The 56,940-nt window shown below is 47.6% G+C and carries 64 protein-coding genes, 1 pseudogene and 1 riboswitch; of the genes and pseudogenes, 47 read left to right on the forward strand and 18 right to left on the reverse strand.

Features of this window, described 5'->3' with window-relative positions:
- Positions 1-402: 402 nt before the first annotated feature.
- From HP401_RS04410 to HP401_RS04430, 5 genes are all read left to right on the forward strand, one after another.
- Positions 403-975, forward strand: coding sequence for a histidine phosphatase family protein (locus HP401_RS04410; protein ID WP_173604216.1), 573 nt, complete (start codon positions 403-405; stop codon positions 973-975).
- Positions 976-1,003: 28 nt separating this feature from the next.
- Positions 1,004-1,570, forward strand: a complete 567-nt coding sequence (locus HP401_RS04415) for an SMI1/KNR4 family protein (RefSeq protein ID WP_173604217.1) — start codon at positions 1,004-1,006, stop codon at positions 1,568-1,570.
- A 142-nt stretch (positions 1,571-1,712) separates the two neighbouring features.
- Positions 1,713-2,453 (forward strand): GNAT family N-acetyltransferase, encoded by a 741-nt coding sequence (locus HP401_RS04420; protein ID WP_173604218.1) that lies wholly within the window; start codon positions 1,713-1,715, stop codon positions 2,451-2,453.
- 111 nt (positions 2,454-2,564) lie between these two features.
- Positions 2,565-3,131, forward strand: a complete 567-nt coding sequence (locus tag HP401_RS04425) for a sigma-70 family RNA polymerase sigma factor (protein ID WP_375140426.1) — start codon at positions 2,565-2,567, stop codon at positions 3,129-3,131.
- On the forward strand, positions 3,128-4,507 hold the full coding sequence (locus HP401_RS04430; RefSeq protein ID WP_173604220.1) for a hypothetical protein: 1,380 nt from the start codon (positions 3,128-3,130) through the stop codon (positions 4,505-4,507). The genes HP401_RS04425 and HP401_RS04430 overlap by 4 nt, the downstream gene beginning before the upstream one ends.
- Positions 4,508-4,591: 84 nt before the next feature.
- On the opposite strand, the gene HP401_RS04435 is transcribed toward HP401_RS04430, so the two are convergent.
- From HP401_RS04435 to HP401_RS04450, 4 genes are all read right to left on the reverse strand, one after another.
- Positions 4,592-5,998, reverse strand: a complete 1,407-nt coding sequence (locus tag HP401_RS04435) for a nucleoside recognition domain-containing protein (protein WP_173604221.1) — start codon at positions 5,996-5,998, stop codon at positions 4,592-4,594.
- Positions 5,976-6,707, reverse strand: a complete 732-nt coding sequence (locus HP401_RS04440) for a FeoB small GTPase domain-containing protein (protein WP_173604222.1) — start codon at positions 6,705-6,707, stop codon at positions 5,976-5,978. The genes HP401_RS04435 and HP401_RS04440 overlap by 23 nt, the downstream gene beginning before the upstream one ends.
- Positions 6,704-6,958 (reverse strand): FeoA family protein, encoded by a 255-nt coding sequence (locus HP401_RS04445; RefSeq protein WP_015893350.1) that lies wholly within the window; start codon positions 6,956-6,958, stop codon positions 6,704-6,706. Before HP401_RS04445 ends, HP401_RS04440 begins: the two co-directional genes overlap by 4 nt.
- A gap of 223 nt (positions 6,959-7,181) precedes the next feature.
- Positions 7,182-8,057 (reverse strand): dimethylarginine dimethylaminohydrolase family protein, encoded by an 876-nt coding sequence (locus HP401_RS04450; protein ID WP_173604223.1) that lies wholly within the window; start codon positions 8,055-8,057, stop codon positions 7,182-7,184.
- 192 nt (positions 8,058-8,249) lie between these two features.
- On the opposite strand from HP401_RS04450, the gene HP401_RS04455 reads away from it, so the two are divergent.
- The 5 genes and pseudogenes from HP401_RS04455 to HP401_RS04475 all read left to right on the forward strand — a co-directional run.
- Complete coding sequence (locus HP401_RS04455) at positions 8,250-8,993, forward strand: IclR family transcriptional regulator (protein WP_142498095.1); 744 nt, start codon at positions 8,250-8,252, stop codon at positions 8,991-8,993.
- Positions 8,994-9,091: 98 nt separating this feature from the next.
- Entirely contained in the window at positions 9,092-10,603 is a 1,512-nt protein-coding gene (locus tag HP401_RS04460) for a hypothetical protein (RefSeq protein WP_173604224.1), read from the forward strand.
- 21 nt (positions 10,604-10,624) lie between these two features.
- Positions 10,625-11,170, forward strand: coding sequence for an RNA polymerase sigma factor (locus tag HP401_RS04465; RefSeq protein ID WP_173604225.1), 546 nt, complete (start codon positions 10,625-10,627; stop codon positions 11,168-11,170).
- On the forward strand, positions 11,154-12,869 hold the full coding sequence (locus tag HP401_RS04470; protein ID WP_173604226.1) for a hypothetical protein: 1,716 nt from the start codon (positions 11,154-11,156) through the stop codon (positions 12,867-12,869). Before HP401_RS04465 ends, HP401_RS04470 begins: the two co-directional genes overlap by 17 nt.
- Positions 12,870-12,928: 59 nt before the next feature.
- A pseudogene (locus HP401_RS04475) lies at positions 12,929-13,087 on the forward strand (YetF domain-containing protein); the annotation flags it as partial.
- A gap of 64 nt (positions 13,088-13,151) precedes the next feature.
- Here HP401_RS04475 and HP401_RS04480 read toward each other — a convergent pair.
- Entirely contained in the window at positions 13,152-14,405 is a 1,254-nt protein-coding gene (locus HP401_RS04480) for an ATP-binding protein (RefSeq protein WP_173604227.1), read from the reverse strand.
- A 202-nt stretch (positions 14,406-14,607) separates the two neighbouring features.
- A riboswitch (SAM riboswitch) is annotated at positions 14,608-14,727 on the forward strand.
- A 96-nt stretch (positions 14,728-14,823) separates the two neighbouring features.
- Between HP401_RS04480 and HP401_RS04485 the strand changes: the two genes are divergently transcribed.
- From HP401_RS04485 to HP401_RS04640, 32 genes are all read left to right on the forward strand, one after another.
- On the forward strand, positions 14,824-15,846 hold the full coding sequence (locus HP401_RS04485; protein ID WP_173604228.1) for a sugar ABC transporter substrate-binding protein: 1,023 nt from the start codon (positions 14,824-14,826) through the stop codon (positions 15,844-15,846).
- A gap of 93 nt (positions 15,847-15,939) precedes the next feature.
- Positions 15,940-17,430, forward strand: a complete 1,491-nt coding sequence (locus tag HP401_RS04490; RefSeq protein WP_173604229.1) for a sugar ABC transporter ATP-binding protein — start codon at positions 15,940-15,942, stop codon at positions 17,428-17,430.
- 1 nt (position 17,431) lies between these two features.
- On the forward strand, positions 17,432-18,430 hold the full coding sequence (locus HP401_RS04495; protein ID WP_173604230.1) for an ABC transporter permease: 999 nt from the start codon (positions 17,432-17,434) through the stop codon (positions 18,428-18,430).
- Positions 18,431-18,695: 265 nt separating this feature from the next.
- Positions 18,696-18,944: a hypothetical protein gene (locus HP401_RS04500; RefSeq protein ID WP_173604231.1), complete on the forward strand. Its 249-nt coding sequence runs from the start codon at positions 18,696-18,698 to the stop codon at positions 18,942-18,944.
- An 8-nt stretch (positions 18,945-18,952) separates the two neighbouring features.
- Positions 18,953-19,282, forward strand: coding sequence for a DUF2085 domain-containing protein (locus HP401_RS04505; protein WP_172142214.1), 330 nt, complete (start codon positions 18,953-18,955; stop codon positions 19,280-19,282).
- A gap of 122 nt (positions 19,283-19,404) precedes the next feature.
- The gene (map, locus tag HP401_RS04510) at positions 19,405-20,148 is read left to right on the forward strand and encodes a type I methionyl aminopeptidase (protein WP_173604232.1); all 744 of its coding nucleotides are present in this window, start codon (positions 19,405-19,407) and stop codon (positions 20,146-20,148) included.
- A 123-nt stretch (positions 20,149-20,271) separates the two neighbouring features.
- Positions 20,272-20,829 carry a DNA-3-methyladenine glycosylase I gene (locus tag HP401_RS04515; protein ID WP_015893337.1) on the forward strand — a complete coding sequence of 186 codons (558 nt, stop codon included), beginning with the start codon at positions 20,272-20,274 and terminating at the stop codon, positions 20,827-20,829.
- Positions 20,830-20,857: 28 nt separating this feature from the next.
- Positions 20,858-21,334 carry a DinB family protein gene (locus HP401_RS04520; protein WP_064202080.1) on the forward strand — a complete coding sequence of 159 codons (477 nt, stop codon included), beginning with the start codon at positions 20,858-20,860 and terminating at the stop codon, positions 21,332-21,334.
- Between the two features lie 381 nt (positions 21,335-21,715).
- Entirely contained in the window at positions 21,716-22,054 is a 339-nt protein-coding gene (locus tag HP401_RS04525; protein ID WP_173604233.1) for an RNA polymerase sigma factor, read from the forward strand.
- The gene (locus HP401_RS04530; RefSeq protein WP_088909490.1) at positions 22,000-22,227 is read left to right on the forward strand and encodes a hypothetical protein; all 228 of its coding nucleotides are present in this window, start codon (positions 22,000-22,002) and stop codon (positions 22,225-22,227) included. The genes HP401_RS04525 and HP401_RS04530 overlap by 55 nt, the downstream gene beginning before the upstream one ends.
- Positions 22,224-22,418 carry a hypothetical protein gene (locus tag HP401_RS04535; RefSeq protein ID WP_015893333.1) on the forward strand — a complete coding sequence of 65 codons (195 nt, stop codon included), beginning with the start codon at positions 22,224-22,226 and terminating at the stop codon, positions 22,416-22,418. The genes HP401_RS04530 and HP401_RS04535 overlap by 4 nt, the downstream gene beginning before the upstream one ends.
- Positions 22,419-22,668: 250 nt before the next feature.
- Positions 22,669-23,322 carry a hypothetical protein gene (locus tag HP401_RS04540; protein WP_173604234.1) on the forward strand — a complete coding sequence of 218 codons (654 nt, stop codon included), beginning with the start codon at positions 22,669-22,671 and terminating at the stop codon, positions 23,320-23,322.
- Positions 23,323-23,503: 181 nt separating this feature from the next.
- Complete coding sequence (locus HP401_RS04545) at positions 23,504-23,668, forward strand: hypothetical protein (protein WP_173604235.1); 165 nt, start codon at positions 23,504-23,506, stop codon at positions 23,666-23,668.
- A 16-nt stretch (positions 23,669-23,684) separates the two neighbouring features.
- Positions 23,685-24,182: a hypothetical protein gene (locus HP401_RS04550; protein WP_309145109.1), complete on the forward strand. Its 498-nt coding sequence runs from the start codon at positions 23,685-23,687 to the stop codon at positions 24,180-24,182.
- Positions 24,182-24,373: a hypothetical protein gene (locus HP401_RS04555; RefSeq protein ID WP_016741308.1), complete on the forward strand. Its 192-nt coding sequence runs from the start codon at positions 24,182-24,184 to the stop codon at positions 24,371-24,373. The genes HP401_RS04550 and HP401_RS04555 overlap by 1 nt, the downstream gene beginning before the upstream one ends.
- A 2-nt stretch (positions 24,374-24,375) precedes the next feature.
- Positions 24,376-25,713 carry a phage tail sheath subtilisin-like domain-containing protein gene (locus HP401_RS04560; protein WP_173604236.1) on the forward strand — a complete coding sequence of 446 codons (1,338 nt, stop codon included), beginning with the start codon at positions 24,376-24,378 and terminating at the stop codon, positions 25,711-25,713.
- Entirely contained in the window at positions 25,714-26,166 is a 453-nt protein-coding gene (locus HP401_RS04565) for a hypothetical protein (RefSeq protein WP_016741306.1), read from the forward strand.
- Between the two features lie 14 nt (positions 26,167-26,180).
- Positions 26,181-26,567, forward strand: a complete 387-nt coding sequence (locus tag HP401_RS04570; protein ID WP_016741305.1) for a phage tail assembly chaperone — start codon at positions 26,181-26,183, stop codon at positions 26,565-26,567.
- A 228-nt stretch (positions 26,568-26,795) separates the two neighbouring features.
- Positions 26,796-29,033, forward strand: a complete 2,238-nt coding sequence (locus HP401_RS04575; RefSeq protein ID WP_173604237.1) for a hypothetical protein — start codon at positions 26,796-26,798, stop codon at positions 29,031-29,033.
- Positions 29,030-29,620 carry a hypothetical protein gene (locus HP401_RS04580; protein WP_173604238.1) on the forward strand — a complete coding sequence of 197 codons (591 nt, stop codon included), beginning with the start codon at positions 29,030-29,032 and terminating at the stop codon, positions 29,618-29,620. Before HP401_RS04575 ends, HP401_RS04580 begins: the two co-directional genes overlap by 4 nt.
- Before the next feature lie 13 nt (positions 29,621-29,633).
- Entirely contained in the window at positions 29,634-30,587 is a 954-nt protein-coding gene (locus tag HP401_RS04585; RefSeq protein WP_173604239.1) for an XkdQ/YqbQ family protein, read from the forward strand.
- A gap of 3 nt (positions 30,588-30,590) precedes the next feature.
- Positions 30,591-30,839: a hypothetical protein gene (locus HP401_RS04590; RefSeq protein WP_173604240.1), complete on the forward strand. Its 249-nt coding sequence runs from the start codon at positions 30,591-30,593 to the stop codon at positions 30,837-30,839.
- Positions 30,839-31,273, forward strand: a complete 435-nt coding sequence (locus HP401_RS04595) for a DUF2634 domain-containing protein (protein ID WP_173604241.1) — start codon at positions 30,839-30,841, stop codon at positions 31,271-31,273. The genes HP401_RS04590 and HP401_RS04595 overlap by 1 nt, the downstream gene beginning before the upstream one ends.
- Positions 31,261-32,076, forward strand: coding sequence for a baseplate J/gp47 family protein (locus HP401_RS04600; protein ID WP_173604242.1), 816 nt, complete (start codon positions 31,261-31,263; stop codon positions 32,074-32,076). Before HP401_RS04595 ends, HP401_RS04600 begins: the two co-directional genes overlap by 13 nt.
- Positions 32,073-32,645: a hypothetical protein gene (locus HP401_RS04605; RefSeq protein ID WP_173604243.1), complete on the forward strand. Its 573-nt coding sequence runs from the start codon at positions 32,073-32,075 to the stop codon at positions 32,643-32,645. The genes HP401_RS04600 and HP401_RS04605 overlap by 4 nt, the downstream gene beginning before the upstream one ends.
- Positions 32,642-32,959 (forward strand): hypothetical protein, encoded by a 318-nt coding sequence (locus HP401_RS04610; protein ID WP_173604244.1) that lies wholly within the window; start codon positions 32,642-32,644, stop codon positions 32,957-32,959. The genes HP401_RS04605 and HP401_RS04610 overlap by 4 nt, the downstream gene beginning before the upstream one ends.
- Positions 32,960-33,232 (forward strand): hypothetical protein, encoded by a 273-nt coding sequence (locus HP401_RS04615; protein ID WP_087348948.1) that lies wholly within the window; start codon positions 32,960-32,962, stop codon positions 33,230-33,232.
- A gap of 135 nt (positions 33,233-33,367) precedes the next feature.
- Complete coding sequence (locus tag HP401_RS04620; protein WP_173604245.1) at positions 33,368-36,904, forward strand: DNRLRE domain-containing protein; 3,537 nt, start codon at positions 33,368-33,370, stop codon at positions 36,902-36,904.
- The gene (locus HP401_RS04625; protein ID WP_173604246.1) at positions 36,904-37,098 is read left to right on the forward strand and encodes an XkdW family protein; all 195 of its coding nucleotides are present in this window, start codon (positions 36,904-36,906) and stop codon (positions 37,096-37,098) included. The genes HP401_RS04620 and HP401_RS04625 overlap by 1 nt, the downstream gene beginning before the upstream one ends.
- Positions 37,098-37,235 (forward strand): XkdX family protein, encoded by a 138-nt coding sequence (locus tag HP401_RS04630; RefSeq protein ID WP_173604247.1) that lies wholly within the window; start codon positions 37,098-37,100, stop codon positions 37,233-37,235. Before HP401_RS04625 ends, HP401_RS04630 begins: the two co-directional genes overlap by 1 nt.
- A gap of 93 nt (positions 37,236-37,328) precedes the next feature.
- Positions 37,329-37,784 carry a phage holin family protein gene (locus tag HP401_RS04635; protein ID WP_087348958.1) on the forward strand — a complete coding sequence of 152 codons (456 nt, stop codon included), beginning with the start codon at positions 37,329-37,331 and terminating at the stop codon, positions 37,782-37,784.
- Positions 37,785-37,790: 6 nt separating this feature from the next.
- Positions 37,791-38,627, forward strand: a complete 837-nt coding sequence (locus HP401_RS04640) for an N-acetylmuramoyl-L-alanine amidase (protein WP_173604248.1) — start codon at positions 37,791-37,793, stop codon at positions 38,625-38,627.
- 45 nt (positions 38,628-38,672) lie between these two features.
- Here HP401_RS04640 and HP401_RS04645 read toward each other — a convergent pair whose 3' ends face one another.
- The gene (locus HP401_RS04645) at positions 38,673-39,176 is read right to left on the reverse strand and encodes a S4 domain-containing protein (protein ID WP_173604249.1); all 504 of its coding nucleotides are present in this window, start codon (positions 39,174-39,176) and stop codon (positions 38,673-38,675) included.
- A 489-nt stretch (positions 39,177-39,665) separates the two neighbouring features.
- On the opposite strand from HP401_RS04645, the gene HP401_RS04650 reads away from it, so the two are divergent.
- The gene (locus tag HP401_RS04650) at positions 39,666-40,808 is read left to right on the forward strand and encodes a sensor histidine kinase (protein ID WP_173604250.1); all 1,143 of its coding nucleotides are present in this window, start codon (positions 39,666-39,668) and stop codon (positions 40,806-40,808) included.
- 93 nt (positions 40,809-40,901) lie between these two features.
- Here HP401_RS04650 and HP401_RS04655 read toward each other — a convergent pair whose 3' ends face one another.
- The 7 genes from HP401_RS04655 to HP401_RS04685 form a co-directional block, all read right to left on the reverse strand.
- Complete coding sequence (locus tag HP401_RS04655; RefSeq protein WP_173604251.1) at positions 40,902-41,942, reverse strand: acyltransferase family protein; 1,041 nt, start codon at positions 41,940-41,942, stop codon at positions 40,902-40,904.
- Between the two features lie 188 nt (positions 41,943-42,130).
- Positions 42,131-42,439 carry a hypothetical protein gene (locus HP401_RS04660; protein ID WP_016741286.1) on the reverse strand — a complete coding sequence of 103 codons (309 nt, stop codon included), beginning with the start codon at positions 42,437-42,439 and terminating at the stop codon, positions 42,131-42,133.
- 84 nt (positions 42,440-42,523) lie between these two features.
- Complete coding sequence (locus HP401_RS04665; RefSeq protein ID WP_081496852.1) at positions 42,524-42,730, reverse strand: cold-shock protein; 207 nt, start codon at positions 42,728-42,730, stop codon at positions 42,524-42,526.
- Positions 42,731-42,881: 151 nt separating this feature from the next.
- Positions 42,882-45,770, reverse strand: coding sequence for an ATP-binding protein (locus HP401_RS04670; protein ID WP_173604252.1), 2,889 nt, complete (start codon positions 45,768-45,770; stop codon positions 42,882-42,884).
- Positions 45,767-46,129, reverse strand: coding sequence for a response regulator transcription factor (locus HP401_RS04675; RefSeq protein WP_015893307.1), 363 nt, complete (start codon positions 46,127-46,129; stop codon positions 45,767-45,769). The genes HP401_RS04670 and HP401_RS04675 overlap by 4 nt, the downstream gene beginning before the upstream one ends.
- A gap of 12 nt (positions 46,130-46,141) precedes the next feature.
- On the reverse strand, positions 46,142-47,764 hold the full coding sequence (locus tag HP401_RS04680) for a response regulator (RefSeq protein ID WP_173604253.1): 1,623 nt from the start codon (positions 47,762-47,764) through the stop codon (positions 46,142-46,144).
- 110 nt (positions 47,765-47,874) lie between these two features.
- Positions 47,875-48,360 carry a hypothetical protein gene (locus tag HP401_RS04685; protein ID WP_015893305.1) on the reverse strand — a complete coding sequence of 162 codons (486 nt, stop codon included), beginning with the start codon at positions 48,358-48,360 and terminating at the stop codon, positions 47,875-47,877.
- A 78-nt stretch (positions 48,361-48,438) separates the two neighbouring features.
- Between HP401_RS04685 and HP401_RS04690 the strand changes: the two genes are divergently transcribed.
- Positions 48,439-48,642 (forward strand): YwbE family protein, encoded by a 204-nt coding sequence (locus tag HP401_RS04690; RefSeq protein ID WP_016741281.1) that lies wholly within the window; start codon positions 48,439-48,441, stop codon positions 48,640-48,642.
- A 52-nt stretch (positions 48,643-48,694) separates the two neighbouring features.
- Here the strand turns inward: HP401_RS04690 and HP401_RS04695 are convergent, their stop codons facing one another.
- The 3 genes from HP401_RS04695 to HP401_RS04705 form a co-directional block, all read right to left on the reverse strand.
- Complete coding sequence (locus tag HP401_RS04695) at positions 48,695-49,120, reverse strand: NUDIX domain-containing protein (protein WP_026134110.1); 426 nt, start codon at positions 49,118-49,120, stop codon at positions 48,695-48,697.
- 114 nt (positions 49,121-49,234) lie between these two features.
- A complete protein-coding gene (locus HP401_RS04700) occupies positions 49,235-49,792 on the reverse strand; it encodes a cysteine hydrolase family protein (RefSeq protein WP_015893303.1) in 558 nt (185 codons plus the stop codon).
- A 214-nt stretch (positions 49,793-50,006) separates the two neighbouring features.
- Positions 50,007-50,555: a GbsR/MarR family transcriptional regulator gene (locus tag HP401_RS04705; protein WP_064202104.1), complete on the reverse strand. Its 549-nt coding sequence runs from the start codon at positions 50,553-50,555 to the stop codon at positions 50,007-50,009.
- Between the two features lie 259 nt (positions 50,556-50,814).
- On the opposite strand from HP401_RS04705, the gene HP401_RS04710 reads away from it, so the two are divergent.
- The 3 genes from HP401_RS04710 to HP401_RS04720 are packed head-to-tail and all read left to right on the forward strand — an operon-like array spanning position 50,815 to position 53,827.
- Positions 50,815-52,041: a quaternary amine ABC transporter ATP-binding protein gene (locus HP401_RS04710; protein WP_015893301.1), complete on the forward strand. Its 1,227-nt coding sequence runs from the start codon at positions 50,815-50,817 to the stop codon at positions 52,039-52,041.
- A complete protein-coding gene (locus HP401_RS04715) occupies positions 52,038-52,883 on the forward strand; it encodes an ABC transporter permease (RefSeq protein ID WP_016741276.1) in 846 nt (281 codons plus the stop codon). The genes HP401_RS04710 and HP401_RS04715 overlap by 4 nt, the downstream gene beginning before the upstream one ends.
- Before the next feature lie 17 nt (positions 52,884-52,900).
- The gene (locus tag HP401_RS04720) at positions 52,901-53,827 is read left to right on the forward strand and encodes a glycine betaine ABC transporter substrate-binding protein (protein ID WP_173604275.1); all 927 of its coding nucleotides are present in this window, start codon (positions 52,901-52,903) and stop codon (positions 53,825-53,827) included.
- Positions 53,828-53,883: 56 nt separating this feature from the next.
- Here the strand turns inward: HP401_RS04720 and HP401_RS04725 are convergent, their stop codons facing one another.
- Positions 53,884-55,308: a DUF1254 domain-containing protein gene (locus HP401_RS04725; protein ID WP_173604254.1), complete on the reverse strand. Its 1,425-nt coding sequence runs from the start codon at positions 55,306-55,308 to the stop codon at positions 53,884-53,886.
- Between the two features lie 93 nt (positions 55,309-55,401).
- Positions 55,402-56,886 carry an amidase gene (locus tag HP401_RS04730; protein WP_173604255.1) on the reverse strand — a complete coding sequence of 495 codons (1,485 nt, stop codon included), beginning with the start codon at positions 56,884-56,886 and terminating at the stop codon, positions 55,402-55,404.
- Positions 56,887-56,940 lie beyond the last annotated feature (54 nt).

Below are 56,940 nucleotides of genomic sequence, written 5' to 3' on the forward strand. Positions count from 1 at the left end.
TCAAGTACCCATGAACATTATCCATGCAAAGAGGAGACCAGAAAGAGGTCCCGGAGAAGACCACAGTAAGAAACAGCACAGGGAAAAATAATAAAACTCTCAACCTCTAAATTACACTTAGTATTAGAAAGGTTGGGAGATTTTTTATGATGTCAAAAGAGTAGATCAAGCAGTGGATCAAAGAGAAAAACATGAAGTCTGTGGACGACGTACAGTCAGCATTAAAGGATTTGTTTGCTGAAACGATCCAAGAAATGCTTGACGCAGACGATGGAAGAGATCATGAATCGGTTCAAAATCTAAGAGTGCCCCTTTTCTGGTGAAAACCGGGAAGGGGGTTTTTGTTGTAATATATTTGCAGGAAGGATCTAGGCGGAAAAAAAGTTTCCACGGAGGTTAGGCATGAAAACCTATATTTACATGGTCAGGCACGGAGAATCACCAAAAACCGAAGGGGACGAAAGAACACGAGGACTGACTGAAAAAGGTAGGTCAGATGCCCGTATCATTACTCAATTGTTAAAAGACGAGGGGATAGATGCGTTCATTTCAAGTCCGTATAATAGGGCAGTGGCAACCATAGAAGAACTAGCCCAGTCCGTAGGGAAAGAGATCGTCGTTTTTGAAGAGCTGAGAGAACTCGTTTTTATCGGAGACAATCAAATCATGGCCGATAGCCAATTGTATCCATTAGTAAAGAAGATGTTTACTGAGCCAGACTTTTCTTTACCTGGGGGAGAGTCAATCACCGTTTGTCGGAATCGTGTGGTAGGAACGTTCCGAAACATTTTAGACCAATACAGAGGGCAGAAAGTTGCAATCGGTACGCATGGTGCCGTTATGACATTGATGATGGGGTACTTTGACAGTCAGTACGACTTGGATTTTTTATTGACGACGTCCAAGCCTGATATATACAAAATGGAATTTCAGGATGAGGTACTCGTGGAAACGAAGCGATTGTGGAAGAACTGACTTTCTATAAAAAACGGAGGCTTGCTAGATGGATAGAAAAGAGTACATCAAGAATGCTTTTGAAGCTTACTATGCCCGATATAACCAAGTGACAGAAGAAGGTTTTTGCAGATGGATGCGACCAGACGTCCCTGATGTCATGAAGGTAGTTGATATCGATGAAGAATGGTCCAGATGGAAGCTGATTCCTTCTATCGTAAGTCAGGAGGATGTAGCTGCGCTCGAAGAAGAATTTGGGCTGAAATTTCCGGAGTGGTATAAAGCCTTCATTTCTACTTACCATCATTATTTCGACGTCATTCCTGAGCAAGGGATCGATGAGCCATTCGATGGTATTAAGGATATGTACAATCCATTGCTTTGCAAGTTAGGCTACCTTCCTTTTTCATGGGATACAGAGTACGGAAAAATACGATGTATCGATTTGCAAGAAAGCCCGGATGAAGAGAAATGTGGAATCTATGAAATTGACCATGAAATTTTGTTTGAAATGGATGAAGATAAGACAGAACGCAACGAATTGAAAAAATCACTGATCTTTTTGTATCCGAATTTCAAAACTTATTTTGACCACACTTTTTTAGGACGTGCATGAAGCGAAATCAAACCCTCTTTCATGAAAATAGGAAAGAGGGAGGGAGTGATTGTGTGACACACGCAAGAGGAAAATGTCGAAGAAACTCGAATAGGGATTAGATGGGAAGCTAGACATCTGAGCTCGTAGGAGGATTCCAAGCATGTCATACAACATCTACACTTTCGCACAAAGATCAGATCTAGATGATCAAGCTGATGTACTAATCGAGGCAAGCTGGTCTGCCTTCATGCTCAATGATGAAGTGGCGAATGAATATTACAATCATTTGTATGACTGGTTCTCGCCTTATCAGTTCATGCTGACGGACGAGGCTGACGAGGTGATGGCTGTAGGAAATGCGATTCCGTTTTATTGGGATGGCACTGTGGAAGGGTTGCCAAAAGGCTGGGACGATGTCTTTCTGCAAGGGATTGAAGACTACCGCCAAGAAAAACAGCCAAATGCGTTATCGGCACTCTCCATCTCCATCGATCCCCGCTATCGCGGACTCGGTCTGAGCAAGCAGATGGTTACGGCGATGAAGGATATCGCCAAGGAAAATGGCTTGGCGTACTTGGTGGCACCCGTACGTCCATCGCTCAAGCACAAGTACCCGCTCACGCCAATGGACAAGTATGTTCAGTGGAAAACAGCCGATGACGCTCCGTTTGATCCGTGGGTGCGCACACATTGGAAACTGGGAGCGACGATCATGCAGGTAGCGCCGGAATCCATGCTGATCAGAGGAAGTCTGACGGATTGGGAAAGCTGGACAGGGATGAAATTTCCGGAGTCCGGATCGTACATCATTCCAGACGCATTAGTTCCTGTACAGGTTGACGTGGAAAAGGACGAAGTGGTATACATCGAGCCGAATATTTGGATGCAGCATTTTTTGTAGAGCGATAGCGAAGTAGCCGTTGTGGAAACCACAGCGGTTTCTTTTTGCATTTTCTGTCACCTTTTTGCCGTGAGATGGATCATACCTAATAGCAAGCATTCAACGGATGAGGTGAACGGGTTGAACGAAGCAGAAACAATACCAGCGAGTCTGGAGGTTACACGGGAAGCCAGACTGAGATGGCTGATGCAGCAATACGGGGAGAAGATTTTTCATCTGGTGAGCCTCACGGTAAAAAATCATGCCTTGGCGGACGATATTACCCAAAATGTGTTTATCCAAGCATATCGACATCTCGATCAGTTCCGCGGGGACGGAGAGATCAAGCATTGGCTCTACAAGATCGCGATGAATGAAAGCAAAAAGCATTTTCGGTCGTGGTCGTTCCGCAACATTTTTCCGACGATGGATGATCATTTGGGCGACCTGATGGATCGGCAGGCAAACAATCAGGTAGAGGAAGAGATTTTAAACCGGGTGAAGCGGGAAGAGATCGTCACCTACATTCAATCCCTCGCACCGAAGTACAGGCAGGTTATTCTCCTGCACTATTATGAAGACCTGTCGATTGCGGAAGTGGCGGATATTCTCTCCGTTTCACAGGAGGTCGTCCGTACGCGTTTGCATCGAGCCAGAAAGCAATTGAAGGAGACCATGTCGAAGGAGGTACAAGGATGAGCGACGATCGCATGTGGAGGGAATGGAGTCAATCAGCAAAGCAATCCGTGCGTGAAAAATATCCGTTTCATTTGGAAAAATTCGAGCAAGAGGTACTCACAAAAATTCAGCGTGAGAAGCGTCGCCGTCGCTGGCAGGTAACCTCTTGGACAGCCGGAGTGGCAGTTGCTGCTACCCTTTTCCTCCAGATTGCTCAGCCCTTCGATGGAAGCTTGTGGGGACTGACTGGTGCAGAGCGAGGCCAGGAAGTATTTGAATGGATCACACCCGATGAAGGTTTTATGCATGCTTTGAAGAACGGCTATCCGATTCTGCCTGAGGTGAAAGTGGAGAAGGACGGTTTTGTTTATCAGATTAGGGATGCCATGGTCGATCACAGACGGATTACGTTTACGCTGTTAATCTCCGGTGAAAAAATGGAGGAGATTGCGCGAATTCCGGATGAATCGAAAAGAAGCGATATGCTCTATTTCAGTCTTAATGTAGAGTTGGGGAACCTGTCAGAAAGAGGTCATGGATCAAGGGATTTTCAAATGATCGATGGTGTGCATTATCTCATAATCAAGTCGGATTATCGAATAGACGAAAAAGAAATGCAGGCGCTGATGGGTCAGAGCAAGCCTATCCTGCCAGTGCAAATCGTTGATAGGCGAAAATCAAGAGGTGATGTAGTGGTAGCTGAGCTGTTGCTGCCCCTGCCACAGTCAGTCACTGCAGCCGAAAAAGTAATCCAACCGGATGCAGATGTAGATGCTGTGCTTAAAACAGATGCTCTGATGACGAGCTTGCAAGTGAACCGAATGATAGCTTCGCCTACTGTGACAGAGATAGAGCTTGAGGCTAAGTTCGAGGATGGGTTTGTTCTACATCGATTAGAAAATATGAAATTGGTGGATAGAAGCGGGAAAGAGTATCAGGCGATAGACGACAAGGTGAATAAAAACGTGGAGCATGTGCAGGGGACAGATACCTATAGGGCGCAATTTATTCCGTCGCTGTTCTATGGGGCTCTCCCGGAAAAACTGGAGCTGCGATTTGATGAAGTGACGATGAAGCGATCCCTAAAGGATAACTTCGTGCTTGATATGAATGCCAAATATCCGCAAACGATTCCGTTTGGAAAAAAGAAACAGCTGAACATTGAAAAGGTAAATTACGACAAAGGCAAGCTGTCCATTGTCGTTCCAAACAAGGGACCAGAAGAAATTAACTTACGTGTAGAGGGTCAGGCTTACAAGGATATGATTGTGGCAGAGAATTCGGAAAATGTTTACATTGTTTTCAGCGTACCGAAACAGGATACGTATACGGTAGAGATGGGCGGGCTAGAGTTTGAGAGAGTCAGATTGGATGGCGTGATACCTATTACAAAATAAAGTACGATTCCACTGGGAAAGTCACGAAAAAGCCTTTGCACGAACCAGGAGGTCTGGTATTGTGCAAAGGCTTTTTACTGTTTTTTACACCCAACCGAGTGCTCTTGCCACCTGGGCAGTCAAGAACGTAACTCCTACCGCAATGGCTAGTGGAATGAGTGCGGAAAGCACGGTCCACTTTACACTTTTCGTTTCCTTGTAAATATTGAACAAGGTTGTGCCGCAAGGGTAATGAAGCAGAGAGAACAGCATCATATTGAGTGCTGTCAACCAAGTCCACCCGTGCTGCAAGAAGACATCTTTGATGTTGTCGAGGCCTTCCACATCAACCATGGCACCGGAGGACATGTACCCCATCAGAAGGATCGGCAGTACGATTTCATTCGCGGGCAAGCCGAGAATAAAAGCCATGACAATATAGCCATCCAGACCAATGAGTTGCGCAAACGGATCAAAAAAGGCAGCCATATGGGCGAGGATGCTGTCCCCACCGACATAGATATTGCCCAATACCCAAGTGATGATACCGGCAGGGGCGGCCACAATGACGGCCCTTTTCAGCACGCTCCACGATTTATCCTTGCTTGAGATCAGGATCGTTTTCCAAATCTGCGGACGGCGGTAAGGGGGCAGCTCCAATGTATAGTGTGTCGGTACTCCGCGCAAGGCTGTTTTGGATAATGTCCAGGAAACCATAAGAGTGATAGCGATTCCAAAAATAACCATACTCATTACAATGAGAGCAGTAGTCAGAGATTGCCATCCACTTGTCGCGCTGGTCGCCATAAATAGCGAAGACAATAAAATCAATGTGGGCCAGCGACCATTGCACGGAACGAAATTGTTGGTCAGAATCGCCAGCATTCGCTCCCGGGGAGATTCAATAATCCGTGTGGACAGGATGGCAGCTGCGTTACAGCCGAACCCCATCGACATGGTCAATGCCTGTTTGCCGTGTCCGCCAGCATTTTTAAACAGACGATCCATGTTGAACGCGACACGTGGCAGATATCCGAAGTTCTCGAGCAGGGCAAAGACTGGGAAAAAGATAGCCATCGGAGGCAGCATGACGCTGACAACCCATGAGGTACCGCGAAAGAATCCGAGAACCAGAATCCCGTGCAGCCATTCAGGTGCATGTGCAGCTTGAAAGCCAGCAGTTAAATAGCCCTCGACAACACCGAACATGTCGGCAAGCATTCCGGATGGAACGTTCGCACCTGCAATTGTGATCCAGAATACTGCGCCTAAAATCGCCAGCATGATGGGGTAGCCCCATATTTTGGACGTCACAATTTTATCGAGCTTGTATGCGCGAGATAGCTTTTGCTTGTTTTCGTAGGTCACAGCTTCCTTGCAAATGCTGCGACTGGTACGGTAAATGTCACTTACAATCGTGTCCCGAATCTCACTTCCTGCGACTGAGGCCCGGGCCACGGAAAGAAGCGCATCCAGTGGATCGGACGGATTAGTGGCAAACGGTTTGGCCATGGGTCAAGCGCTCCTCTCCGAAAGACTCTGCTGGCTTTTGCATTCGCTCCCGCAAGGTATTCAACAAACTTTCATCGCCATCGAGCAACCGCAGAGCGATCCATCTTGTCGGAAAACGACTACCCAAGGTTTTCTCGATGAGCGGCTCCAACTGAGCCAGCTTGGATTCAATCTGATCACTGTAGGTTATCTGTACAGGAGTGGGCACGATGGTTCCGTTCGCTACCTTCTCCACCTGATCGAGCAAATTCTCGATCCCGATATGATTTCTGGCGGAAATAGCGATACAAGGAACGCCTAATCTTTGCGAGATTTTTTCCAGATCAATACGAATGCCAAGCTTTTTCGCCTCATCGATCAAATTGACGCATACGACGACGCGAGGGGTCATTTCCAACACCTGCAAGGCCAAATTGAGATTTCGTTCCAATGAAGTTGCATCCAGTACCACGATGGTGACATCGGGTTGCTCAAAAATAATGTAATCTCTCGCCACTTCTTCATCTGCCGAGTTGGAATACAAGGAATACGTACCTGGCAAATCGATGATCCGAAAAGTCGTATTTCCCCGAGAGAATTCTCCCTCCGCCATTACGACTGTCTTCCCTGCCCAGTTTCCCGTATGTTGGCGAAGTCCCGTCAATGTGTTGAATAATGTACTCTTCCCGGTATTCGGATTTCCTGCCAACGCAATTGTGTATGAACTCATGTTTCGTCACTTCCTACGTACTCCCCGAATATGAGGGAGCTTTCTTCTTTGCGCAGGGCGATGATCGTGTTATTTACCCGAAAGGCAGTGGGATCGCCCAACGGACTTTTTTGCATGACTTCCACGATGTTGCCGGGGACGAAGCCGAGATCCAGCAATCGTCTGCGCAGTATACCCTGAACGTCAATACGATCCAGACAGATGTGGCTACCAATCAAGGCATCAGACAAAGGAATACTGATGGATGGCATGAGGTTCACTCTCCTTTTTCGTTAAGGACAAACTGTTGGCTTAGGGCAAAAATGAAGGTAAAAAAAAGTACACGTAGTCGATATCTTATGATTTTAGTTTAAGGTAAGATTCTTTCCTAGGCAACAAAGTTTTTGCTTAAGGAAACTTTTTGGTCATAGAAAAACTGCACCGCCAATCGTTAAAGGTATCTAACAATGGAGGTGCAGTTCAGTTTGGTAACGGCTAGATTCGTTCCACCGGGCTTGTCAGGCAAGTAGGCCCACCTGTTCCCTTATAAGAAATCTCTTCGCCCTCATACTCGTACACAGTCGCACCTGCGTCGAGAAGGCGTTGCTTCGTAATCGGGTTGCCTGCCACGACCATGCACACACGCGGCGCAAGGGCGAGAACATTGCTGCCGAGATTATCGTACTCGGGATCAGGTACCTCGATTAGCTGAATGCCTCTGTCGATGAGCAGTTGACGGAAAAATACTGGCATCAGCTTGGAGTAGACGACTGCCAAATCATGATCGACCATGCTGATAATCGACATCAGATGCAAGCATTCCGCCGGACCGCGATCATACGGAAGCTGTACCACGATGATTTCATCCGTGAAATCCTTGACCATTTCCGTAATTTGAGCGATAGCCGCTTCGTTCGTACGAAAGCCATGGCCAATCGCGAGTGTTTTATCATCCAGCCAGACGAGATCGCCGCCATCTGACAAGGCATCGCCTGTGAGCTGTCCCAGGATCGGAATATTGTTTTCTTCTAAAAAGGCTTTGTATACTTCGGCTTCTCCCTGTCGGAGCTCTTTACCAGATTTGAGGATGATTGCCCCTTTGGAAGTAAATTTCACCGGGTCGTGGGCGTAAATGGAATCCAGTCCGGTTTTATCGGATTGTGGCAAGTGCAGGACGTTTTCCACATGCTCGCGCAAAATCGATTCGAATTTGGCGTATTCATGCAGAGCTAGGTCCCAGTCAGGGCGGTCTGTATAGTTGAAGGTTTTCCACGATTGATCGAGATGTTCTTGACTGATAAATGCTTGATGGGGATGCTTGATGATGACGGTTTTCATCTTCTTGACCATGGATTGGCTGCCTTGGAACATAGTTGCCTCCCTTTTTCCACATTGCAGAATATTATTCATATTTCGAAATCTTCACCATTAGTTTACACATTCTGATTTCTGACTGTCAATCTGCGATTCCTTTCAGGAGTTTTTTTGCGATTCACAAAATTAGAGCAAATGGTTTAACATAGTTTCATAGGAGAAGATTGATAGAAAAGGGGGGGGATGACCGTGATTCAATCGTTTGATCGAGCGATGGCGATTGCAACGGCACTTTCGTCGGATGAACATAGAAAATGGTGGACGATCAATGATTTAGCGAAGGAATGCCAGCTCCCGGTCAGCACCATTTATCGGCTATTGTACACGTTGATGAAGCATGGACTGGTAGAGCAGGATGCTGCGACCAAGCAATATACGTTGGGGATTAAATGGATGGAGTTCGGCTTGCGGGTGCTCGATCGGATCGATTATCGGAAGGTGATCAAGCCGATGATCGAGGAGCTCGCCAGAGAAGTGAACGAAAGTGTTTATTTTAGTCAGCCTAGCGGACTCGAATCCATTGTCGTCGAACGCGTAGACAGTCAGCACAATATCCGCATCTACGACCAGTTAGGCTTGCGGATTCCGATGCATATCGGTGCGGCCAATAAAGTCGTACTGGCACACATGCCTGTGGAAGAAGCCAGACAAACGGTTGTCCAGCTCGTGGGTGAAGAGCAGGCGCCTGCTTTTATGGAGAAGCTCCAGGAGATCAGAGGTGTTGGTCATGCGGTCAGCTTTGCGGAGCGGACGGAAAACACGGCCTCTGTCGCAGCGCCAGTGATCGACTACAACCAAAAGGTAATTGGGGCGCTAAGCATAGGAATTGTCACGTATGATTTGAAGGAGGAACGACTCCAGTATTTGATAGAACGGGTAAAGGATGTCGCTCTCAAAACCTCGCAACGGCTAGGCGGCCTGTCAAAGGCTTGACTGGCCTTTTTTTATTTTCATTTCCTTGTAACATTTCCCTTTTGCTTTCGACTATTGGGCTAAGAACATAAAAAGTGAAAGCCAGGAGGAAATTCAAAATGAAACCATATGCAACCAAAAAGCTGATGATCACAGTAGGAGCTGCTGCTTTGCTCTTCTCAAGCCCATTGTGGATTACGCAACCACAAGTAACTGTACAAGCCGCGGCAGTTAAATCAACACAACCCCAATTGAGCAAAGCAGCCCAAAAAACCCTAGACAAGCTGAACAAACACTACCCGGAATTAAAAAATGCGGAAAAAACCATTTCGCGTAACAATCAGGAGCGAGATGTCTTCCAGATCCAATTCCGCATCTTCAGCAACAAGGAGCGGACGGAAGTATCCCTGTATGCGGATGCCAAAATCGATGCAAACAACGGTATGTTGCTATTCTTCTCTGCACACGACATTCCCAAAAAGAAACCGACTGCACGTCCTACGGAAGCGATGGGAAAAGAAAAAGCGCCAAGTATTCTGAAGAATTTCATCGGTGACGCCATCAAGCAATACCAAATAGAAGAGGTAACAGTTGATGGTGAGGGTGCAGAGGCCGTGGCAAATGTGCGTTTCGTTCGGGTTGTGAATCAAATTCCGGTAAAAGACGATCTTTACGTAGTAGCGATCAATGGAGTAGGCGAGCTAGACTATATAAACGCAGGAAACACAACAGGATTGCAGATGGACACAAGTAAATTCCCCGCTCCGTCAGGGGTTAAGAATCAAGACGAAATCAGCAAACAATTAGAAGACATGCTCCACCTCAGCTATGAGCAAAAAGCAAAAGACATAAGCGCTGGCTTCCGCCCAGTCTACAGCCTGAATTTTTCTGGATATCTGGATGCACGATCAGGAGCCGAGGTAGAGTCAGGATGGACCACGAAAAATAAGTACGGGAAACCAATTACGGTAACGCCTGGAAACCAGCGGGTCTTCGCCAAGACCAATGAGGAGATGGCTACCGCACTCTCCACTTTTATTCCATTGCCCGAAGGAATCGTGTTTCAAATGACCAAAGGTGCGCCAGTTCTCGCAGGGGAAAAGGAGTATGATGCCGTGGTTGGCAACAAAAAGTTCTCAGTGAGGACAGTGAATGATCAGATTGCGTACTTCCATGTAATTGAAAACCCACCAAAGCAGAAAGTGATTACTGAGGCAGCTGCCGAGGAAAAAGCAGTGGCGTTTCTGCAACCATTTGTAGACGCCGAGGTAACGGAGCTGGTACCACAAATGATTAATAGAGAAGTAGGCAAGCAAATGTTTCTATTTTCTCCTGTACACCAAGGGATTATGGTTGAAGGACAGGGCTATTCAGTAAAAGTTGACATGCATACGGGAGACATTGTATCCGCCAGTTTACCAGTAGCTACTGGTAAATTATCCTATGATGATGCCTCAAATGTCGTAGGGCCTGAGCAAGCCATACAAGCATTGTTAAAAGCTAATCCGCTTACAATGAGCTACGTATTTCCTTCCCTTAACGGGCGATACCAGGCAACACCTGTCCTTGTTTATGAGCCAAAAGAAAGAAACGGAAAGGTTGACGCAGTTACCGGTCAATTTATCAGGTAAGGAGCAGGGAGAGGAAATCCAGTGCAGGACACAATCGATTACGAAGTGCGGATTAAAGCGATCTATCGTGAGCACTACCGTGATGTCTATCAATATCTCTACTACTTCACGGGGAAGCGCGAGCATGCGGAGGATTTGACGCAGGAAGTGTTTATCCGAGTCTTGGACGCTTTGGGTAGATATGAAGAGCGTTCCAGTGTGAAGACATGGATTTTGCATATTGCCAAGCATGTCGCCATCGATGATTACCGGAAGAGGCGGGTGCAAACGCTTTTTGGCATGGAATTGTTAAAAGGGCTGCCTTCTCTTCTGGGAAGGCCGGAAGCGGAGCTGGTTTCTAAGGAAGAACAGCTGGAAATTGAGCAGGCGATGCAAAAAATGAAGCCGCATCATCGGAATGTACTGATTTTGCGTGGTATCAAGGTCTACAGTATTCGGGAAACGGCAGAAATCCTCGGGACAAGCGAAGCCAAGGTCCGTGTAGATTTTCACCGAGCAACAAAAGAACTCAAAAAAGTTTTGCATGTCGACTGGATAGGAGGGTTGGCCAATGAATACTCCAAATGACGAGCAATTCTTCGCGGCTCTTCCTCAGTCAAAGGATGCGGAGCCAAGGAGCGAATTCGTCGAAGCGCTGGAAGCAAAGCTGGTGCAACGGGCGCGCACCAAAAAGAATCGCTCGAAAAGAATCGTCCTCAAGCTGGCGACATGGACGGTTTCCGCTGCAACGGTGGCCGCAGCAGTATGGATGATGGGGGTAACCCCGGAGATGTTCACGCAATCTCGGGTTGAATCACAAGCGCATTTGGTTCCCCGCTCCTTCTCCTCGACAGAAATAACAGAAAGCGAGCTAAGCCAAGCAGCAATCAGAACACTGGAAAAGCTGTACGAGAAATATCCTCCTTTTCGGGAATCGGAAAAGAGGGTCTACGCAGCGAAAGCTCCTCGAGAGGTGTACGACATAGATTTTCGCCTGTTCAGCAACAAAGAACGAACAGAAGTGTCGCTATATGCCAGAGCGAAGCTGGACGCCAAAAGCGGGCTCTTGCTCGGATTCGATCCGGAGAAGATTCCAGGGCAAGAGAAAGTCGTAGGAACGCTTTCCAAGGAGAGATTAGAGCAACAGGCGAAGGCATTTATGGAACCGTTCCTGGGCAAAAATCTGGAACAGTATCGGATCGAACAAGTAGAGGGGCAAGAGGGAACAGATACCGTTTCGCATGAAGCCGTCCGCTTGCAACGCTATGTGAATGACGTGCAGGTAGAAGGAGATAACTATGTGATTGGTATGAGCGATGTCGGGCATATTCGTTATATCAATTCAGGGGATTCAACCGGAATGAATCTGGACGCTGGGCAGTTTCCTCCAATAGCTGAGAGGCCTTCTCCGAAGAAAACAGAGAGCGGACTTGCAGAAGTCATGCAGCTGACGTATGAGAGAGTTGGGAAGAAGGGCGTGGACTACGTTCTTCGCTACAAGGAGAGCTTCTCCGGGTATCTCGACGCTCGTACTGGCAAGGAAGTGAAAACGACCTTGTGGCGTGGGGAGTCGTTTCGCGACAGCATTGCCGTCAAGCCCGGAGGCAAGAAGACAATGGTTGCATCGGCAAAAGAGGCTGCGGCTGCCATGGAGTTCTTCGGCCAGAAGGTGGAGGGCTTCACATTTACGGCGAGTAATGTGCCCGAATATATGCTGGGAGACAACGAACGAGAATACCAGGCCAAAAAAGGTGAGCGATTCATGCAGCTGACTACCGTCAACAATCGGGCAGCAGCGTTCAAGATCTCTTATCCTGAGCTACGAGAAGGTGATCCGACACTTACTATCGCAGAATTGCAGGAGAGAGCGATCTTGTTTTTAGAGCCGTATTTGGATTCACGGGTGAAGACGGTTCGTATGCAGGAGCAAGTGTATGTGATGGGCAGACAGGTTGAATTGAAATTTGTCCGAGAAATAAACGGCGTAATGGTGCCGGATCAGTATTATAAGGTCACGATCGACGGGCAGACAGGAGAAATTATCGGGGTGAAATTGACATTCCCGCATGAGCAGGAGGGCTTCGCAGATGTAGCCAAAGTGATTTCACCAGAAGAGGCGGCGCAGGTTTATCTCCAACATCATCCGCTCAGTCCTCGCTATGTCTTCCCGCTTGATAACAATTACAATAAGATTCAAGAGCAACCAGTCTTGGTCTATTCGGCAGAAATACTGAAAAACAATGGGGATGTGGATGCCATTACGGGAGAATGGCTGCCACTCCAATAATGATAGACACCAGGGGGAAACTCCTGGTGTTTTGTTTTGCATAATGCCTTCCCAGAAATTGGTTTGGCAGAATGGTTACATTTGAACCGACCGTCATTTTCCACAACGGGGCTTTTCACATCAAAAACTTGAAAAAAATCCGCTACTCGCTCGATAATGTCCTCCAAATGCTTCGAGAAAAAGATATTTTTGACCTGGCAGAGATTGATTTGGCTATACCCCCGTTGCATCATTAGCGACCGAATGGAAAAAGGCACAGTCCCTCTGCAAAATTGCATGAAGTCACTGTGCCTTATACGGGAGCATAATGGTGAACTTGGTTCCTACTCGTGGTTTACTTGATACATTGACCGTTCCGCCAATCGCATGAATGACATGATAGGAATACGTCAATCCAAGGCCGGTCCCAGTTGTTTTCGTAGAAAAGTAAATCGTTCCGAGACGGCTAATCTGTCCTGCATCCATGCCGACACCGTTATCCTTGATGACCAACAGGGCTTTGTTTCGCTCGATGAGCAAGTCCAGGGAGACTTTTCCGTCCGAAATATCCGAGCACGCCTCGATCGCATTTTTGATGAAATTCACCAACACTTGCTTGAACTCGTCTGGATTGGCCTTGATCGTCACAGGTCTCTCAAAGTCTTGCAGCGTAAGCTCCACGTTATGCATATTGGCAAAGGGGAGCATCACCTCGCGGATGGCATGCAAATGCTCGCTAAGATTAATGATCTCATGTCGTTCCTTGAGCGGCTTGGAAATCGCAAGGTACTCGGTCAAAATGGCTTCTGTGCGTTGAACTTCATCGAGACTGATGCGAATGTATTGATCGACTTTTACCAAATTTTCCGGACATTCCTGTATTAATTTCAAAAAGCCTTTGACTGCTGTCAGCGGATTGCGAACCTCGTGTGCAAGCGATGCAGCAACATGGCTCATCGTCTGGATTTTTTCGTTTTGCGCGTGGCGGATAAACAGCTCCTTATCCGAAACGCATTTGCTGAAAAGCGACATTAATAACCAGAGGCCGAAAAAGTTTTGAATAGGAATCGCTATGGTGTAGTAAACGAGGTGTTGGGTTACATACGTGGGAAAAAAGTAATAAGTAGTCCCTAAAGCAACCGTAGAAAAAATCGCACTCGTCATAAAAAGATACAGTGTTTTCCGATAACTGGCTTTGTAGTGTCGATACAAAAAGAGTGACAAGACAAAATTGACTGTAAGGATCAGCAAGGCAACCCATGTTCCTTCGCCACCAAGGTAGTACCGATAAACCAAGGCTTCAATCAGAAGGAGCAAGGCAATCTCGATTCCGCCATAAACTAGTCCGAAAAATATGATGACATGTCGGATATCAAAAAACATGCCATTCGTGACACTTGGGGCGAAGGTCATCGCGAGAAACATGCAGGCTGAGCTGGTGATGGCAATAAAGGAACGGCTGTAGTTCCTCATTTTGTCACGGTAATAAATGTTGAAAAACACAAACGGGATAATGGCGAAAAACCATTGAAGAATAACTTCTTTTAATAGACTCATGTAGCATCCCCATCGCAAATATTTGCTAGGCTTGTATCAATCTACGATAATTCGACAAGACACAACAAAATCCCTCTTGATGTTACAGAAGAAACTGGAATATTTATCAAGAAAATTCTTTCGGTAAACCTAGTTGACAGATAGGTAATTGCCAGATTATATTCTGTATATACTTATACAAACGTTTTGAAAATAGAAACTACTCTTATCAAGAGAAGGCTGAGGGAATGGCCCTATGAAGCCCGGCAACCTAGCACGAGAGAATCCGTTCTTTCGAGCCAAGGTGCTAACTCCAACAGGTAGAATACCTGACAGATAAGAGGCGAGAATCTTGTCGATTTTTGTCCTCTTTCTCTGTGAAAGAGGATTTTTTGCTTTTCTCAAAAGTTTTGTAAAAGAAAAAAGGGGGAGCATCTCAATGAAAAAGAAACTCGGTCTGATCACATCACTTGTTTTGGTAGCTTCTGTTCTCGTGACGGCATGCGGCAGTGGGGCAACAACAGGAACCGGCAGCACAAACGGCGGTGCTTCCGGAGAGAAGGCAAAGAGAATCGCACTGATCATGCGCCAAAACGTAGGGACGTTCTCCGCTCAATACATCAATGGCGTGAAGAAAGAGGTGGAGAAAAACGGGGGCGAGTTGACCGTATTCAACGCAGATACTGATCTGGCAAAAATGGCGTCCAACCTCGATGCTGCTGTGAACCAAAGGTTTGATGGCATTCTGATCGACCATGGTACGGCAGAAGCGTTGCAGCAGGGCACGCAAAAGGCCGTGGATAAAAAAATCCCGGTTGTCCTGTTTGATACAGACATCAACATTCCGGGTGTGCCAGTTGTGGCGCAGGATGACAACAAGTTGGCAGAGCTGAGCCTGGAAAAGCTGGCGGCAGATACAAACGGCAAAGGCAACATCGTAAAAGTTTGGGTAGCTGGCTTTGCGCCAATGGAAAAACGCCAAGTGACGTACGAAGCTTTCCAGAAGAAATACCCGGACTTGAAAGAAATTGCGGCATTCGGTTCTGCTACCAACAATACGGCTCTCGATACACAAACGCAGATGGAAGCGATCTTGAAAAAGTATCCGAATAAAGGCGACATCACAGCAGTATGGGCAGCTTGGGATGAATTTGCCAAAGGGGCGACACGTGCCATCCAACAAGCAGGACGTACGGAAATCAAAGTATACTCCATCGATTTGAGCGATGAGGATCTGCAAATGATCCAGGCAGAAAACTCTCCGTGGGCAGCGACGGCAGCGGTAGACCCATCCAATATCGGACGCATCCATGCCCAAACCGTGTTCCAAAAAATCAAAGGCGAGCAAGTGCCAGACAACGTGAAGCTGAACCCAGTGCTGGTGAAACAAGAAGACCTGCCGAAGGATAAAAAAGTAACGATGGGCGACCTGTCCCAATACGTACAAGAGTGGGGCAAGTAAGAACCAAATTGGCTTTTCCCGTTGAGCTGTATCCGTCAACGGGATTTTTCCTTATAGAGGTGGGAACACGCAGGTTAACAGGAGGTGTGAAAAATGTCCACATTGCAGATGAAAGGGATGGAGAAGCAGTTTTCTGGGGTTCCTGCCCTGCGATCCGTCGATTTTGAGGTGCGCGCAGGAGAGGTTCACGCACTGCTCGGAGCCAATGGTGCGGGAAAGAGTACCCTGATGAAAATTCTCACGGGAGCGTATCAGGCAGATGGCGGTACGATCACCATCGATGGACAGGCCGTGTCGATTCAATCTCCGCAGGACGCCAAAGCACAGGGCATTCAATGTGTATATCAGGAAGTAGACACCGCCTTGATCCCGTATTTGAGTGTCGCCGAAAACATACTGGCGGACCAGCTCGTCCAGGCGAAAACCAAGGGGCTGATCAACTGGCAGAGCTTGTACAACGAAACGGAGCAGATTTTAAAAAACTTCGGCTTTTCCATTCCGGTGAGGATGCTCGTCGAAGAATGTACGCTGTCGGAAAAGCAATTGATTTTGATTGCACGGGCGACCGTTCAAAAGGCAAAGTACGTCATTTTCGATGAACCGACAGCGCCGTTGAGCACGAAGGAGAGCGAACGGCTGTTTCAAATCATTGCGCAGTTGAAAAAAGCTGGAGTCGGGATCATTTATATCTCCCATCGCCTGCCGGAAATCTTTGAAATCTGTGACCGGATCACCATCATGCGCGATGGACAGCATGTTGTGACCACAGAGACGGCGAAGACCAATATGGACGAAGTGATTGCGAACATGCTGGGCAAAAGCTTCGACGAGGAGTTCCCGAAGCTTGCTGTGCCGATTGGCGAAACGTTTTTTGAGGCGTCTGGTGTGGCTGGCGGCAAGGTACACGGAGTCGACTTGCAGGTTCGCGAGGGAGAAATCGTGGGTGTCGTCGGTCTGGTTGGGGCAGGGAAGACTGAGCTCGCTCGATTGCTCTTCGGTGCGGATGAGGCAAAGGCTGGAGCTGTTCGATTGCATGGAACACGTATCCAACTGCGCTCGCCAAAAGACGCCGTCGATGCCGGAATCGTTCTCGTCCCGGAGGAGAGGCGCAAAGAAGGGATTTTCGTAGAGGAGTCCGTGCAGAACAACCTGTCTGTCGCCTCGTTGAAAAAGAAGTCCTGGCTCGGTTTTATCAAAAGAGGGGCGGAAGCGGCTAACGCAAGAGAGCTGGTGCAGCGCCTTGGTGTAAAAACAGCCGACATCAAGCAGCTGGTCGGTTTTCTCAGCGGCGGAAACCAGCAAAAAGTCGCGATAGGGAAATGGCTGGATACAAACGCTCACCTCTTTATGTTTGACGAGCCGACAAAAGGGGTGGATATTGGCGCGAAAAGCGATATTTACCGCCTGATCGGAAATCTTGCCGAGCAGAAAAAGGGCGTCCTGTATTTCTCCTGTGAGTTTCAGGAGGTCATCGGGATCGCAGACCGGATTCTCGTCATGTTCGAGGGCAAGATCGTGAAGGAATTGAGTCGCGAGGAAGCAACACAAGAGCTGATTATGTACTACGCAAGCGGAGGTGAGTAACGTGGCAGATAAAAAGTTTAGCTTGTTTGATTTTGTTTACAAATACGGAACGGTTGCAGTCATCGTCATTGTCATGTTGTTATTCAGTCTGACCAACCCGTATTTCTTCACGTACGACAACCTGACGGACATTCTTCGCTCCATCTCGATTGTGACATTTGTCGCGATAGGCGTTACGTTCTCGCTGATTGTCGGAGGCTTTGATTTGTCTGTAGGATCGACGGTTTCATTGACCACGGTCGTTTCTGCTTCGATGATGGTTTGGTACGAACAAGGAGTCTTCACGACTTTGGTTGTTCCCATTGCACTCAGCTTGCTCGTCGGGCTGGTCAACGCTTTTCTGGTCGTGAAAATCCGCATTCCTGATTTGCTGGCTACTCTGGCGATGCTCTACATCGTCAACGGCATTCATATGACGTATTCCCAAGGCTACTCGATCTACGCAAACATGCCGATGCAGGACGGCTCGCAGGCTCCGGGAAAATTCCAGGAATGGTTCTTGTGGCTGGGCCAAGGAGAAATTCTCTCCGTTCCTGTTCCGGTTATCCTGACCTTTTTACTTGTCGCGATCACGCATGTGTACCTGACCTATACGAGACAAGGGCGGATGCTGTACATGACAGGTGGTAATTTGGAAGCAGCCCGTCTGTCGGGGATTCCTGTGAATCGCTATCGTACCTTGGCTTATGTGCTTTCTGCTCTTTTTGCGGGCTTGGGCGGGATGCTCTTGGCAGCGCGAATCGGTACCGGGCAGGTGAGTAGCGGCGGCTCCATGCTGATGGATGCAGTCGCGGCTGCTTTTGTAGGCTTCTCCGTATTCGGTGCAGGAAAGCCAAACGTTTTTGGTACATTTGTGGGCGCCATTCTGATCGGGGTGCTGCTCAACGGCATGACGATGCTCAATCTGCCGTATTACGCGTACGATATTATTAAGGGGACGGTTTTGGCGCTTGCACTGGCTGTGACCTATTATCAATTGCGGAGAAAACGAAACGCTTAGAATAGAAACGTTCTTCTCATCTTCCTACTATTCCCTTCTCTTTTTTGAAGCTAAGTATTGTTCTTACGCAAGTGAGACAAATGCGAAAGCAATTTCAAATAAAGAGAAGGGATGTTGTTTTTATCGGCTTACATCCGCACGTACAGAGCGGTATAAATATGTGGACACTATAACAAATCAGCAGGGTCGATGACTTCACGCCCGAACGTAACGCACAGTTGAAACTGCAGATACTCTTTCCCGTAGAAAGAAAAGAAGGGAGAGGGTGTATCTGTTTTTTGTTGGATTAACGCTTTGCATGATCGCATGGATTGCGGGAGGCGTATTTCTGTATCAAGGGGATTATGTGACAGGAGGAGTCTTGCTCATACTTGGTCTTCTCGTTTTCATTAGCATGATCCTCTATTATTCGACAAACCGGAAAAAGCGTAAAAATGGTTCGCCAGATTGCAGCTATCTTCCCGTTGATTGTCCGGATTGTGATACACCAGATTGCGATTGCAAGCCAGATTGAGGGAGCTGATGATGATCAATACGCAGTGGATTCCCTGTCATCGACGAGCAGATCGTTCCTTTTCTATCGGTGGTAAGAAAATGCCCCTATGTGCCAGGTGTGTTTCGATCCTAGTTGGATACCTGCCGGCGCCTGTTTTTGCAGGAATGCATATCGTGACCTCTTACTATTTGATTGGACTGCTTTTATTGCCCATGCTGATTGATGGCTTTACCCAACATTGGAAGTGGCGAACAAGCAATAACAAGCTGCGTTTTTTCACAGGATTCAGTTTTGGAATCGGACAGTCTTTGCTCATTTCGAATGTTGTTTGGTTTTTGGTAGAGAGACTGGGGTGAAGCTAGATAAGGGTCACAGAGGGTGCTTCTGGGGTTCTTTGTTTTTTCAACAGGTTGCGATTGGCAATGAAAAATGTTCCAATGTAGAGGAATCATTACATTCGTAGACAGGAGGGCAACATATGTCGATTCAAAATGAACATGATTTGATTTGTTTGAAACGGATCGGTAGCATTGTGGCAGAAGCACGGGAGACGATGCTCAAAGCAGTGCGGGCGGGCGTGACAACAAAAGAACTCGACCGGATTGGCGGAGAGATCTTGGCAAAGTACGGAGCGCGGTCTGCACCGAATATTACGTATGATTTTCCAGGGCATACATGCATCAGTGTCAATCACATTGTTGCGCATGGCATCCCTGATGATACAGTTCTGCAAAATGGCGATATCATCAATATTGACGTCTCGGCGGAGCTGGATGGTTATTTTGCCGATACAGGTGCTTCAATTGTTGTAGGGGAAGGTGAGCCTGAGAAGCAATCCTTATGCGAATGCGCAGAGGAGTCGCTGTACAAGGCATTGGATGCAGCAAAGGCGGGATCAAAGCTAAGCCAAATTGGTCGCATTGTTCACCAGGAGGCCAGGAAAAAGGGCTTTACAGTCGTCAAAAACCTTACGGGCCATGGCATCGGCAAAAGCTTGCATGAAGAGCCTTCTTACATTTTGAATTACTATGACAAAAAGGAAAGACGCTTGCTCACAGAAGGTCTCGTGTTGGCAATAGAAACATTCATCTCAACGGGGACGGAATATGTGGATGATGGCAGGGACGGTTGGGCGCTCATTACGCCTGATAAGAGTTACGTAGCTCAATACGAGCACACCATCGTTGTAACGAAGGGGAAGCCAATTATTTTAACTGCTTGATTGCTGAGAGACCTCAAATGGATGAGGTCTTTTTTTGTGAAGAAAAACTTGCAGAATACCCAATGATTGTATATTCTTTATATAAGAATATACGTTCGTATTTCGTGAAGGAGGTTTCTTTGCATGAATCGGTGCGGCTGGGTGAATCAGGACCCTATTTATATGGATTATCACGATCACGAGTGGGGAGTTCCTGTCTATGAGGATCGGTTGCTCTTTGAATATTTGAATTTGGAAGGCGCACAGGCCGGACTGAGCTGGTACACGATCCTGAAGAAGCGGGAAAATTATCGAAGAGCGTTTGATAACTTTGAAGCGGAGAAAATCGTTCAATACGATGAAGCCAAAATCGAGCAATTGCTGACAGACGAAGGCATCGTTCGAAACAGGCTGAAGATTCGCGGCGTCGTGAAGAACGCCCACGCCTATTTGCGGGTTGTGGAGGAGTTTGGGTCTTTTAGCAGCTATCTTTGGTCGTTTGTAGGCGGGAAGCCGATTCATAATCATTTTCAGGAAATGAAGGATGTGCCTGCTTCTACCGAAATCAGCGACAAAATGAGCAAGGACTTGAAAAAGCGCGGTTTTACTTTTGTCGGTTCAACCATTTGCTACGCTTTTATGCAAGCAGTCGGCATGGTCAATGATCACGTAGCGACTTGTGATCTCTATCAAAAAAACTAGGACGAGCTTACGGGGAGGGAAGAATGGCATGAACGAAAATGATCTCTTAATCTTAAACTTTGAGGAAGTAAGACGTAGAAGCATCAAGGTGTGGAAGGCAATTCCTACAGAAATGCTGAACTGGAAGCCTGACGATAAAGCGTTCACGTGCGGAGAAATGATTCGTCATGTCATGGAGGGTGAGTTTTTGTATCACCAGATTTTGATCCAACGGGGAAGCGCTGCCCTGTCTGACATTCCCAATCCGTATGAAACCAAAGAGTTTTCAACCGTAGAAGAAGATTTGGCCTTTGCGAAGCCATATCGAGAAGAGTTTCTCCGCTTCGTCAGAGGGTTGTCCAAGAGCGATTTGGAGAGTATCCGCATTGATCGATCCGATGTAGGCTATGTCCGCACACTTGGAGACATGCTGCTCCGAATCGCCTATCATGAGTCGGTACATACCGGTCAACTGCTGGATTATATGAGAACGATGGGCGTTGAACGACCGAATATTTGGGATTAAAAAAGTGCGAAAGATAAAAAAGCAGGCTAGCTCTTCTGTTGTGAATGAGAGAGGAGCTTGCTTTTTTTATTTTTATCGTGTTTGTTGTGTGATGGACAGATAAAACTCGAAAAGTATGGATATTTTGTACTTTTAACGAGTGGGGACATCCGTTTTGTAAGGATAATTTCATATTTCTACACAGGCACGATCTCCACTTGGGATCGTGTTTTTTGACGTTTTATTTAGAATTTATGCAGAAGTTTAACCGGAGAAATCATCTCCAAAAATCTGGTAGAAAGAACTTGAACTTATTACCATAGTATGAGATACTTGTACTACAAAGAGAACGAGTGTTCCTATTTTCGGTTGGATGTTCGAAATAGACAGAAGGTGAAGCATATGACAGATGAGCAGTTAAAAGAGCATTGCAGAAAGGTGCTCAAAAGGATTGCTTGGCGATTGCAATACGCCGCCAAGAAGCGTTTGTGCAGGGAGACGGTGATCAAAGAAGGGATGGGGGGAACGGAAACGATCGAAGACAATCTGTCCGACCTGTATGTTCAGGAGGTGTTGATGCAACTCCCAGAAAAAGCCCGGATCATTATCAAGCATGTCGTTATACAAGGAATGACAGAAGAACAGGTAGCCCAAAAACTGAATATGACCAGACAAGGAGTGAGTAAATGCAAAAACAAATATTTGCGCCAATTGGCCGAGAAGCTGACTCGTTCAGCTTGATCCTCCAAAAAGCACAGTCAGGGGACAATCGGGCGGTACTGACGATCCTCGACTTTCTGCTTCCTGACATGGAGTACCTTGCTTCCTTTATCAAACTACCTCGCGAAGAGAGCATGCAAGAAATGAAAACGGCGATGCTCGAGGCGATCCGCAGTGGAGAAGTGATGCTATGATGACGATTGATTACGTTCAGGTTCTCGCGGTTGTCGTGTGCTTCCTTGCTCTAATCGTCACGTTTAAGCAGGTGGATTTGCAGATTCGGATCAATAATCTGTTCAATCTGCAATTAAAGGCAAACAAAGAGAAAAAGAAAGAGCAGCAGGAAAAAAAGGAGACCCCGACTGACGATCGGAATCCCCATTAATTGCTTGGGGCAAAGAATACAACTGGTGAGTATCCTCTTTGCCCCCTTTCATTATACAAGAAAATGACCATGCAAAGGAGATACGTACGAAATGATAGAAGCAGCATTAATCGGAGCAGTTGTTTTATTGGTCGGAGTCATTATCGGACAGATCGGTTTGTCCCAAAGATTAAGAAAAGACGCAAGACTCAACGAAAACCGATAAGCAATCATACGGACTTCATATATATGACCGAGGGGGAATAGTACCTTGATCAGCAAAGATGTTTTCATGGAAGCAGTATGCGAGGTGTGTCCGGCAACGTGCTGGGGAAAGAAATCACATTGCCAGGTTCATGATAAGCACGTAGGAAAAATTGATTCTTGCCCGGAGTGGGACAAGTACATGCGAGATCAAGAGACAAAAGGGCAGCAAAAGACAGTTTCCGCAAGAAAAGAAGGTTTTGCCCGGACGAGCGAGCAAGCACCCATCGTAGATTTTCTACAAAAGGCGGAGGAAGAAATCCGCGACTACAATTACATGCAGATCGAGATTGTGCGTATCCAGCGTTTTTTGCGTGAAGCAGGGGAAGGAATGGTCGCACAGTACGGACTGGATGCAGGGATGCCGAAAGGAAAAGGCAGCAATGGTGATAAGACGCACGCAGAGGTTGTACGCCGGGAGCGGAAATGGAAGAGGCTACAAAATTTGCAGGATAAAATCGAGCGGATCAACAAAGCGGTTGAGACGATTCCAGGAGAGCAGGAACGGTTGGTAGTCGAAGCTTTGCTGGATGGCGACAAGAACAATTTGATTGCCAAAGAAATCGGCGTGTCCCGACAGCGGTATTATGAAATCAAGCGCAGTGCTGTGATAAAGATGGCATGGGCGATGTATGGCGATCAGGTACAGCAGACTGGATGATGAAAAACAGAGCCCGACGAGAAGCTGTCTGGAAGATGACAGCTTCTTTTCATTTTCACAAGCATGCTGAGGCTGACAAAAGTTGACACTTCCTGACACATCGGGTCATTTTCCCGGTTTTTCCTCCAGATCGGTTATACTTGAGTCAAGCGAAACAAGTAAGAGAGATACGAGCCATCCGATGAAGCTGTCGGGTGGCTTTTTATGTACGCTGCCGACTCAAATGTCCGGCGAGCGGGGAAAACGGCAATTGACGCCACACGATGTTGCGAGTCAAAGCCAAAGGCACTCGCTCCCTGCTCGGCGGGTATTTGCCGTGGATACCTTGCCAAATGAAGTGAAATAGTGGGGGGAAGAGACATGTGACGAAGACAGATGAGAATACCGCAAGTATGGGAGGTGGAAGCTGGATGGATCGTGAGCTAGCTGTTCTCAGTGAACTGGTGAAGGAAGCGTATCCAGAGCTGTCTACTGTTGTGAATGTGGACGATTGGATGGCGCAGCGATTCCAACCGCCTATCGCGTTTCTTTTGACGCAAGGGGTCCGTGAAGAAGGAAGAAGCCTCACTTCCTATCAGGTGGTCTCAGAAGCAGCCATCGTCCTCCACTATCCAAAGGTAGCGGGTGTCTACCAGCCGCTTTCAGCCGAACCGCTGCGTGAGTTTCTTCGCCAAAGGCAGTTCAGTTATCAAGGCAAGACGTCTGGATTGTCCATCGAGATCGACAGCTCCACCTTGCGTATTTGGCGGGATAAAAAGGATCGGACGGAAATCGCGTTCCAGTTCACCTACAACGTGGCGGTGCAGAGAGCAGTCACAGAAAAAATCAACGAATTTGATGTAGAGGGGGTCCGATCATAGTGGCACGAAAAGAACAACAAGCACAGGCCCCAGAGCTTGTGCAAACCAAACAAGAGTGGATCAAGAGCGCCGCTTACCTTGGAGCCGAACGGTTCGAGGTAGCAGGTGCTCTTTTTTCTGAAGCAGATGATCAACTACTGGCAGAAGGACAAGTGAAGAGCCGACTGACCAAATACAAAGGCGGGGTGTAAGCATGACCATTCAACGTGAACGTCCGGGTGTAACGGTCGAACTGATCGCAAAAGCAAAAGAACGTGTAGTACCGAAGAGCGGTGTCGTACTGGTACCGTATCAAGCGGAGTGGGGTGCGCCAGATGAGCTGGTCAAACTAGGGAGCTTTGAAGAGCGACTTGCACAGACATTTGGCAAGGTCGATACCGTAGAGCTGGCAGCAGAAGGTGGCGCGACGATTCTCGCGTACCGCATGACGAATGGCACAGCCACAAAAGCAGCGTATGAGCAAGCCGAAGCAATCAGAGTCGAGGCTCTGTATCCGGGTTTGGTAGGTAACGAGCTGAAGGTTACGATCACGGCTTCGACGTCCGAGCCAGGTAAAAAAGAACTTCAGGTAACAGGCCCGCTGCAAACGGAGAAGTTTTCGTTTGCGGATGCAAATGAGCTGGCAGCGAAAACGAGCCAATCCAACTATGTGCGTGTGAAAAAGCTGGGTGAGACTGCTGTTACAATCGTGCCGGAAACAGCGCTGACAGGAGCGAAAAGTGGCACAGTAGCGCTTACCTCAGCTGACTCTACTAAGCTGTTCATGGCTGTGTCCGGAGCTGATTTTGACTCGATGTATCTGCCTTTTGACGATGCGGCTGTGCAAGCGGCAGCGAAGCAATTCATGAGCGATCGTCGCGCACAAAACAAGAAGCTCAGCACGCTGGTAATCGGCGGAAAAGCAGCGGACGATGAGAACATGGCGAAGCACATCGAGCGCTCTGTGGCGCAAAATGCCCGTTTTGTCGTGAACAGTGCTATCGCTGGTCAACACAACAACGGAAAAGTATACGGCAGCTTGGAGTGGGCCGCATGGGTAGCGGGTATGATCGCCGCGACACCTGCGCATGAATCGCTGACGGCCGTCGTCGTTCCATTGAAAAAAGCGCTTAAGGATTGGGGCCACACGGATATTTTGAGTGCGCTCGGCTCCGGTACGCTGATCGCAACTCGCGACGGAGACGTGTACATCATCGAGAGCGCCGTCAATACGCTGGCTGTTCTGGGTACACATGAGCGCGAGGACTACGGCAAAATCCGTGTCAGCATGACGCTGGATCAGATCGTCAACGACATCAGCCAAGTCGGCAAGAAATACAAAGGCAAGCTCGGCAACAACGATTTGGGCGGTGCGGTGTTTGTCTCTGCCGTCAACGCGTACATGACCGTCCGCGAGCAGCAGGGCGCGATTGATACGGGCTGGACATTTACGGATAAAAAGAATGGCATCGGGGATCGCCGTGGCTTCCTCTTGTCTGCGAAGCCGCTTGATGCCATCGAATACTTTGACATTGACTGGGAGGTGCTGTAATTGGCTATTGCACGCGATATTAAACTGAAGAACTGCCAAATTTACGATGAAAACGGAGACCCGATCTTCGGTACCTTGGAAGGCAAAATGGTTCTCAAGGTAGAGTACGGCGACACGAATCGCCTGCAAAAAGGAAAAATCCAAACCGTCAACGACTGGCATGTAGAAGTGACATTGAAAATTACCGCAACCAACGCTGCGCTGAAATACTACTGCGTCGATCAATTGACGCAAGGCAAGACCCCAGTCCTCCCATTCCTGATCGGCGAGACGCTGGACAAGGAAGCCGGCAACTCCGAACGCGTCCGCATTTCCAATATCGTGCTGAACCCAGACGAGATTACGCTGTGGGAAGCCAAAGCAGACGGCAACGATCACGCGACATATGACCTAAAAGGAATTTCCATCGAGAAGCCAGACTACCTGGATGAATTGCCAACCTACACGGAATAGGAGAGTGCTTGAATATGAACAAAAACAAACTCGAGAAATTTTTGGCCAAGGCTAATGAACAAGCTCCGCGAAAAGAAATCACCGTCACCATCGATGGTGACGAGTGGAAGGTACGCCAACTGAATTTGTCCGAGCTGCGTGATTGCGAACGCATGGCTGACAAAGGAGAGAAAACGGATTGGTTCCTGTACAACGATGCTCGTTTGGTGAAAGCTACCGAGCACGAATTCCCTTGGAATCAGGAAGAGCTCAAGAAAGCGTACAAGGTTGGCACCAAGTATGAGCTCGTCGAGAAAATTTTCCGCGACAACCCAGAAGGCTACACCAAGCTACTAAATGCAGTCCGTGAAGTCAATGCGACCCAAACGGAAGAAGAAGCCATTGAAGAAGCAAAAAACTAATCCGATCTGACGGCGAGGCCTGGCATATTTGCCGTGCTTTTCTAAAAGGCAGAGGCCGCCCGTCGGATCTACTCGAGTACGAAGTCGATTTGTACAAGCAGAAGCTGTTTATTTTTGCTTGTCAGTTGATTGAGGCAGAGGATGAGGAAAGGGCTGGGGGATAGGTCTCCCGGCTTTTTTCGGGTTCTGCTGGGTGTAAGACATCTGGGAGGACAAGGAGGTGAAAGAATGGCAGGAACAATGATGGAAAAGTTTGATGCTTATAGTGGAGTAGTAGGTAAATATGACGATCTCGCAAAAGGACTCCAGGGCTCACTAACTCCTTTGATCGAAAAGGCTCTTGGAACAACGCTGAGCTCGGTTGCCCAAGAAGCTCAGGCGACTGAAAGAGAAAAGACACTTTTTGAAGCTGGTGGCAAAAGTAAGGAGCAACTCCTAAAGATAGAAGAGACTTCCATAACCATACGTGAGCTCAACCCTGATATAAAGAAAGATCAAGCATATAGCCTCATGGCCAAAGCTGAACTTGTGCATGCATCCAATGGTTTAAAGTATGCAGAAAAAGCAAGCATGCTGAAATACACGACGCGGTTTACGGAAGATGACATCATGAAAATGATGAGCTCCATTGAGATTTCTACTGGTAATGAAAGTACCGTTAGGCAGTCAAATGCCGTTCAGTATTTAAGCAACAAGGGAGGGGGAGCCGCGACTGGAAAATTTGTGGAGTCTATGGCTCATTTCAACCTACAGAATGGCAATTTGCTGAATACGCCTGAAAAAATGGCCGCTACCTATGTTTCAATAGGGAACCTTTTGAATGATTTTAAAACGTATGGTGCGTTATATGAGAATGCAATGAAGATGTCGGATAATGGTGATCTCGCCGCAATTCTTGAGAAGCATTACAAGGCTCAAAATAAGAAGGATGCAAAGGCCAAGGCCGCCCAAGATATAGCAACGCTGAATCGAAGTCTCGCAACAGGGGAGAAAGAAACAATAAATATCGCCCTCGGAAAACTCCTGATGACTTTTTCTAGCATCCAGGATCAAACGTTACAACAACGTGCATTCGATACTTTGAGAGGCGATGCCGGAGATGACATGGCGAAGGGTCTGCGAGAAGTAAAAGATACGGCTACAGGGGCTTTTGTGCCGGAAATGGGGAAAGAGAGCGCATATAAAGTCGGGAATGAAGCGGTGAATGCGCATCAGCTGTCTGCTCAGAACGATGCTTATTATAAAACTGGGCAGGCACAAGCGATGGCGAGAAACGAGGCCATGGAGATCGCGACTCTGTACGCAGAACAAATGTCTGGGATAAATACAGGGATTTCAAAAGCAGCTGAAGGAATAATGGGCTCGTTTAACTCTTTGGGCGAGTCGATAAAAGGTACTGTGATTTTTGTCGGAGGATTACTACTCCTTGGTAATGCTTTGAACGTTCACACGACATCTCAGCTGAAAAAATTCAAAGATCTTTGGAAAACCATAGAAAAGTTCCCTCCAGAAGCGACTGGCGGAAAAGACTGCTGCTGTTGCTGCGATGGCACACAAAGAACTCCTTCTAAAAAGAAATCAAAGAAAAAAAGTTCTCCGGATCGCCCTCCAACAGGAGAAAAATCTACTTCGAATAGTGGTGGTCCTCAAGGACAAGCGGGGAAAACAACGAGCAGAGGTCAAAACAATGCCCCAACAACTTCTACGGCAGGAAAAAAACAACCGGACGCTGGTGGCGGTAATCCGCAAAAAGAAGCAGAGAAAACTGACGGCAAAAACAAAAATCAAAACAGTGCGCCAACTACCTCCTCTGCTGCAGGAAATCAACCCGGACCAGATAGTGGCGGCAATCATGCTGAGACTGGTAAAGCTGCCAGCGGTGGCTGGAAAAAAATGCTGAAAGGAGGACTCAGAAGGGTTCCTCTTCTGGGAACTTTACTAGGCGTCACAGCTATTGCAGGCTCAGCGAACAAGCTGGATACTGCAGCACAAGTGGGGGCAGAAGCACTCGGTGGCTGGGGAGGGGCAGCAGCGGGAGCGGCTACTGGAGCAGTTATTGGTTCGGTGTTACCTGGGATTGGTACAGCAATCGGGGGGATAGTTGGTGGCTTTATTGGTGGCATGGGTGGATCAACTGCAGGTGGTGCCCTCTATGATGGGATCAAGTCGTGGTGGCAGAACAAGACTCCTGTGGCATCTGCGGGAGCTGCAGCTATGAAACCAGCAATTCAAGCAGGTCCTGCTGCTCCGAATCATTCGCCTGTTGGTAACTCACCCGGGAATCCGCAGCCTGTCTCCATTGCTATTCCGCAAGTTTCGATTCCACTGCACGTACAAGGCGTACTGCAAGATATCCCAACCATGTTAAAAATGCTCAGCGATCCATCTGTCGCGCAGAGAATCAAGGACATCATCGAGCGCTCCCTGCTGGATGCAATAGAGACGAGGGGAGGAGTAACGAAATGATCCGTCTACAGGGAAAATATAGGCTGACGTTTCCGGTTACACCTGCGGAAATCCAGTTTCGTGGCTACGGCAACGACATCGAAAGCTCGACATCGATTACGTTATTGTCCGGCAATCGCATCTCTTCCAGACGTCCAAAATCCATCTCTTTTGACTTCATCTTACCCGGAGACAGTACGGCCCCCTATGTCGAGGTACAGGGCTATCAGGGGCCTAGGCAATGGCTTGCTGGATTGGATCGCTTAACGGGCTCTGAAGCACTTTTGACTATAGACGAGCTTGATTTGGCGTGGAATGTGCTCATCGGCCCATGTGACGGAAAATTCCAAGGAAAAAACGTCGATTTTCATGGTTCGATTGAGCTACCGTTGTTTGTCAAAGATGAGTTCATTACGTGGAGCAATCAGACGCAGCTCTTATCCCCGGGTGCGGTCATTACGCGACAGCAGCCAGCTCGTCCGAACACGAGCGGGAAGGTAGCCAAAAAGACGAAGAAACAACAATCGGTCCCCAAAATAGATAGCAGAAAATCCGAGGACAGGCGAATGATGATTCACGAAAAGCTGGAAAGAGAAAACAGAATGTAACGGAGTGGATGGAATGAGAGTCATTTACGGAAAAGAACAGACCCGCTATGACCTGACCCCGGCCGTTACCGAGCTTTCCTGGTCCTCGGCTAGGGGACAAATCGCCCAAAATTGTGATGTGAAAGTCAAGGGAGGCCCGCCGCTACAAACGGCGGGTTTTTTGATGCTCTTTGCAGGCGTGGAGTTAAAAGAATCCCAGCAGCTTTTCCATGGCCCGCTCGTTCGTTTTGACCGGGATGATCGGACGGGCGATTTATCTGCAACAGCATACGAGCTTGGCTGGTATATGCAAAAAAACGAAGTCTCCAGGCTCAAGCTGGATGGAGATGCAGGGACAGAGCTTGCACGAATCATTAAGTCGGCAGGTATCCATTTTAGCTGCCCGGCATTCGGTTTTACGGTCAAGGAGAGGATCTCGTCCCAATCATATACGTCTCTCTTTACATCACTGACAGAGCAGGCGTATGAAAAGACAGGCATCCGCTATTTCGTGCAATACCAGCGCGATAAGCTGACGGTACTCCCCGAGGGGAAAAACAGCATCATCCCGATGTTCAAGGCGAGCTTGCTCACAAGCAGCTCGACGGGAGAAAGTATCGAGGATGTATACACCGTCGTGACAGTAGAGCGCTACCGGGATGATCGGGTCGTGAGCAGTGCAACGAAATCTAACGATAGCCTGGTCAAACAAATCGGACGCATGCAAAAAGTCATCGATGCAGGCGAGGACAAAAACGTAGCTGGATTGGCAGCCAAGCAGCTTGCAGAGTTGTCCAAAATCCCAAAGACACGCTCCATTTCGGTCAAGCACGAGGATGAAAATGCGGCGAGACTTCGTGCAGGCTGGCTAATCAAAATCATGGAAAAGGACAATAAATCCATCACGGATTGGATCGTCACCAACTGCCAAGCGCGTTGGAAGGGCGGTCAATACACAATGGATCTCCAATTGGAAAGGAGGACGTAAGGGATGCATTCAGTTATCGCAAAACTGCGGGGGCATGCACAAGACGGCATCGAGAACACCCAAGGGGAATTTGGCAAGCTTTTGTCAGTCTCGCCTTTGTCTGTAAAGCTCGACGAGGACCCGACACCCTTGGAGCCGTATGAGTTGTCTGTACTGCGTTCTGCCCAATTGTTGCAAGAAGATGTTGGTAAAAAAGTAGCTCTGTTGCGATGCAATAACGAACAATACCTCCTGCTTGGGGTGGTGGAGTAATGTTTCCAGAGCTGAACGGAGACGAAACACAACTGGTTCGATCATCAGATGACCCGATTCCATGGACATACAAATTCGATTGGACTACAAAACAATTGATGCAAGGGCCAGATGGTCGCTATTTGCGGACGGCTACCTATGCGGAGTATCTGGAAGAGACAGCAAAGAAAATCTTGAATACGCGTCGTTTCCGGTACGAGATTTACTCGGAAAGGTACGGAGTAGACTTCCTATATGAGACAGGAAGGATGCGCTCGGGTATTTCATTGCCAGCAATTAAGACGAAAGTACAAGAGGCGCTAGAGGCTCACAGTGAGATAGAGCGTGCGGAAGTGGTAGACATTCGGTTTGAGGACAACCGGGTCATTTTTTCGCTCGAAATGGAGGGCACGAGAGGGACAACTAGGACGGAGGTGAATACATGGCAACGTTAGACAAACCAGAAATGCCGATTCTCAGGGAAACCCCGGATCAGATTTATCAGCGAATGGCTAATCGGATGGACCAGATAGCGCAAAAGCGTGGAGAGACGCCACCAGCGACGGAAGAGGGAGAAATCTTTTATGACCTCGGCTATCCGATTGCAGAGGAAATTAGCGATCAGCAGCAGTTATTTGAGTACGGTTTTCTCCAACGGTTTCTCCCCTGGGCGGATGGAGAGTTTTTGGATGCCACAGGCGTATTCTTCGGCTTATCTCGCAATGAGGCGGAGACAGACGATGCATATCGGCAGCGCTTAATTGATCGAGCTCGTACAGAAGAGGGAGACGGCAGACGCCAAGACTACGAGCGGTGGGCGCGAAATGTAGATGGGGTAGGAGGAGCAGTTGCTATCGAGAAGGCGCGGCATGACCTATCTATCGACGTGTATATCACAGACCTGACAGGCAACCCTGCGGGGCATGACCTGGCTAAGAATGTACGGACGAAACTGGAAGACAAACGAAGAGCTTTGCATGACTTGCAGGTGTTACCCGCGAAAGTGTATCCGGTGACTATCGCTGTAAAACTTGCTTTGCGACCAGACGCGGAAATCGAGAAGGTCAAAGATCAAATTACTAAGCAAATCAAAACCTACCTAAAAGGGCGTTCTCAGATCGTGTATCAGCAGATCGGTGCGCTCTTTTTCGTGGATGGGGTAATAGATTTCACAGGCTACACCTTAAACGGCGCGGAATTGAATGTGACTGTGCCTGCTGACTCTGTATCGACACTAACGATGGCGGTGACAGCATGATACCAGAACGCTATCGGCGGATGCTGCCGCCGCAATGGTACGAGAATAAAGTGGCGGAATATCACTTTGAAGGTGCAGGGACAGTTGTAGATGCTTTCAATTTGCAGCGTGAGGACATCCTACAGCAGTTTAGCCCATGGTCAGCTACCTGGGGATTGGATGTTTGGGATTGGATTTATTTCGGGAGAAAGCAGCTGCTGAGTGTGGAGGAACGGCGAAAGAATATCCAGCAAAAGCATTGGTCGTATCTTGGATTTACCCCAAGCGTGCTGCGTGCAATTGGTTTGAGTTCCTCGTCATTCAAGCATGTCCAGATGGTCGAGGATTACGGCAAAAAGGTGATTCGGTACGTCTACCCGATTGAGGACCGATTCGATACAAAGAATGCTGTTCAAGCTGTTGAGAGAATCAGGCCAGTTCATTGTAATGGAGTCGCTTTTGAACCAGTTGTTTCGGAGAAGATCGTGCTGCGAGATGTCTTAGTCGTCGGGATTAAGGAGTACCACAAGGTCAGTGAATTTCGTGTAGGAATGACACCAATCAAGCGTTACGAGGAGGTCGTGAAATGATCCTGCCAAGCTATCTTCAAACCGTCCGGAATGACCTGCTGGCTAGGGTGTCGGGCGGCGACATTTTGATAAACGGCTCAGTTTCAGTGCCTGTACAAGCTGTGGAGATTGCTTCGCATCCGATTGCAGGCATTCAAGACGGAATTGCATTACAAGTATCTGCCCAACATGTCGCCAGTGTGCCAGTAATCACGAGCGCAAAGTTGAGGACCAGAACTGGAGCGGTCGTTGCTGAGAAGACAGGAAACATTGAAATGAACGGGGCACAGTTCGTAAACCTAGCCTTTGTTATCGAAGCGAGAGGAGGGGTGTAAGTGTCTTATGTAGCGAAAACGGACTGGAAGCACGATGATCCGGTTACCGAACACGATATTAACCGTTGGGAGCGAGGTATTGCAGATGCTCATGCAGAGCTAGCTGTGCTGATGGCAGATGTATCAAACCTGAAAGTACGAGTGAATACAATCGAATCCACCTTGCCTGACGGTTTTGTACACAATAATTTTAATGATGACCTGTCTACTATCAGCTTTATCAGGGTGATTCGGGGCTACTACAACGAAGCTCAGAGTCGGTTGGAGGTTTAGATGGTAGAAACGGGAATGGGGCGCAAGAACGGACATTTGCGTAAGAGCCAGAACCAATAACACATATGTACCCGTTCCATCCGACACAATCATGCGCCATACGATCATCATCACGGAAAGATAAGGAGGAGAAACATGCCTGTAATTACATTGTATAGTACAAACAGCATAGTTAGAGCCACGTATGTAAATTCGTCATTCCCGAATGATTCGTTCGAACCATCAACAAGCGTGTTGACGTTTGGTGTTAACGGCACTGTTGTGCTGCGATCTTTTTTGTTGTTCGACATCGGACAGATACCTAATGGGGCGATAATCAATAGCGCTAAATTACAACTAAACATACACAGTTCCAGCGGAGAAACCAGAAACTTCGAAATAAAAGCATTAGCATCCAGCTTGCCAGCTAAAGGGTCGGTGACTTGGAATTCTCAACCACAAACAATTGGTGTGTCTGCGACAGGAGCATTTGACCCCAATTCAACAGCAAACTTAGAAATGAAAAATGTTGTGCAACAATGGGTTAATGCTGATTTTGCAAATTTTGGGTTTGTCATAAAGAACCAAAGCGAGGCTAACAATAGCGGAATTTACCACTTCTACTCCGACCAGTATGCTAACGATGCGCTCAGACCGAAATTGGTTATCGACTACACGCTACCATCAGAACGAAAAGATGCTTATTTCGTGAGTGGATACCAATCGAACGCGTCAGCAACCGAATTTACGCTGTCTCCTCCAGTTGGTTATCAAGCTAACGACATCATGCTAATTGCAGTTCGCGCTGGTTCTACAGCGAATCCCATTACGGTAACCGCTGGATGGACGATGCTTTATGATAAGGTTGTCGGAAGTTACAGGTACGCCTTAGCGTACAAGAAGATAGTTGGAGCTGAACCAAATGTCAGATTCTATGCTGGCGGGGATTACGTAGGATGGTACGGGACTGTCTCTATGTATCGGAACGCTAAGGGAGTATCTGCTCCAGAACCAACACAGTACACAGGCGCACAGAACAAATACGCCCCACAGGACACGCAGTTCAACAATGTCAGCGGTACGATGGTCGTTATGAATCTGTTATCATCTGGTGCGTCAATAAGCACGATGCCAAAAGGATTTATAACACGAGCACATAACACTTACGCCGACAGCACGCAACACCTGATAGATAAGTACGTCCACAAATCGTACATCGAAAAAGGGGACGATTGCGCAACGTGGTACACCGGATCGTATCCCGGAGTATCGATGTCAGTTGCTCTACTTCCAATTGTAAATGAGCCGCCAACACCGCCAACTAACGTTCGTGTTGATAAGACATCTTACGAAACCGGAGATAACATATCCGTTAGTTTCGGAACATCGACAGACCCAGACGGTTCCGTCAGTGGATATGTCATTGGTCAATATTATCCAGAGCTGGGTTCGTGGAGTACATTCCCTAAGTTCACCGGAACGCCACCAGCAACAATAGTTTGCGGATCGATGGTAGATACCAACGCATCGAAGGTTAGGGTTGCCTCTGTTGACGACAAGGGTTTGATGTCTCCTTATGTTGAGTCTGCTACTTTCACCGTCAAACAAAAACCCGGTCAAATCGTTGCACCCGTCCGAGTAACCAGCGCTAGTTTTTACAGCGGAAACAGAGCTGGAGTGGTGAGGTTTGCCAACGGTTGGTTAGGTAGTGTAGTGAGAGACGTGTCGGGTCTGGAACTATCTGTTGTATTAAGTAAAGATAATGGAAAGACATGGGACTGGAGCGGTGACATAAGCGCAAGCGTAACCAAAGGATTCGCTATTGAAGCAAGCGGGAATATGTTGTATGTCTTATTCGCGCGAACAGCAAACACGCTCGGCTTGCACGCACTGGACGTAACGACACTTTCCAATGTTAATTTACCAGAAAACTACACGACATTGACTGGTGTAACGCTCGCTGATATCCATAGCATGGATTTGGTTTATGATGCACAAAGAAGAAAATTACTCTTGGTTACGTCAGCAAAAGTGTCTAGTCACCCTTCTTCGTTCAATTTGGTCAGACATGACGCAAATCTAACCGCCACTGGAACCATTAGGGATACGGCTTTTGTGAAACAAATCGGTACGAACAACAACACTTCTTGGCACCAAACATACCCGTCCATAGACGTGGATAGTCAAGGAACTGAATTTATAGCTTTTACTAGACAAGACGGCTCTAATTTCCTTGTTAACTTACTCAGGAGGTTGCCAAACTCCGACTTTGTCCAAAGATTCTCTAACGGCACCGGAACGTCATTTCCTACCTCAGTGGTCAGGGTGTCACCCAATGATGTTGTTAATGTCTCGTATGTGGGTATCGCCAACGGATCACCCAACAGAGCGGCTTTTACTAGGTCGACAAATGGCGGAGATAATTTCACCACTACTGTAGACTTGGGAATCGCAACGGATTCATATATATCTGTCGATCCGAACAACGCTGTGCACGTTCTTATCGAGAACAACAATACGATTTTCCATACGCATTCGTCTGATGGGTTTATTACGTTCCCTGCCGCTAAAGCTATAACCAATAGTGGTAAAAACGCCGTTTCCTTCAAAGATAAGTCATTCAAAACGAAATTTACCGTACCGCCAAGCATGTTCAGATACACAAAACCCGGAACAACGGACACGGAAATCAGATACTTTGGTTCTATCGACGTAGGAAAACCACCTGTAGTAACGTTAACAAGCCCAGCCGACAATCTAGAACTTATCGAGGGTATGAACTATACGTTCACCGGAACGGCTAGCAGTGAAGTTAACGGAGCTGTGATAGTGGTAAACGCGATTTTCGGAAGCGGAGATATACCTATAGGCACGTTCATTTCCGATGGAGTAACGCCGTACAATTTCAGTAAGACGTTCCAGTACAGGAACAAACAGATTTTCGATGGAAATACACTCGTTTCCCCCATACTGGCAGAAGACAGAGTTCACTACGCCAAAGTACAGGCTTATGACTCAACTAACAGACTACCTTCTTTGGTAGATCAAAGAGCATACACAGTCAAGTACAACATGCCGCCTGTTATCAGCGGAACAAATCAAGACCTCGGCGCGTTCATGCAAATTCCAAGCGTGAACTATTCAGCCACTGATCCAGAGGCCAACACTTTCACCTTTACCGAGTATCTGAACGGCAAGCAAATCAGGTCGTTTGCGGGCGTAGCCGGACAACAATACACAGTTGAAATTAGCTATGACGCTTGGATTCGATTGGATTTGGACGTACAGCATCAAATCAAGATCGTTGCCACGGACAGCGCGGGAATCTCATCCGAGCGAATTTACACATTCACCCGAACAGAGACCCATATCGAATTTATGCTAGAGTACGGAAATCCAGATATCAAAGCAGACTTCACATTGGACGGTATGCCATTACGTGTATTAGTGACACTTGAAAGATACTTGCCAGAAGGCTCGTCCATTGAAAGTGTGAAAGTTTGCAATAACTACTTAGATGATGTACCTACATGGGAAGATTGCACAGGGGCAGTAAAGGGAAATCGAGGCTACTTGTTCACCAATAAGAATAAAACAGCTCCCGAATGGGCTATTAATCTATGGGTGACCATCGACAAAGGAACAGCGAAGGAACGTGTACTTGTAAATGGTTATGGGGGTGCGTTCGATTAATGAAGATGCAAAATAAAGAGGCTATCTCAGTGATTAGAGAACAGCAACAAACCGATCCAGTTATGACAATGGGACAGGAGCTCTCCTCGCTCAAAATTAGCAACATCCAAAAAGATGCGTTAATCCAAAAAATGGGCGAACAGCTAGCCCAAGTTAAGCTTGAGCTTATCCAATTAAAAGGAGGTGCTAACTGATGGCATTTTGGGAGTTGGCATTTAGTATGAAGTGGGTCACAGCAGATAAGCTACGACTTGCTGTAAAGACTACATCCAATCCTTTCGGAGAAATCACGCCAGAGGAATTCAAGCAAATTACCAACCAAGATTTTTAAGCTACTACTATTTCATACACAAAGAATTGGAGTCAGCCCCGTACCTAGCGGGGCTATTTTTGTTCCCCCAAGGGGGCGAGGAGGTACGAACCTATGAAATCCCTACACAGCCTAGAAAGCATCGCAACCCCAGCAAACGCCTGGGCGACAACAGCAGGTGCAATCGTGTCGCCCGCCTTTCATTATCTTTACGGCACCAACCGCCAAGATATCCTCATCGTCCTCTTCTTCCTAATCGCCCTCGACTGGATCACGGGCATCTCCGCCGCCAAAAAGGACCAATCCTACTCCTCCGACTACGGCCTGTCCCGAATCCCCCGCACCTTGTTCCTCATGGCTCTACCAGCCGTAGCCAATCTCTTAGACCGTGTCATGGGCACCCCAGGCTTCTTATTCTACGGCGTCACCTTCGGCCTCATCTACCACACGTGGACAAGCCTGACCGCCAATGCCCACCGCGCAGGCTGGCCGATGCCCAAATCCGTTGAGAAATTAGTCAGTGCCGAAATCAAGGCAAAGGCAGAGCGTGCCAAACGAAAGGAGTCCTAGTAAACGATGAATATCACCGAGATGCTTCTAACCAACGTAAATTCCCGTCCCAAAAAGAAAATGGTCCCAAAAGGAGTCGTCATCCACTGGACGGCCAACGAACGCAGCGGGGCCAATGCCGTCGCAAACCGAAATTACTTCAACAAACCAACGACAGTAGCGAGCGCACACTACATCGTGGACGACAAGCAAATCATTCGCTGCCTGCCCGAGGACGAGATGGGCTACCACGTCGGGGCGCAGACTTATTCACAGGCCGCCTTGAACAAATTGAGCAACTATCCGAACAACTGCACGATTGGGATTGAAATGTGCGTCAATGCAGATGGAAGCTTTACGAAAATGTACGAGCAAACAGTGGCGCTGACCGCGGATATCTTGAAGCGACATGGCTGGGGAGTCGAGCACCTGTGGCGTCATTACGACATTACGGGGAAAAACTGCCCAGCCTTTTTTGTCGTCAATACGACCGCGCAAACCTATACAGGAATGCCAGCGAAGGACGCATGGACAAAGTTTCAACAGGATGTCCACAGGTTTCTCACAGCTTATCCACAAAAACCACAGCCTGATGTGGATAAGTGCACGGTTGAGCTAACACTTACTTCCACAGGAAAACTAATCGATGATGTATCCTATGTACCCATCCGTATGATTACGGAAGCAGTTGGTGGGGCAGTGGAATGGGAGCCTTCCACGCAAAAAGTGACCGTGAACGGACAGGAAGTCTCCTATGTGATCGACCAGGGAACTGCTTTTGCGAAAACAAGAGAGCTTGCTGCCTTACTTGGCTTGCAAGTGGAGTGGGACGAGCCGCGAAAAGCAGTCGTATTGAAGAAATAAAAGAAAAGCCGCAGATTCCGTCTGCGACTTTTCCCATACATACTTTTACCCAATCCGAATCTGAATGATATCCGCTGCACTCAAGACAATACTTGGTTTCGTCTCCTGCTCATTTAGGAGAATTTGCCCGTCCTTGATCTTGCGGGCAATCTGGCTGCGGCTCCAGCCTTCTATCTGTTCGGACAGCAGCTTGTCGAGGCGGAAGCGCGCCTCTGTACTCTCTATACGAATCGTCACTTCCTGAACGCCCTTTTCCTGGTATTCAAGCAAGGGGAGAATAGGGAGCGGCGCGATTTCTTCACCAAACTCCGTGTCTGGCACCTCCCGATGATCTGTAAAGGCTTTGTAGATGGCCAGCTTTTCGTTCCATGTATGATTTTTTTCGCATTTATAGATAGCGAAGCGATAGATGTTTTTACCGTTAGCGTTGTGGCGGCGGATGTTGGTATCGAAAAAGAGAACGGTTCGCCCGCAATTGCTGCAATATCGCCGTACTGGCTGAATTTCTTGATTTTCACGTAATACCCACGTATGCTCGATGGTATGCATGGTCCTTCACCTCGTATAAAAAGTGAAAGGAACGCACCTGCTATTTGGATGTCCTGTAGGGCAGACCTGTTTTTGAACACAAAAAAACGGAGATTCCCCATAGCGAACCTCCGTTAGGATATACACCTACAGATTTCGTTACGTTCCTTTGTAATGGGAAAAAAGGGCAGACTGCACCTGTACGAAAAACCGTATGTTTTCCGAAGGGCAAGCTATCCAGTTTTTTAGGCCATTACAAAGTAGATGTTGGCATACGTAGTTACCGTACCTTTCCATCCAAATAGACGTGACACCAATATACCAGATAATGGGTCAGTTTCCAAGGGGAATTGTATTGTTGATGATAGGAGGACGAGTGGTTTTGACAAGTAGCTCCTTTCCCCTTACTATTCTTTTTTGCTAAAGTAGTAAAAATATTTAGTTAATTAATGATAATGATAGTATAATGGGCTGGAAGGTGAGTTTGCCTATAATTCGGAGTGGGGATAGATGCCGATGGATGACTTGGCAGTATATTTGGACGAGCACGAGGCAGCGATCGTAAAAGAATTCAAGCGACGAATTGCCGTTTCGGACAGTGATCAATACAAGGGATTGATCCATCTGAATGGCCAAGCACTGTATCGTATGGTTATTGAATATTTTCGTTCGGAAATCACTCTTGAGGATATTAAAGAATTGGCTTACAAGGTCGCATATGAACGAAACAGGGCAGAGACCAACATTGGCGATTTCGTTTCCAACGTGTGCATGGGCCGAGAAATGGTTATCGATCTTCTCCAAAAAGGTCCTTTTACGCCTGCCACTTTAATGCCTGCCCTATTGAAAATAAACGAATGCTTTGATGTCTTTTTGGTACATGCTGTTTTTAAATATACCGATCTCAAAGACAACGATTTGGAAGAGAAGAAGCTATTTATCGAGCGTTCTCACAAAGACAGGCTCACGATTCTAGGGCAAATGGCATCCAGCTTCGTCCATGAATTCCGGAACCCGCTTACTTCCATTATGGGATTCTCGCGTTTGTTAAAAGAAGATTACCCGAACCTCCCTTACGTAGACATTATTGAAAATGAGCTGCGGCAATTGAATTACCGGGTTTCGCAGTTTTTGCTGGTCTCGAAAAAGGGAGCGGTCTATAAGCAAATGGAGGTTTTTAGCGTTTGGGAGTTGTTTGATGAGATTCTTTCCTTCCTCTATCCGAATATCGTTGACGTGAATGTGGATATCCAATGCAGTATCGATCCTACCTTCCAACTAAAAGGCTACAAGGATGAAATGAAGCAAGTGTTTATCAATATCATTTCGAATGCGCTGGATGCGTTACATAAAAAAACAAGCGATAAGGAGATCGTCATTGAGGTGTCTCAAACGCCCGACAGCTCCTTGATTACCGTTTCCAACAATGGATCGCCAATACCACCTGACCTGCTCTCGGTTATTTTTGAACCGTTTTTCACGACGAAGGAGCTCGGTACTGGAATTGGCTTATACGTCTGCAAAGAAATCATTGAGCGGCATGGAGGAACGATTACGTGCGAATCTACTGATCTGCAAACGATGTTTTCCATGCAATTCAAGCCCTGCGACATATGTACAAGTGGCTCGATGTCGATGAGCCATCATATCTAACGCTACAAAAAAACGACCTATTCCTGAAGGCACGCTCGAGAACAGACGTGCACCGTGAATAGGTCATTTTTTTGTGAAAAAAGACGGGACTGTTTATTTGCTAGCGTGAAGCGGCCTACGTGTTTGTCGTATGGTTTTGGAGATATGCTCCAGTTTGTTTACCATCCAGACCAGCATAAGCGCCAACAGACAACTACACCCGATAATCAGGAGTAAGTACAGCAGCGAGTACAACGTGTTTTCAAACAGCCAAGCGACCTCGCCATATTTCGCAAACAAATAATCTTTGAACATGATCAAAAAAGCAGAGTGAAACAAGAAAATAAAATACGTCAGCCCTTTTCGAAACTTGATGTGCAAACGATCGACGCGTTCCAAAAAGAAGACCATGAGCACGAGAAACGACAAAAGCGTGGCGAAGACAAAAGTCAAATGCACAGCCACATACAGCTTGTTTGAGATAACAAAAAACAGCGCAGCCGCAGTGGAAACACCCGTCATCAGCGTCAGGATTGAGCGGTTGTTTCGCAAAAAGGAAAGGAGCGATTCACGGTACCAATACAACACGTGCCCCATGTACAGGGTAAAAATCCAGCTCGGGAGCATATGACGCGTGGTGAGCCCGAACCAGCCCTGATGGATGAAGTTGATGTAGACGTACTGAATACCGAGCAGAATCCAAATGACAACCAAAATATTGCGCTTCGTGATCACACGACGAAACAGATAGGCAAAAACGTAATACTGACAAATCATAAACACAAAGTACAGATGGTCACCCGTTTTGCCTAAAACAATGTTTGTAAAGTCTTGGGCAGTATGAGGCATCCCTTTTTTCAACAAGTAATGGTACAGGACACCAGATACTAAATAAGGGACAAAAATATACAGAAGCTTCCCTGAAAAAAACTCGCGAGCAGTAGGGCTCTTGGCTTCAAAAGAATAAGCAGTCAAATAACCAGTGGCGACCGTCAACAGGACAGTGCCATAACGACTGATCTGATTGAGGGCCACGATCCAGAACGGATCTGTAAACGAAAGTGCAGAAGCCGTGAAATGACCGACTACAACGAGAAAACTTGAGAAGAGCTGGATGTAAAACAGAGATTTCAAGATTTTTGAATCTGTATACATTTCGATATTCTCCATTTCATCGTTTGTCGGCTGACGTTGTCGCTCAAACAATAAACTGTGAATGGTTTTATGATAATAAAGTTTTCTTTGATTCGTATTTGGACAGGGGAGGGGGATTCCGGAAAAAAATAAAAAGAAAGAAAGCCACCCCGCGCGTGTAGCTTTCGCACGAGAATGGCTTTCATACATTATTTCGGATTCTTTTTCATTTCATCGATGGTCTCACTGACCACAAACGCCAAATCGTCATTGCCAAACAGTGACAATACACCGAGGAGAGTCGCATCAGGAATGTCCTCAGCTTCTTCTTTGGGAACGGTATTGTCCAGCATTTGAGCGAGTAACGTATTTTCCCCTTGAGCGGGATAAGCGCGGCGGTATAATTCGCGTGCATCGAGACCGTGATTCACACACCATTGGGCAAAAACGAGAATCATCATGCCCTCATCGCGCTGGTAGGCTTGAATCACTTGATCTTCCATCTCTTTTCGGTTCATGGGCATACTCCTCTAACATTCGTACGTCATGAGCCTATTGTAGAGAAGAGGAAGAATACCCGCAAGAAAAAAGAAAAGAAGGACTCAAGAGTTCCGTTTGCTGCTGTGATTGGTTATGACCGGTAGCATGCGCGTGTCTTTTACCATTCGGGCATGGCAAAAAGGGCAGCTCGGGCTCTTATCAAAGGAAAAGTTATCTCTCATCCAGCACGTACAGCCCTCGTTACTGCACGTCCATACATCTGTTTCCTCTTCTTCGATTGGAACGACTGCTTTTTTTGAGAAATACACATGAACTCCTCCTTTGCAGGGCAAAAGTGCACAAAGTAACCTCTATTAATGTGTGATGGAAAGCGCATGAATATACCAAGATTTTCTTTGGTAGTAGGTAAAAAAAGAGGCCGCGCTTTCATCGACGCAGCCTCTTTTGTCCATACCATCTTTACTGTTCGTCGGGAATGAAGATCTGCCCCGTTGCTTCATGATTCGTGATGGCCAGCAAAATCGCTTTAGACAAGGTATCTGGATGATAAGGCTTGATCAGATAGCCGGTTGCCCCCAGATCAAATGCCTTTTTCTTTTCCTCAAAAGCACTGGAGATCACGATCGGAATAGTTCGTAAATCCGGGTTGTTGCGTATCTCCTCAATGACCTTCCAACCACTTTCGCCGTCCTTCAAGTTAAGGTCAAGCACGACAGCATCCGGTCGCAGCTCCTCGATTGCTGCTACTGCCTCAGACGCAGTAGAGAAGGAATTGACGCTGAATCCAGAGCATGTTAACTCATGACGCAGCAGCTCGGTTAAGTTCAAATCGTCCTCGACGATTACAACGTTTCCTTTGCATTGACCAGTTGGAGAAACTGCCTCCTCACTTCCCGCTGGATAGCCAGGGGACAAAGCGTGCTCAGCCAATGGAAGAGTAACCGTAAATGTACTACCCTTGCCCGATTCGGAAATAACGGAAACTTCTCCATGATGCATATGGACGATTTCCTGAACAATGGCGAGACCCAATCCTGTCCCGCCGATCTCGCGACGATCCGAGTTATCTACGCGATAAAATTTGGTAAACAGGTGAGGGATGGCTTCGGAAGGAATGCCTAGCCCTTCATCCTGGACCTCCACGAACAAGCGATTGCCATCTTGTCGACAACCCACCCGGACATGACCACCATGCGGGGAGTATTTGACGGCATTACTGATCAGATTCAAAAATACTTGATGTAACTTGGTTTGGTCTCCATAAACAACGGTTTTCTCCGTTTGCAAATCGAGTTCAAATCGATGGAGAGGGGACTGTACTCGATGAAGTTCAAAAATATCTCGAATCACTTGATCAATGGCAACATTTTCTAGCTCATACGTCTGTCTGCCGGATTCCATGCGTTGCAAATCCAAGAAATCGTTGATTAGTGCAGTCAGGCGAGTAGCTTCTTGATAAATGGTCGCTATGTACCGCTGTTGACGTTCGGGCTTGAGCTTTTTCGTTAACAGCAGCTCCGCAAAACCAAGTACGCTGGCGAGAGGGGTACGCAGCTCATGGCTGACCGTACTGACGAATTCCGATTTCATTTGATCGATCTCGTATTCCTTGGTGAAGTCACGGTAAACGAGCAAGGTACTCCATTTCTCTTGGTTCCGGTACAGTGGCTCTGCATAGAGCTGAATATAGCGTACTTGCGGTCCAGTCATCTCAAACACAATACTGCCTGAAGGAATGGCACCTTCGTCTAAAACAACAGATCTGACATACTGAATCAGCCGATCAGGCTCAGAGGTTCGACTCTGTAGATGGGAAAGGAACTGTTCCAAGTCAAATCCTTGCGAAGCGAGCTGATGGTCGTAACACAAGAGCTCACAAAAATTCCAGTTCACCTGAAGTGTTTCTCCACTCAAATCTATAAGCTGAATGCCTTCTTGAACAGAATCGAGCATGTCCTGCGTCATTTTACGCTGTCGCTCTGTCTCCTCATACATCTCGAGCTTGTCGAGTGCCAAGGAAATCTGCTTGGCGATGCCGATGATGACTTGTAGCTCCTGATTCGTGAATTTTCGACCGATACGGGAGCAGATGATACAGGCAACGATTGTCTGCTGAGCATCTAGCACTGGGAGGTAAAGCTCAAATGTTTGTGACTTTTCCTCTGTGTAGCCGCGCTCAGCGTCAGTGCTTTCACGCATCAGGACATATGGCAGGCCCGTTTCCCTGATTCGCACGAAGGGACCATCATCCAATCCTTTGCGCAATTGCTCCAGACCGTTCTGCGAAACGCCAAAGCTAGCTGCGTCCCTGTCAGTGTTCAACATGACGATAACACCTTTATCGGCATCCATGACTTCAGTTATATTGCGAATGATACTGGACAATAGCTCGCTTTTATCCAACGTATTCGACAAAGAGAGGATGAAACGGTTTTTCTTTTCCAAATACCGTTCGTTTTCCTCCATCTTGCCCAATGCTTCTTGTAACTCTTCTTGCTGCATCATCAGTTCATCCTGCTGGGCTTGCAGCTCTTCGTTTTGCGCCATGAGCACTTCTTCTTTGACTTGAATTTGCCTGATCAAATAGTCGAGGGAGCGGGAGAGCCTACCGATTTCGTCAATCCTGTTCAAATCCTGCAAAAGAGGTGTACCGCCATTAGCAAACTGTTCAGCATTTTGGGATAGACGAACCAACGGCCTGCCGATATCCCGCGTAGTTTGAATGGTGACTATTATCATGATCACCAGCACCATTAGAGAGTACACGAGAAACCAGGTGCTTATCTGTGACATCTCTTCGAACAGTAGTTGGTTTTTCGTATATAAAAGCTGATCGTGCTCTTCCTGATACCGCCCGGCGTATTTAAGCAGGTTGTTCACTTCCTGATTCACGCCACTGGCCGAAGCTTTCCGCAGGGATTCAAAGTCTCCGTTCTTTGCATAACTCGAAAAAGTAGGAAACACATTGGCGAAAAAGTTCGTGAAGAAAGATTCGATCGAAGCGACAAGCGTTTGCTCCTCATCATTGAGCGGAAGCTTCTTAAATTTTTCCAACGCCTGTTCCAGCTTCTTTTTCTCAAGAAATAGCTCATTGTACTCAGATGGGCTCAAGAAAGCGTAATAACCCCTTGCGCGAAAAAAGATCTGGTTCGTGTGCTCAGCGATGTCTGCGACCAAATTTTGTTTTTCCTTGGTATTGTATATCTCCGTCTGATAATGGTTTAATGCGTTGCTATTCAAATTTTGAACGATGCCAGCGCCCGCAATCAGAAGTGACAGAAAAAGAAGCATCATCGCTATGAAGCGACGTGTGATGCTTTTTCTGATAAACGCCCAGAACCCCGTCATGCGAGCATTTCCTCCACTTTCCGGACGAGATCCATCGGGCTAAAGGGCTTCGGCATGAAGTCATCAGCACCAGCTTCACGCATTTTCTCTTGTTCGGCATGTTGACTTTTTGCCGAGAGGATCAGGACCTTGACTGCCTTTTTATCGTCCATCTGTTTGAGCTGCTGCAATACTTCAAAGCCTGTCAGCTTTGGCATCATATAATCTAAAATAATCAAGTCGTACTCATTTTGACCGATTTTTTGCAGGGCTTCCTCTCCATCACAAGCGATATCGAGCTCGTGTCCCTCGTCTTCGAGCGTGTCGCCAATCAACATGCGCAACACGGCTTCGTCTTCGGCCAGCATAATGGTTGCCATCTTGCTACCTCCTTACAGCATTCGCTTAACCAGTCGCGTGATGCGAGCCTCCAGTTCGCGTGTACGGAATGGCTTGGTCATATAGTCGTCAGCTCCGAGCTGAAGCGCGCGGACTATGTCTTGCTCTTCCGTACGACCTGTTAGCATAATCACCGTATACTTCTTGGCATTCGGCAAATTCCGGATTTTCCGGAGAACCTCGAGGCCATCCATCTGTGGCATCATCCCGTCTAAAATGACCAGATAAGGCTCTTGTCCCTGATGCCAGGTGGAGCCAAAGAAAGCTGCTCCTTCTTCGAAAGTCTGGATGTCGACGTGCATCCAACCGTTAAAACTGGTTTGGATGGAATCGGCAAGCATCACACGAATCATCGGATCGTCATCGATTATCGCGACCTTCAGTTTTACCTTAGGGGAGTCATGTGTCTCTGTGATTTGAGCGGTTTCAATCCGGCGCCGCCCTGCATTTTTGGCTGCATACAAAGCAGTGTCTGCAGCTTCTACCCAATACGTATGCGGTCTATGAGGATCATCTACTTGTACGATTCCACCGGAAAAGCTCAAAGAAAACGTTCCTTCAGGAGCATCGAACGTAAGCGAACAAAAAGCAGAGAGCATTTGTTCCAGGCGTATCTTTCCTGTCTGTACAGTCGTACGCGGCATCAACAGGATAAATTCCTCTCCGCCGTACCGGAATAATACATCCTGTTTTTCCGCGCTCTGCCCGATGAAAGCAGCAAAACGAGTCAGCACCTCGTCCCCGATCAGATGACCGTATGTATCATTGACCCCTTTGAAAAAATCGATATCTAAAAATGCCAGTGAGAAGGGGGTGTTGGTTCGTTGGGCATCAGAAAGAAGCCGTTGGTATGTATCAACAAAAGAATTGCGATTGTTGACACCCGTTAGCTCGTCCAAAAACAAAATGCTGTTCATCCAGCGCTTCCGGCGAAGCTGGCGTTCAAGGCGTACAACCAGTTCTTCCATATCAAGCGGTTTGCACATGACGTCATCTGCGCCCAAACGATAGGCATTCAGACGGGTCTCCCGTCCGCAATCGATGCTGATAATGGTCGTAGGCACATATTGCTTCTTTATTTTTTCGCTAATCGTCTGTATCACTTGGAAGCCGCCCGTTTCCGGGATGTTCAAATCCAGAATGAAGCAGTCGGGGTTCATGTCGTGAAAATAGTCGAGAGCCATATGAGGATAGACCGTTGCGATGACAGACCAATTGTGGTTTTCTAAATATTCCTTTAGATACATAAGCAGGGTGACGTCATCGTCCAGGATGAGGACCAAAGGCTGTTGCTCACAAGGGGATTCCCGTTGGAGAGTGGGGTTCTCGATAAAAACTTCCTGTTCCGGCCGTTGTTCGTAACACAAGCTGATCAACTCGTGCAAAAACAATCGCCATTCGCCGAGCGACCAATCCTTGGCTGGCATGTCTTCCATTCGATCCAGGAGGATCTGAGACAGATCAGACAAGTCGGTCAAGCCAATTGTCCCGGATGTCCCTTTTAACGAATGAAGAAAGCGATATAGCTCTTCATGAGAGACGGGGGACTTCTGGGTATACCACGTCTCAATCTGTTTGTGAATATTCGTAAGAAGTGCATCTCTGTACTTGATCATGTCGTACGCCCCCCTGTGTTGGGATGGCGCAAGCGGTCGGATCACCTGCGCCCATTTGATCAAAACGTCTACGATTTGGTATGGTACATGTAGCAGGGAGGAGGAAGGGCTTATTGTTGAAGGGAAAATCCTTCTTCAATCAGATATTGCTCCGCTTCTACGTACGATTCAAAGGAAGCTTCCAGGTTCATCCCGTGGTATACGTTCCACAACGCGTCTTCCTGTTGCAGCAAGAGCGTGCGGTTTTGCTTGTCGACCCATGTTTGCTCCAGTTGATCTGATGCGGCAGTGTTTTTAGGCGCTTCCTCACGTTTTTGGGAGAGAGAGTGGATCGACGCTTCGATAACCGTGCGCAGTTCTTCCGCCGAGAAATCACGGATATTGATGAAGCCCTTATCGTCTTTTTGCTTTTGATAGCTCTTCACAAAGCCGACGAACACAAAGCCGTTGCCGTTCGGATGAAGGTGATAGACAACCGTTTTCTTTTCATGAAGACTTTCCTCATAATGAAAATTAACCCGTTTCAGAGAGACGTCATTTCGAGTCAGTTGTGGAAAAGATTCAATAATCGCTAGTTTTTCTTCAAAAGTAAGCATGGATTCCTCCGGTGAGATAGATTTGTTTGTAGATTATATCATAGGTGGGACATAGAACGAAAAAAGGAGAAGGGAAAAATGAACGGAAAAAATCGAAAAGACATCACAGCGGGTCTTGAGGTCGAGATTGTATTAAAACAGGACCAACGCACAGGCAAGCGCACCCGTGGAATCGTCAAGGATATCCTGACGAACTCTAGTACCCATCCGCATGGAATCAAGGTCCGTTTGACGGATGGACAAGTGGGGAGAGTGCAAGAGATCATCCGAAAAGGGGAGTAATCTTCTTCAGAAAAAACGGACAGACCCCATGGGCAACTGTCCGTTTTGCTTTTCATGAACGGTTCCGGTTTTGCAAATGCTCAATAGCTGGTACGGCGAAGCAAGCCAGATTCGACGGTAGTGCATCGAGCGAAAACCAGCGCATGTCTCCAATCGCCCCGCCTTCCTCTAAATTGCGTGCTTCTCCACCCAGGATCGTGACTTCGTAAATGACCGACACCCAATGCTCGGCACTTTCCGGGCGGATGGTTTCTGCGGTGCACAGCAGGGACTTTACCTCGACATCGAGATTGACTTCTTCTTTGATTTCCCGGATGACACTTGTCTCCAGTTGTTCATAGGGATCAACTTTTCCCCCGGGAATGCTCCATGTATTCTTCTCTGGATCTCTGTTTCGTAAAACCAGCAAAATCTCATTCTTGTCGTTTAGGATGACAGCTCCTACGCCCAATCTTGGTATAGCGATAGTAGTCGACATGGTTGCTCCTTCGATAGGCAGATTCGTTTCTTCTATTATAACAAGATCAAATCGTAAGCAGGACAAAACAAGAAACCGCCTGAAGAGACGGTTTCGAGAAGTTCAGCAAAAACGTTATCGGTAAGAATCATGGGTAGGGGCGAAGATATCCTCGGTTGATTCCCGCACCAAAATAAATGGCTCAATATTCCCCAATCCATGCAAACATGTATTGTGATGAGCGATGATTTGTTCCGCTGACAATACCTGATTGTCCGATGTAGAATGCCCGTCTTTGACGAGCGTCACATCATAGCCGAGTGTCGTCGCTTTGCGGCAGGCGCTGTCGATACAATACTCGGTTTTGCACCCTGTGATAACAAGGTGGTTAATTCCGAGCGCTTGTAGCTTTTCGTGCAGGTCTGTTCCGTGAAACGAGTCAGTTGCTAGTTTTTGAATCACTGTTTCTGATGGGAGAGGTGCGATCTCAGGGTGGATGGCAAAGTCGTCTGAACCGACTTCCCCGACATCTGCATCCTGAACGTACAGCACAGGAATCCCCTTGCTATAGGCGTCTTCTCTTACTTTTTTTAATGTTTGGACAAGTGTAGACGGCTGAAAAACAGGACCAAGTTGCCCTTCGATAATACCTACTTGCGCATCAATAATCAGTAGAGCTGTTTTCCGAATCAATTCATTTCCTCCTAGGTGAAAGGGGGTTAGTGTTGGTGTTCCCCTTTTGAGTTGTTTGGTACACGCACAGCTTTATAAGAACGTTGATTCCTGCCCTTTTTCATAACTGACCACTCCTTTCATCATAGAAGAGCGTGAATTTGCTCTGGATAATTGTACCACAAAAAGACTCGTTCCAATTGTAAGGAACGAGTCTTTTTCGATTGTGTACTTCTTATGATTCATTTTCCTTTTTCGGTACAAACTGAAAGATATCATGTGATTCGAAGGAGTCGATCAAACGGGACAGCCACAGATAATACTCCAACCCATTTTCAATGCGCTTGATACTGAGGTCCACACGCTCGCTGATTTCTTCGGAAAGCTCTTCGGATTGCTGGAGCGCGCGAAGCTCAAGGAGCGACTTTTTCAAGGCGTGTGCATTATGTTCACAGGCGTGACGCCACTTCACGGAAAAGAGGTCAATGAAGTTCTGGTACCAATCCAGATTGACCTCGTAATGATCCTTCCGTGTCCCTTTTTTCCATATCTTTTCTACCATATTTAAGTCCATCAATGTGCGGACGCCAGTGCTCATGCTGGTTTTGCTCATGCCCAGTGCTTCGCCCATCTCATCGAGTGTCATTGATTTGTCCTGAAAGAGCAATGTGCCATACAGCAGTCCCGTTGACATGGTGATTCCATACAGATCCATGTTGCGAGCCAGCGTTTCAATCACGCGTTCCTGAGCTTTTTCGAGGATTTTTTCCTGATTGGTATCCATTTTGAAAAAAGCAGCTCCTCTATCATAGTAACCTGACTAGAATTGTACGTCTCCAACTGCAAAAAGTAAATGGAGATATTGTACAGTATATACGCGATAAACTGAGAATACAGGAAGTAAAGTACGTAAAGTTTTTTCTGAACGCTGAAAATGACGGATTATCATGCCTCACCCAGTTTGAGGTAAAAAAAATGGCTGGTTACAATTGTAAGGGTAAAGAACAGTCCGGATGCCGGGCGTAATAGTTGGAGGTGACCATATGCCCAAGATCAAAGTAGAGAATTTGACCAAAATCTTTGGACGCCAACCCCAACGCGCATTGTCCCAGGTGAAGCAGGGGAAGACCAAGCAAGAAATCTTGAAGGAAACGGGTCTTACCCTTGGGGTGAATCAAGCGAGTTTTGAGGTGCATGCAGGCGAAATTTTCGTCATCATGGGGCTTTCGGGAAGCGGGAAGTCGACTTTGGTTCGATTATTGAACCGGTTGATTGAACCTACAGAAGGCAAGATCCTGATTGACGGTACGGATATCGTCAGTATGAACACTGAGCAGTTACAGGAAGTAAGAAGAAAGAAGCTGGGGATGGTATTTCAAAAGTTCGCCTTGTTCCCTCACAGGACAGTACTTGAAAATGCGGAGTACGGTCTGGAGATTCAAGGGATGCCAAAGGCCGAGCGTGAGGCAAAAGCGAAAAAGTCACTCACACTTGTCGGACTCGGCGGTTGGGAAGCAAGCTATCCGGATCAGTTGAGTGGCGGGATGCAGCAGCGTGTGGGGCTGGCCCGTGCTCTCGCGAATGAACCCGATGTGCTGTTGATGGATGAGGCGTTCAGTGCCTTGGACCCGTTGATTCGCAAGGACATGCAGGATGAGCTATTGGAACTGCAGAGCACCATGCAGAAGACCATTATTTTCATTACGCATGACCTGGACGAAGCATTGAAGATCGGGGATCGAATCGCTCTGATGAAAGACGGTGCGATCGTGCAGATCGGCTCGCCGGAAGAAATCATGACCAATCCAGCAAACGAATACGTAGAACGCTTCGTAGAGGATGTGGATCGTTCCAAGGTGTTGTCCGCGGAAAAAGTCATGAAGCGAGCAGAGACGATCACACTGGACAGAGGGCCTCGAGTCGCACTCCAAATGATGCGTGAGCGCGGTGTATCAAGTCTGTACGTAGTAGACAAACGAAAAACATTACTGGGTGTGCTGACGGCAGACGCGGTAAACGGAGCCAAGGAAGCAGGACAGTCGCTGGAATCCGTGCTGCGAACAGAGGTACCGACTGTCGGACCGCAGACACTTCTCAATGAGATGTTTGACCTTGTTGCGTTTTCAGATATTCCTGTGGCGGTTATCGGGGAACAAAATCGTCTATTGGGCGTGATTGTAAAAGGAGCCGTCCTGGGCGGATTGGCAGGAAAAGTAAATCAACAAGTTCCAGAGTCAACGATTGAAGAGGGGCAGGTGAATCCATCATGAGTCAAAATCAATTTTTTCCGAAGCTGCCGCTCGACAGTTGGGTAGAAACGATTGTAGATGGACTGGAAAAGAATTTGGGTTTCTTGTTCGACTTCCTATCAGCTGGAATCGGTGGAACCGTTGACTTGTTTTCGTGGATTCTAACAGGAATCCCGTTTTGGGCCCTGATCATTTTGTTCACGCTGCTGGCGTACCGTGCTGGCAAAGTGGCAATTGCTCTTTTTACCTTCATTGGACTTCTTCTGATTCAGAATTTGGGTTATTGGGAGCACTCAATGGAAACACTTGCGCTGGTATTGACGGCAGGACTGATCTCGGTGATTATCGGGATTCCCGTCGGTATCTGGTGCGCGAAGAATGATTCTGTGCAAAAGGTCGTCACACCGCTGCTTGATTTTATGCAGACGATGCCGGCGTTTGTGTACTTGATTCCTGCAATCTTTTTCTTTGGACTCGGTAAAGTACCAGGGGTTATCGCTTCTGTCATTTTTGCGATGCCACCGACGATTCGTCTGACCAACCTGGGAATTCGTCAAGTTCCTGCTGATCTGATCGAGGCTTCTGAAGCGTTCGGTTCTACCTACTGGCAAAAACTGACGAAGGTACAGCTGCCGATTGCCAAGACGACAATGATGGCCGGGATTAACCAGAGCATTATGCTCGCCCTGTCCATGGTCGTGATTGCCTCCATGATTGGAGCGAAAGGCTTGGGAGCGGACGTGTATCGTGCCGTAACACAGATCAAGATCGGTGAAGGTTTTGAGGCGGGTCTGGCCATCGTAATTTTGGCGATTCTGCTGGATCGTCTCACGCAAAGTGTTGGAAAGAGAAAAAACGCGTAGGAGGGGTTTTCATGAAAATGAAAAAAGGCGCCTTGAAAGGGCTGGCAGTCGCACTCGGACTCAGTATGGTAATGGCAGGATGTTCAAACGCGGGAACTCCGCAGGGAAATCAGCCTGCCGAGGGCAATGCGGGTACGTCTGCACCGAATAGCGTTGGAGCACAAGTGGATCATAAAATTATCGGAATCGATCCTGGCGCTGGTCTGATGAAAGCGGCGGAAAAAGCCATGAAAGACTACGATCTGAAAGATTGGGAACTGGTGGAGGGCTCCAGTGCAGCGATGACAGCAGCTCTGACGCAAGCCTACAAAGACAAAAAGCCAATTATCGTGACTGGCTGGACACCTCACTGGATGTTCTCTAAATTCCAAATGAAATACCTCGATGATCCGAAAGGCACTTTCGGGAAGGATGAGCAAATTCATACCATCGTGCGCAAAGGACTGAAGGAGGAGCAACCAAGTGCGTATGCATTCCTCGACAAGTTTTCGTGGACACCTGCGGACATGGAAAAAGTGATGCTCGATATCGAAAGTGGCAAAAAGCCGGAAGAGGCAGCAGCCGAATGGGTGAAAAATAATGAGGCTACCGTCAACAAGTGGGTAGAAGGCATCCAGCCAGCAGAAGGCAAAAAATTGATGCTCGCCTATGTCGCGTGGGATTCGGAGATCGCCAGCACGAATGTGGTGAAGACGGTCCTAGAGCAAAAGCTGAAATACAAAGTGGAGCTTAGCCAAGTAGAAGCAGGACCAATGTGGGTCGGTGTATCGAACGGCGATGTGGATGGAATGGTAGCAGCTTGGCTGCCAACGACGCACGCAGACTACATGGAAAAGCTGGGGAAAGACGTAGAGGATCTCGGTCCAAACCTGCAAGGTACCAAGCTGGGCTTGGCTGTTCCAGCCTACATGGAGATTAACTCCATTGAAGATTTGAAGAAGTAACAGACTCAATACAGAAGGCACCGCTCACGATGGGGCGGTGCCTTTTTGCGTTTGTGTTACGGTAATGGGTTGCTTTCCATAACAGCGGGCCAATCGTGCTGATTGTCCAGCGTTGCAGGCTCTGGTGCGAATACCCGCAAAACGAGATTGAACTCACTCTCAGGGAGTGGCAGCCAGTTTCCTTCTTTGCCTTTGGGCGGTTGCTGTTGCAAATACAGATCGAGGGAGCCATCGGGATTGTACGCAAGCGTTCCTGTATTGCTGCGAACCGATGCGCGATCAGCCGCTGTTTTGGCTAAAAACAACTGGTTGTCATAGACGTTGATCGACCAGAAAGCAGACGTCTTGGGAAGCTGTTCCTTTGTAAAATGCAACGTGTAGCTTTTGGCTCCCGTAAGTGGTTTTCCGGAGCCATCTGTCAATGCGCGATAATAAGCTTCCTCGCTCGGCACATTGGCCCCAATACCAGAATACGCGATAAAGGAACGAGCGAGAAACTGGTTTCCGTACGTGCCGATGGGGGAAAAGGAGCCCCAGCCATTACGGAAGGTGGCGTAGCCGGGAAAGCCATTTTGTACGATGGACGGAGCATCCTGTAAAGCACGCTGTAGGCCCGCAAGTTTGGCTGGACCGAGCGCGGAAGGATCAAATCCTTCTTGGACATCGATCCCGACTTGTGCGAACTGATCGAGTAAGACGCGATCACATTCGGGGGGAGGATTGCTCTGGATCCATTTCGTCATCACTTGGAAAAAAGAAAGGGACGACAACACATCAGGGGGAAGCGCTTCGGGAACATGTGCCGTCTGCAATTTTGGGTGGACAGGGGCAATCGCGATTTGTTTTTCAAACGAGACAGCCTGCGGCAAATCAGCCTCACCCTTTACCTCGACACGACCAATGAGCCAGACGGTATTCGTAGGGGCATAGATCACAGGGATATGGGCTGGGGTAGGCCCTTTCCATTGTGGGCTTGCAATGATATATTGTCCGGCCTGCTGCTTGGTGGAACGATTGGAGACATTGCGAAACGTATTTGTGTACGCATCCAGCATTTGCACGGTATAATAGCGGTTTTGCGGATTGGCGGGGACAGTCAAGCGGACGGGTGTTTCCGACAAATCCAGCCATGCGCTCATATACAATGTATCGGAGTTCGGCGTCACGATATCCCGATAAGTTGGGGAAGCGAGTGTGTCCGCATAGTAAAACTGGTTGATCGGCGCCCGATTTTTGACCATGGCTTCCATCGTTTTGGCGGACATCACTAACGGATAGCCGTAGATGTATGCTTGAATGCCAAGCGAATAGGCAAGCCTTTCTTGTGATTGAAGAAACGTCTTCGATTGGAGGAGATGGGACTGTTGAACAGCTGGAGCGTTTGTTGTCTCTTTTGCAAAGGACAGGCCGGACAGGTGAAGCGTCATGCAAAGCATGGAAACGATCAGTGTCAGGCGCTTTTTCAATAATAACGGAAGCATAAAGCCCCTCCTCATTACCAGAAATGGGATTCGCACTGGTAGTTTTCTTCACAAGAAAGGGGCTTTATGCAGATTGACTGGAATATTTTATTCTTAATGCGGCTCCACAGAAATGGCAGGCGCTCGCCATTCTGGACAGGTCGCATACAATGTCGATGCTCTCTGTAGCAATTCCCTATCACGCCATCGCTTGCCCACACACTGTATGCCAATAGGGAGACCTTGCTCATCAAAACCAATCGGCATCGTTACGACCGGACTTCCGGTTACATTAAACAGATTCGTATAAAAAGTTGTAGCGGCCCAGTAGTTTTGCGGGTTCTCGTCTACGTACAGCGGTTTGGTGTAAAGCGGCTTGTAGCCCCACATTTTCGATTTTTCCATATGTGGAAAAGCTGTTGTGCAACTAACCGGACACAAAAACAAGTCACAGTCGGCCATAAATTGCTCGAAGCTGCGAATGAGCTGCTCCCGAATGGTTAAGACACGCATGTAGTTTTTGAACGTCAGTGGGATGAGCATGGTAGCCGTGGGAAGCTGGCGATAGATCGGCATATTCAGGAGATGAGCCAATCCCCTCATAAGGGTAGGTGTCGTAGAGTTTAACTCCGCGTCGATCATTTTCCCCCATGTTTCCCATGCTTTGCGTACATCCAAAGGTGGTGCCGTGACTTGTTCTACATGCATACCTTGTTGCTCCAGCACTTTGACAAAGCGACGCAACTGATTGCGGATAGCTCGACTCGTCGGGTAGCCGGGCAGCTCCTCCATCCAGCGAATGTGCAGGGGCTGTTCCTTGAGGGGAGGCGGCAACACTTGTGGTCCATGAGGCAGGCCAGCGTTGCCGTTTCCACCGCTAATGATGGAAAAGGCCACTTTCAGATCCTCGATCGATCGAGCGACGGGGCCATAGCAAGCAAGATGACGTGAGGAAGTGTAATCAGCGGTTCCTTCAAAACCGGGCATGTGTCCTCTTGATGGAACGGCTCCCTCTGTTGGCTTCATGCTAAGTACGCCACAGAAATGAGCCGGAACACGCAACGAACCGCCAATGTCACTGCCGATATCCAAATAGGAAAGCCCGGCAGCAACTGCGGCTGCCGATCCTCCGCTGCTTCCGCCTGTTGTTCTATCCAGATTCCATGGATTATTCGTCCTACCGTAAATATCATTGTCTGTTTGCATGTCCATCAGAAGAGGAGGGACATTCGTTTTGCCCAGGATGATGGCTCCGGCCTGCTTCAGTCTGCTAACGATTGCTGAGTCGTGTTGGGGAATGTAGCCTTTGAGAGGTGGGAAACCAGAAGTAGTGGCGAGTCCTGCTGTGGCAAAAGAGTCTTTGATTGTAATGGGTACCCCGTGAAGAGGCCCGCGATAGATGCCTTCCCCTATTTCTTTATCTGCTTGTTTGGCGGCTTCGAACGCACCTTTTTCATCATAGGCGACGATGGCGTTCACTTTGCCATTGAGGGAGTTGATTCGTTTAAAGATATGCCGGGTAGCTTCCTCGGCGCTTATTTTTCGCTCGCGAATCCAAGTGCCCATCTCCGTTGCTGTCAAATAGGTCAGTTCATTCATTCGATTCACTCCTTTTCACACATCCAGCGTACGACAGGAAAAGGAGGAAAACTT

This window comes from Brevibacillus sp. HB2.2, from assembly GCF_013284275.1.
Classification (GTDB): domain Bacteria; phylum Bacillota; class Bacilli; order Brevibacillales; family Brevibacillaceae; genus Brevibacillus; species Brevibacillus brevis_D.

Bases quoted from the DNA above. Each gene is read 5' to 3' on its own strand.
- HP401_RS04410 (WP_173604216.1), top strand. From the start codon at position 403: ATGAAAACCTATATTTACATGGTCAGGCACGGAGAATCACCAAAAACC.
- HP401_RS04415 (WP_173604217.1), top strand. From the start codon at position 1,004: ATGGATAGAAAAGAGTACATCAAGAATGCTTTTGAAGCTTACTATGCC.
- HP401_RS04420 (WP_173604218.1), top strand. From the start codon at position 1,713: ATGTCATACAACATCTACACTTTCGCACAAAGATCAGATCTAGATGAT.
- HP401_RS04430 (WP_173604220.1), top strand. From the start codon at position 3,128: ATGAGCGACGATCGCATGTGGAGGGAATGGAGTCAATCAGCAAAGCAA.
- HP401_RS04435 (WP_173604221.1), bottom strand. From the start codon at position 5,998: ATGGCCAAACCGTTTGCCACTAATCCGTCCGATCCACTGGATGCGCTT.
- HP401_RS04440 (WP_173604222.1), bottom strand. From the start codon at position 6,707: ATGAGTTCATACACAATTGCGTTGGCAGGAAATCCGAATACCGGGAAG.
- HP401_RS04445 (WP_015893350.1), bottom strand. From the start codon at position 6,958: ATGCCATCCATCAGTATTCCTTTGTCTGATGCCTTGATTGGTAGCCAC.
- HP401_RS04450 (WP_173604223.1), bottom strand. From the start codon at position 8,057: ATGTTCCAAGGCAGCCAATCCATGGTCAAGAAGATGAAAACCGTCATC.
- HP401_RS04460 (WP_173604224.1), top strand. From the start codon at position 9,092: ATGAAACCATATGCAACCAAAAAGCTGATGATCACAGTAGGAGCTGCT.
- HP401_RS04470 (WP_173604226.1), top strand. From the start codon at position 11,154: ATGAATACTCCAAATGACGAGCAATTCTTCGCGGCTCTTCCTCAGTCA.
- HP401_RS04480 (WP_173604227.1), bottom strand. From the start codon at position 14,405: ATGAGTCTATTAAAAGAAGTTATTCTTCAATGGTTTTTCGCCATTATC.
- HP401_RS04485 (WP_173604228.1), top strand. From the start codon at position 14,824: ATGAAAAAGAAACTCGGTCTGATCACATCACTTGTTTTGGTAGCTTCT.
- HP401_RS04490 (WP_173604229.1), top strand. From the start codon at position 15,940: ATGTCCACATTGCAGATGAAAGGGATGGAGAAGCAGTTTTCTGGGGTT.
- HP401_RS04505 (WP_172142214.1), top strand. From the start codon at position 18,953: ATGATGATCAATACGCAGTGGATTCCCTGTCATCGACGAGCAGATCGT.
- map (WP_173604232.1), top strand. From the start codon at position 19,405: ATGTCGATTCAAAATGAACATGATTTGATTTGTTTGAAACGGATCGGT.
- HP401_RS04515 (WP_015893337.1), top strand. From the start codon at position 20,272: ATGAATCGGTGCGGCTGGGTGAATCAGGACCCTATTTATATGGATTAT.
- HP401_RS04520 (WP_064202080.1), top strand. From the start codon at position 20,858: ATGAACGAAAATGATCTCTTAATCTTAAACTTTGAGGAAGTAAGACGT.
- HP401_RS04525 (WP_173604233.1), top strand. From the start codon at position 21,716: ATGACAGATGAGCAGTTAAAAGAGCATTGCAGAAAGGTGCTCAAAAGG.
- HP401_RS04530 (WP_088909490.1), top strand. From the start codon at position 22,000: ATGCAAAAACAAATATTTGCGCCAATTGGCCGAGAAGCTGACTCGTTC.
- HP401_RS04535 (WP_015893333.1), top strand. From the start codon at position 22,224: ATGATGACGATTGATTACGTTCAGGTTCTCGCGGTTGTCGTGTGCTTC.
- HP401_RS04545 (WP_173604235.1), top strand. From the start codon at position 23,504: ATGAAGCTGTCGGGTGGCTTTTTATGTACGCTGCCGACTCAAATGTCC.
- HP401_RS04560 (WP_173604236.1), top strand. From the start codon at position 24,376: ATGACCATTCAACGTGAACGTCCGGGTGTAACGGTCGAACTGATCGCA.
- HP401_RS04570 (WP_016741305.1), top strand. From the start codon at position 26,181: ATGAACAAAAACAAACTCGAGAAATTTTTGGCCAAGGCTAATGAACAA.
- HP401_RS04575 (WP_173604237.1), top strand. From the start codon at position 26,796: ATGGCAGGAACAATGATGGAAAAGTTTGATGCTTATAGTGGAGTAGTA.
- HP401_RS04580 (WP_173604238.1), top strand. From the start codon at position 29,030: ATGATCCGTCTACAGGGAAAATATAGGCTGACGTTTCCGGTTACACCT.
- HP401_RS04585 (WP_173604239.1), top strand. From the start codon at position 29,634: ATGAGAGTCATTTACGGAAAAGAACAGACCCGCTATGACCTGACCCCG.
- HP401_RS04590 (WP_173604240.1), top strand. From the start codon at position 30,591: ATGCATTCAGTTATCGCAAAACTGCGGGGGCATGCACAAGACGGCATC.
- HP401_RS04595 (WP_173604241.1), top strand. From the start codon at position 30,839: ATGTTTCCAGAGCTGAACGGAGACGAAACACAACTGGTTCGATCATCA.
- HP401_RS04600 (WP_173604242.1), top strand. From the start codon at position 31,261: ATGGCAACGTTAGACAAACCAGAAATGCCGATTCTCAGGGAAACCCCG.
- HP401_RS04605 (WP_173604243.1), top strand. From the start codon at position 32,073: ATGATACCAGAACGCTATCGGCGGATGCTGCCGCCGCAATGGTACGAG.
- HP401_RS04610 (WP_173604244.1), top strand. From the start codon at position 32,642: ATGATCCTGCCAAGCTATCTTCAAACCGTCCGGAATGACCTGCTGGCT.
- HP401_RS04620 (WP_173604245.1), top strand. From the start codon at position 33,368: ATGCCTGTAATTACATTGTATAGTACAAACAGCATAGTTAGAGCCACG.
- HP401_RS04625 (WP_173604246.1), top strand. From the start codon at position 36,904: ATGAAGATGCAAAATAAAGAGGCTATCTCAGTGATTAGAGAACAGCAA.
- HP401_RS04630 (WP_173604247.1), top strand. From the start codon at position 37,098: ATGGCATTTTGGGAGTTGGCATTTAGTATGAAGTGGGTCACAGCAGAT.
- HP401_RS04635 (WP_087348958.1), top strand. From the start codon at position 37,329: ATGAAATCCCTACACAGCCTAGAAAGCATCGCAACCCCAGCAAACGCC.
- HP401_RS04640 (WP_173604248.1), top strand. From the start codon at position 37,791: ATGAATATCACCGAGATGCTTCTAACCAACGTAAATTCCCGTCCCAAA.
- HP401_RS04645 (WP_173604249.1), bottom strand. From the start codon at position 39,176: ATGCATACCATCGAGCATACGTGGGTATTACGTGAAAATCAAGAAATT.
- HP401_RS04650 (WP_173604250.1), top strand. From the start codon at position 39,666: ATGCCGATGGATGACTTGGCAGTATATTTGGACGAGCACGAGGCAGCG.
- HP401_RS04655 (WP_173604251.1), bottom strand. From the start codon at position 41,942: ATGTATACAGATTCAAAAATCTTGAAATCTCTGTTTTACATCCAGCTC.
- HP401_RS04660 (WP_016741286.1), bottom strand. From the start codon at position 42,439: ATGAACCGAAAAGAGATGGAAGATCAAGTGATTCAAGCCTACCAGCGC.
- HP401_RS04670 (WP_173604252.1), bottom strand. From the start codon at position 45,770: ATGACGGGGTTCTGGGCGTTTATCAGAAAAAGCATCACACGTCGCTTC.
- HP401_RS04675 (WP_015893307.1), bottom strand. From the start codon at position 46,129: ATGGCAACCATTATGCTGGCCGAAGACGAAGCCGTGTTGCGCATGTTG.
- HP401_RS04680 (WP_173604253.1), bottom strand. From the start codon at position 47,764: ATGATCAAGTACAGAGATGCACTTCTTACGAATATTCACAAACAGATT.
- HP401_RS04685 (WP_015893305.1), bottom strand. From the start codon at position 48,360: ATGCTTACTTTTGAAGAAAAACTAGCGATTATTGAATCTTTTCCACAA.
- HP401_RS04690 (WP_016741281.1), top strand. From the start codon at position 48,439: ATGAACGGAAAAAATCGAAAAGACATCACAGCGGGTCTTGAGGTCGAG.
- HP401_RS04695 (WP_026134110.1), bottom strand. From the start codon at position 49,120: ATGTCGACTACTATCGCTATACCAAGATTGGGCGTAGGAGCTGTCATC.
- HP401_RS04705 (WP_064202104.1), bottom strand. From the start codon at position 50,555: ATGGATACCAATCAGGAAAAAATCCTCGAAAAAGCTCAGGAACGCGTG.
- HP401_RS04710 (WP_015893301.1), top strand. From the start codon at position 50,815: ATGCCCAAGATCAAAGTAGAGAATTTGACCAAAATCTTTGGACGCCAA.
- HP401_RS04715 (WP_016741276.1), top strand. From the start codon at position 52,038: ATGAGTCAAAATCAATTTTTTCCGAAGCTGCCGCTCGACAGTTGGGTA.
- HP401_RS04720 (WP_173604275.1), top strand. From the start codon at position 52,901: ATGAAAAAAGGCGCCTTGAAAGGGCTGGCAGTCGCACTCGGACTCAGT.
- HP401_RS04725 (WP_173604254.1), bottom strand. From the start codon at position 55,308: ATGCTTCCGTTATTATTGAAAAAGCGCCTGACACTGATCGTTTCCATG.
- HP401_RS04730 (WP_173604255.1), bottom strand. From the start codon at position 56,886: ATGAATGAACTGACCTATTTGACAGCAACGGAGATGGGCACTTGGATT.